Below are 53894 nucleotides of genomic sequence, written 5' to 3' on the forward strand. Positions count from 1 at the left end.
AACTATTGAAATCATTGACTTGGATATTCACCAGGATGCTTCCTGTCAGGCAGCCGCAAACAAAGTGATAGAAAAAGACGGAAGTATTGATGTGGTGATCCATAATGCTGCGCACCTTTTTGTTGGGTTTTCAGAAGGGTACACTCCTGAGCAACTTCAAAGTTCACTAAATACCAATGCCGTTGGTGCACATAGGCTTAATCGTGCTGTATTGCCTTATATGAGGAAGCAGAAGAACGGGATATTGATTTATGTGGGTAGTGGGATTACTAACTTAATGGCGCCATTTACTGCTCCATATGTGATAGGAAAGGCGGCCTTCGATGCTTTAGCAGAAAGTACTGCTTACGAAGTAAGTCAATTTGGCATTGAAACTTCTATCATGATGCCAGGAGTCTTCATGGAAGGGACTTCACATTTTGAAACAGCAGAATTTCCTAAAGACGAAGAGGTGTTGAAACAATATAACAGGCTCAAAAAGGATTATGACAATTATGAGTCCGGACTGAGAAACCTTTTCCGATTTGGAGATGCTCCCATCCAGGGAGTCGCTGACAAAATCGAAGAGTTGCTTCTGCTTCCAAAAGGTCAAAAGCCTTTACGTGTTACCGTAGATTATTCTGATTACCTGGCCGAACCGGGGAATGCGGTAAGAGAAACCCTAACGGAGCGGGTATTTAGAATCATGAATTATTCCCACTTGCTGAAAGTAAAGACGGATGAAAATTAATCATTGCAAGGGTTGGAGAATACCATTCTTCAACCTGTTTCTAACCCTCATACTACCCTTCTCTTGCCACGGGCAGGAAGAAAATACCGATGGAATGAATAGAGAGCAGACAAAAAAGAACAAGCTGATAATAGAAGGGAAATTTGAGAAATGGGTAGAAAGGAAAATTTCTTTGACCTGCTGGGCAGGAACGTAGAATGGACGGTTGCAGGCAGAAGCACACTTAGCAGAACTTACCATGGAAAGGAAGATTTCCTGAAAAATGCCGTACAGCCGGTAGTGGAAAAATTTAAAACACCAATCCAACCTAAACTAATAAGCCTTACTGCTGAAAACAATGTGGTTTGGCTTCATTGGGAAGGGAAAGCCATTACGCTTACCGGAGAAACTTACCAAAATCAGTATGCATGGAAGCTGCTCATAAAAAATGATAGTATCACACGGGTAACTGCATTTTTAGACACTTATGAATTAGACAAACTATTAGAGATGAAAACTAAGAGCCATAAAACAATAGAAGAAACAAAAGAATACATTGGTATGTGGGTAACTCAGGATGGTTACGTCCGACATGAATTACTTCCTAATAACCGATACGATGAAGCACGCGGAAATAGAGAGCAGGCCTACCAGGGAAGTTATAAGGTATCAGGCAATCACATTGATTATCAATATGATACTGGATTTACAGCTGATGGTGAATTCAAAACCGGTATTCTCTATCATGCGGGTATGGTTCTTTACAAGAAATAAGCAAGCCTCATTTGCTCAAACCTTCTCAATTTGGATAGCAAGTCCCTTGATTTGGCTACATACATCAAAGGACCAATTGAGATCTTTGAAATGTAAACTTTAAATCCGGATAAGATGATTATGTCTCTTGATAATCCTTTGACAACACGAAATGCAAACACGAAAAATGGCACCATTATTATCGTTGACATTAGTGGATTTACTGAATTTGTTTATAAAACCCGGTTGATAGAGGGAAAGGATATTCTTCTTCGGTTGCTTTCATGCATCATCGAAAAAAACAAGTTAGGATTGTGTATTTCAGAGATCGAGGGAGGTGCCGTGCTGTTCTACCATTTTGGCACTCCTCCTTCTTTTAAACTTTTGCTGGACCAATTCCGGGTTATGAATGATTACTTCATGAGACATATTGAGAATATCAACAGCACATTGGACAGCCCGTTGGACCTTTCGTTAAAGATGATCGGACACTATGGTCCGCTTACTCAATATCAAATTGCCGGGTTTAGCAAATTATTTGGACGAGCAGTATTAGAATCACACTTACTTTTGAAAAATGCCGTGAATAGTAATTCATATGTCTTATTGACAAATGATTTTTTGAATCGTGCTTCTTTCAATTTCAATGAACCAAACTTTTCATACTATGAAAATGAGCAATGTGAGATGCTAAGAGGTGTAAAAAAATTATGCTACCGTTTTTATGATTTTTCCTGTCAAACCGGTACTGCTTGGTGACTGGACTTGCAACAAAAAGCTGGACAAATGATTAAGCGCATTTTGAATAATTGATTTTTACAGATTGACAACAGGCATGATAATTTTCATTATGAGCTTACAGGAATGGGCATTTAACCCTTGGATCATCGGAGTTATGGAAATGATTTTGGCTCTTTTAATTCGCTGGCAACTTTTGTAAAACTCTACAAAATTCACACGTACATTAAACCAGGTTAAAAGCGTTTGTAAATTGTATAAGGTGGGCGAAGTTTTTAAGGCCGAGTTTTCTATTAATGTTTTTTCTATGATTTTCCACAGTTCTCCTGCTTATAAATAATTCTTCACTGATCTCAGGGTTATTATGCCCCCTGGCCAATAATCTTAAGATCCTTTTCTCCTGTTTTGTAAGTGAGGCAAAACGTTCAAAGTTCTTTTTCAGAAATTCATGTTCGTCCAGGACTGTGGAAATTTTATCAGCAATATTATTAATATTATTAACTGGAAAGGTTAATGCGATGCACTGTTTTTCACCAAAGAGCTTGGTCACCGTAAAATGAAGGTCAAATTCGTTTTTGCCAACGTTTCTGGTTCTTAGTCTTTCGAAAAAACTCATCACATTACTCGGATCTGCATTACTCAGAAATGATAAGATGGCTGCAATATTTTTCTCCAGATCACCGGGGTGACACATTCCCTGCAAAGCACTCATACCGTTCTTCAACACCTTTTCTTCGCTAACAGGAAAGAACTTCGAGACTTCAGGGTCAATGTACTCTAAAGCAATCGTTTTGGCATTATTTAGATGAAGGAAACAGGGGATCATTTCCTTAATATCCTGCAATTTCATTTTATTTTGTGATAGTGCATTCTCAACAACAAAAAGGCTTTTTCCGACGGATGAAAGTGCGTCTTGTTCTGTATAAATCTTTTTCATTTTCATGGTTTAGGTGCACCTACATTGCTAACTGAATCAAGAAAACTCTTTTTAAAACATAGGTTAAAATGTAAAAGTGGAAAGGACTTAGGAAAAATTTGGATCATAGCCGTGGCTTTCAAACAGATACAAAAAATGACTCATATGACAAAACAAGATTTAAACACTTCTTGCTTCAAATAAGGTTGAAGGTCTTCGTGTATTTTATGATATCGTGAAAGTTTTTTATGTTGAGTTTTCTATTGACGCTCTTCCTATGATTTTCTACCGTTCTCCTGCTAATGTGCAGTTTTTCGCTGATCTGAGGATTGTTGTATCCCTCTCCCAATAATTTCAAGATGTTTTTCTCTCTTTTAGTAAGTAAAGCAAATTGCTCAAAATTCTTTTTAAAGAAAGCGTGTTCATCCAAAATATCAGAAATCTTATCTGCGGTATTATGAATATTGCTAACGGGGATGGTGAGTCCTAAACATTGATCTGCGTTGAGAAGTTTAAAAACAGTAAAGTGCAAGTCATATTCGTCTGTACCGGCTTTTCTTTTTCTTAATCTTTCAAAAACACTGATCACCTTGTGTTGATCGGGAGTCCCAAAACAGGAAGATACTGTGTCCGTAACCTTAAAGACGTCTACAGGATGACATACTTTACGTAGGGCAGCCATACCATCCTCTTGAACATCTTCATCGGATATTGTAAAGTATTTGGAAATATCCGGATCAATATACTCCACTGCGGCTGTAGCAGAATTATTAAGATGGAAATAACATGGTACTAGATTTTTAATATCTTCAATATCCATAATGTGAGAAGCCAAACCGTTTCCTACTACAAACAGGCTTTTTTCAACTGTTGCAATCGCGTCTTGTTCAGTATAGTGTTTTTTCATATGAGGTTGTTGGGTCCATCTTCGACCGGATAGATTTGAGAACTGATTTTCAATGACTTATTGGTTTATCATATTGAATGACACAACTGGAAATGCAAAAGTTGGAAATATTGAAAGAAAAACTTACACGGAAGTCACAGAACAAAGTAAAACCCAAAATCTTCTGTCAGTACGCTACGACGTATAGAGATTAAATGCCCTGGCAAATTCTATCAGACTTGCTAAATTCTTAGTCTCCAACTTCTTATTAATCCTTTTTCTATGGTTTTCCACAGTCCTTCTACTAATAAACAGTTCTTCACTAATCTTTGGATTATTGTATCCCATCGCCAATAATTTCAGGACTTTTTTCTCTTGCTTGGTTAGTGAGGCAAATCGTTCGAAATTTTTCTTCAAAAAAGCATGTTCGTCAAGAATTGAAGAAATCTTACCCGTTATATTATGCACATCATGGACTGGGAAGGTCAGCACGATACACTGTCTTTCATTGAACAATTTGGTGACCGAAAAATGAAGGTTAAATTCATTTTTATTGCGTTTGCGTGTTCTCAGTCGTTCAAAAAAACTCATCGTACTACTGGCACCAGCAGTACTAAAAAAGGAATGTATAGCGGCAGTGTTTTTTTCGAGATCTCCAGGGTGGCATACTTCCTGTAAGGCAGCCATACCATCTCTTTGGACTTTCTCTTCTGTAATCCTAAAGAATTCGGAAACATCAGGATCAATGTATTCTAAAGCAAGGGTTTCCACATTATTGAGATGAATGAAACAAGGTATCAACCTTTTAATGTCCTCTATATCCATCATACCACTGGATAAATGGTTCTCCACTACAAAAACACCTTTTTCGATAGACGAGAGTTGTTCAAATTCAGTAAGACCTTTCCCCATGCTAATGCTTTAATCAGTTACGTTATCATTAGTTAGGACAAGTTAAATCAGCAACCCCCCCATAAATCATATGTATTATTTTACAATAAAGCCTCACTTACCATGTTCCAAGTGATAACAGCCCTTGGATCCTTCATACCTTGGGTTTCCAGAAAGCTCAAAACCACGCCTTATCAACCTTATTCCAGAAACTTAAAATAATAATGTAGATATACATCTGAGTGTATTTATCAATACATATAACTAACTGTCATGACACATAACGGCTTTCTGCCATTCGCATGACTCTAATTTCACATTGGTTTTGAGCTAATTATATCAAATAACACAGTGTCTTAACCATAAGCCATCCAGGTAGTGAGAAATGGTGTCGCTTCAACAATACGTCAGAATAATTCTGGTTCGTTATACTATTTTTCGAATCAAAGTCCCCCTATCAAAACCTGACATTTAACCCTAGGTTGATCGTTCTTCTTCTCAAAGGAACGTATAGGCCATCTCTGCTTAACGGTATAAACGCTTCATTATCCAGCACATTCTCAGTAAGTATATAGACCTCAAAGGCATCTCTCAAAGTATATGACACTGCTAGATTAGCCATGAAATATCCATCTGTCGCACGCTCAGCATTTATATTCATGCCAGGCTCCACCTCTCGCTCCCCTCTGTAAAAACCGGATAAATTGACATTAAGAGCGTCCCAATTCAGGTTTATGCCTCCATTTATGTAAGCTTCCGGTATATAGAGTGACTTTTCTCCTGAAACTTGATCCTCACTACGGAGCCGGGAAGCATTCAAGAAAAAATAGTTCTGCTCCTTCCAGGTATATTTCATTATTAGCTCTACACCACTTACTTCTAATTCACCATTATTAGATGCAACAGCAATCGTTTCATCCAGTTCCGATGCTATATAGCCAATCCGATTATTGAATTTTTCAAAAAATGGATTGACCATTACTTCAAAACCTTTGTTTCTGAATTTTACTGAAATCTCATAAGTAGAAAGCTCTTCAAATGTCAGGTTCTCATTTCCATACAATAATGGAAGAAAACTATTACCTTGAATCTCGTAACTTGAAGGTGGCCTTACTGCTTTGGAATAAAGTGCTTTTATAATGAAATTGTCATTGGGCAAGTAGGCCAGCGCCATCCTGGGATTAAATGCAGTGATGGAGGTACCTTGAAAGTTTTGGTAGTTATCCAATCTAAAACCAAGAAGTAAGGACAAATTATCTTTTGGGTTCCAGTTATTTTCACCAAATAGCGAATAGATAGTGCGATCATCATCAGGAAGATCAATATTAAAATCCCGTTTTCTTTGATCCGTCACATCAATGAAAATATTAGCATCGTTCAGCTGACTCAAACTATGGTCATATTGCCCTTCTCTTTCTACTTTAAACCCCGCGTTCAACGTATTTTCACCTAAAAACTTGAAATCTTTGAGATAATCCAGTTTTAGATAGTAATTGTAATTGTTCAAGGAGGTGCGAAATGGAACATTTATTCTTTGGTCCACACCCACCGGAATGAATTCATCGAGGTTGAACGTATTTACCCTGCTAAAGACAGATGCTCCTGCAGATAGTTCAATGGCATCGACAGGAGCGTATTTGATATAATTGTGAAAGGTAGAAGCTTTATATCCATAAAGATCTGAGCTCTCTGAAAGGCTCAAATTTGAAAATAGTGCGTCCGCCTCCACGTTCTTGTACCAGGACCCGATTTCCATTTTCTCATCGGGAGATTTTACATTTGCTGTAAAGCTTATTGCTCCTCTGATGCCATCCTTCAGTTCAGCTTCATCGCCTAACTGATCTGATACATCCTGATCGGGATGGGATTGGCCTTTGTCATCAGCATATTGAAGGCTTGTCCCCAAATGCCATCCATCAATATTCTGGCCATGATTTACGGTAAACCGCTTGGATTGCAAACCATCTTCACTATTGAAACCGGTATTCAGATAAACCTCTGTTCCCATTAAACCGGCATCTTTCGTTATCACGTTAATGGTTGTCAAAGCACTACCCCCCATAAGTGGTGCGGGACTGGTGCTTATCTCTATTCGTTCAACGTTTTCCAGGGTAAATTGCATCCCTGTATAGGGTGAACCGAATGTGGATTCATTAAATTTATTTTCTCCATTAAACAGTATTAGTATTTGCTGATTAAAGTCTGATAATATCCCCCTGGAATATATACCTTCGCTCACCGGGTCGCCATACTTGAAATAGGTAGGGACCACATCCATTCCCGGTACCATAACATTCAATGCATCTCGTAAGGTTCTGGCTTGTAAGGCCCGGATCTGTTCTTTATCAATAACAATTACCGCTCCTGGTATCTGATCCGGATTCTTAACCGTTTTTGAACCTACAGATATCTCGATTTGCATCAACTCTTCCAGGCTCAATTTCATGAGATCCTCATCTGAAGCCTGAGCCATGAGCCGGGTCATGCCGGCCAGCATAATTAAACTAAAAAATATATTTTTCATCTTATGTATCGTTATCGTAAAGTATCCAGCCATAATGCAGTCCAATCATCCATTGGATCCACTGCCCCAATAAAAGTGACAGGAGTAAACCATTGATCTATAGTAGAAGGGTCAAAACTACCGGCAGCTATACCGATAAACCCTTCCAAAACCGGTTCGGAATTGAAGAGATTGGATGGATCGTTCAAAAACGCATCTGCATTGTTAAAATCCCGGGCATTGACATCGCCCACGGCGTTAGCAAAAACAATCGAGTGCTCTACGTTAAGTGTTTTGTCATTAACAAACACTGCCGAAGCTTCATCTACATCAATGCCGTGATTAGAAAAATTAGTGACAATAGCATTATAAATATGTCCTCTGGTGCCATTTCTTAATTTAATGCCAATATTTTCGTCATCCGCATCTTTAGCCCCTATAAGTGTTATGTTGGAAAGGACAGGATCTGAAAAGGGAAGAGCATTAATATCACCACCATTATTATCAGCTTCAATAGCCCGATCACCTTTAAAAGGATCTTGCTGAGCCACCCAAAACTGTCCGTAACCGCTCCACCCATAGGTCCAGTCAAAAGCATCATCACCGTTACCCAGTGATACAATGTACCTTGCATTTACAGTTCCTCCAAAAAATTCAAAGCCATCATCTTTACCATACAAGGCTTCTACATATTCTATTACCGTGCTTCTGCCTACCCCATTGAGTGAGATACTATTCAATTCGTTCTCCTCGCCTAGCTGCTTACCGGCATATTCTACAATCACATACCTAAGAATTCCGGAGTTATCTTCAGTATCGGTACCACCGTATAAACCAGTGTCACCTTCTCCCTGAATTTCTCCGCCAGCCACATTAATGGGAGCCCTTCCATTGAGAATAATACCTCCCCAATCACCAGGCTGTGGAATACTGGTAAGCTTACGTATAGTGGTAAAAACAATAGGTTGGGAACGGGTCCCCTCTGCTAACAGACGACCACCTCTTTGAATAGATAAAAAAGCTGTTTTCTCGTTAAAAGCAGCATATATCTTAGTACCGGGCTCTATACTTAATGTAACACCTTCATTGACAAAAATACCTCCATCTAACAACCAATTTCGGTCACTTGAGAGTGTAAGGTTCTGGCTTATCGTACCTCGTAATTCGCTAAAGGTTAGATTACCAAGCTTCACTTCAATAATCTCCAGATCTCCTATTTTTTCTATAACCGCTACCTCATCCAGGTCGTTACACGAAAAATCTATCACACTGATTAACAGCATAATGATTAATTTACTATACCCTTTCAATCTTCTCATGATAATCCTTTTTTTTGCATATTTCAAAGTACGACAATATACACACCACTGACAATCAGTGAACTACGGTAAAAATTTATAGGCAGATAGGCTTAAGGGTTGGTAGGTAAGTCTACCTACAAGAAATAAATCGTCCGGAAAAAATTATGACGGTCTCTGAATGCAAAAGCTCCGGAAAGTCGGGCCACGGTGAATGCCCTATAAATCGAATGGTATTGATCAGGGAATGTAAGTAACGGTCACTCTAAACTTGTTATCAATAGCCCCAAGGCTATTATAGGCGGATTTTGATAGTTTGATAAGAATATTTTGGTTGGCACCGGTATTGGGGAGCTTTCCAAGGACCCTGACAAATACTTCCTGATCATTCATATCATTTTTTACACGCAAAATAGTACCCACTTTTGCGGTTCGATGAAGCGCCAGGTACTTGCGTGTATTCTCCGTACCTTCTATCACCTCAGCCAATCCGGACTCCACAATTTCTTCAAAGTTAATACGTTGGTTTTCTTCGTCATACTTACGCGCTGCATCCAGTGCCTTTGTAACAGGCCCTTTATCTTCTTCTACTTGTGTAGCTACCTCCCGGAGCGTTGAGTCACCGGGAATATCATCATTCACCGGGATAGTGTCAATAACAATTGAAGGGTCAGCGATCATCAATTGTTGACCAATATTCAAGCTATTTGTCACCAGACCATTCCATTTTTTCAGTTGTTCAATTGAAACATCGTACTTTTTCGATAGTGAATACAATGTTTCAGAAGCTTGCACAATGTGTATCTTTTCAGGATCTGACAGCATTTGTGATGCATCAGGGTCTTCCACCGATACCAAATTTTTAATCACCAACTCCTGCCCTATTTCGAGTGAATTACTGTGCAGATCATTCCATGCCTTGATCTGTTCGACAGATACGTTGTAGATCCTTGAAATGCCAAACAGTGTCTGCTTTTCTTCAACGATATGTTTTTTTTCAGAGGGAGTTTTTTTTTCTGATGAAGGTTGGGTCAACAGCGGCTGCGGGGATTGATGCGTCGGTAAGGGGACACGGGCATTAATTTTAGCTACCTTTTTCTTAACTACCACGGGTACCCGGATGGTATTACCAATTTCCAAACCAAACTCTGTAGGTGGGTTATGTTCTATGATCCTGTAAATAGGTATCTCATACTTTCTGGACAATGAGTAAAGTGTTTCCTTTTCTTCTACCCTATGAATGATAAACTTTCTACCGTCTATCTCTTCTATCCCTATTGAATCCTGAACGTTCAGGGCAAAGCCGGAAAACCCGGATATCATTAAATGTAATACAACTAAGAATCTCATTTACTGGGTAATTGGTAGCTTAAAAAATTGGTATTATCTTTTACAAAGATAAGCGTGTCATGGAAAATGAAGAAAGCTCTGTCACTTATTCCACTTAATTCACTTCCCAAACATTCTTTCAATAAAATACTTCTATTGAAATCAATCACGAGTAAATCATTATCTAATTTCGTGCCACCTGTATAATAGGATATAACTACCACAGCATGGCCTTCATAGTAATCCACTCCACGCTCAATGTGATGCACATTAAGAGACGCAAGAAATTCACGGACGGTATCAAAATGATCATCACCTTGTGCGTAATGGAACGGATACTGCACGTGATTAGTATCTTCTTGTGTTTTGGAAGACGGGTTTCCTGTCATAAGGGCGCCTGAAGCAAGGTCAAATTGCCTGACAGCCATTTCTCCTTTGGTAATAGCATTGAATGAATTCATTTCAAAACTGACTATATCCATACTTTTTTTAGTCCATGAGATACGAGACTGTTTTACATTATATCCAAAAAACTCTTTAACAGAAGGATCATCTGTCTCCGGAAAAGTGTGAAAAACAATTAGGTCTCGCGTAAAATGTGAAATGCCTATCCACCATTTTTCTTCAAATGAAATGGCTTTTTTGTTAAAAGACCTGTCAGTATGATCATAAATATAAAAGGAAGTAAAAAAATTCTGTTGATCACGTACTTCCAACAACAAATGCTGTCCCGATGATTCGGAAACTATATTCCAGATTTTACCCTCAAAGGAGTGTGAAAAGATTGGTTCCAGTATTCTTGCCAACTCGATTTATTCGCTATCTTAGAAATGAATTAATTCAATGGAACGCTAAAATTACAAGTATCAAGCCAGTAAATATGCTACAGCGGTTATCTTTTCTATTTCTGATGGTTTCTATGTCTTCTTCTGCGCTATCACAGAATAATGTAATGATAATGGAGATCCGGTCTGAAATAGATCCCAGAATGTCAAGATATGTGGAACTGGCCCTGAAGCATGCAGAGGAGATAGAGGCGGATTACGTTATAGTAGACATGGACACGTATGGTGGCATTGTCACAGATGCCAAAGATATTGTGGAACGTATCATGGAATTCAAAAAGCCCGTTTGGGTATTCATTAACAATGATGCAGCTTCAGCAGGCGCTTTGATCTCCATTGCCTGTGACAGCATTTATATGGCCCCTGGAGCCAATATTGGAGCAGCCACAGTGGTAACGGGCGATGGAGAAGCGGCACCGGACAAATATCAATCGTATATGCGCAGTACTATGCGTTCTATTGCAGAAGAAAAAGGGCGTAATCCTCAAATCGCCGAGGCCATGGTGGATGAGACCATCGAAATAGATAGTATCAGTAAATCCGGGCAGGTGATTACCTTTTCCACTTCGGAAGCGATAAAATATGGGTTCTGTGAAGCTAAGATGAACAGTATTGAAGAGATATTAGAACGAAATGGTGTTGAGAATTATGAATTGACCACGTATCATTTATCCTCTACGGATAAGATTATTGCCATATTTTTAAACCCGGTCATAAGTGGTATACTTATCCTGGTAATCGTTGGTGGTATTTGGTTTGAGTTACAGACACCAGGTGTCGGCTTTCCCATTGCTGCCGCGGTGATTGCCGCTATTCTTTACTTTGTACCCTACTACCTCACCGGCCTGGCAGAAAACTGGGAAGTGATCATTTTCTTTGTCGGTCTCTTATTAATAGCTGCTGAAGTCTTTGTTATTCCCGGGTTTGGAGTAGCCGGCGTATTGGGAATCCTGTTTACGGTAAGTTCACTGGTACTGGTTATGCTAAATAATGATGCTTTTGACTTTTCATTCGTACCTTTCGGCACTATTTTCAAAGCGGTGATCGTGGTAATGACCGGCATGTTGGGAAGTATTGTACTTTTCATAATAGGTGGTGCAAAGTTAGCTACAACAAGTGCGTTCAGTCGATTCACGTTAACGGATACTATGGAAAAGAAGTCAGGGTATACTTCTAACTTCAGAAAAGAGTCTCAAATGGGTAAAACCGGTACAGCCTATACCATCTTACGGCCAAGTGGGAAGGTGATGATTGAAGGTGAACTCTATGATGCCTTCACAGGTAGCGGATACATCGAGAAAGGCAGTAATGTCGTCGTAATCCGGGAAGAAGGTGTATCGTTAAAAGTGAAGTTATCAGAATGACCCGGATCATCGGAATAATCCCTGCACGTTATCATTCCACCCGTTTTCCTGCCAAAGCTTTAGCAGACATAGGTGGTAAGTCTATGATACAACGCGTGTACGAACAGGCACGTCAAGCTACTAAGCTTGACCGAGTGGTAGTAGCCACTGACCACCAGGATATTTTGGACGCAGTAGAACGTTTCGGTGGCGATGTGGTAATGACTGATGCAAAGCATCCCAGCGGTACAGACCGTTGCCATGAGGCGCTATCCAAGCAAAGTGATCCTTTTGACTACGTGATCAATGTTCAGGGTGATGAACCTTTTATATCCCCAAAGCAGATCGACTTACTTGCCTCCTTACTGGAAGGCACCGTACAATTGGCAACTTTGGCTAAAAAAATAGATGACCCACTGGAAATCTCAGACCCTAATGTGGTGAAAGTAGTTTTCGCTAAAAATGGAAATGCACTGCTGTTTAGCCGTGCCTCCATACCCTATGTAAGGAATACTGAAAAATCCAATTGGATAAATCACCAGGACTTCCATAAGCACATTGGGATCTATGCTTATCGGGCTGACATTTTGCATCAAATTACCAGACTGCTGCCATCTTCCCTGGAAAAATCAGAATCTCTGGAGCAACTGCGCTGGTTAGAAAATGGTTACCAGATCAAAGTAGCAGAAACCGACTTTCCTTCCATCGGCATTGACACACCTGAAGATTTGAAGAAGATAACGCATCTTTATTGACCATTTCATGCAGTTCGTGCCCTTTAGGTTATAGGTTCATGCCCTGATTTATTAATTTCGCAACGCTTAAAAAACTTGAAATGCGGAAAACCGTTTTTTTGGTAGTATGCCTCATTCCCCTGATAGGCTATGGTCAGTTTCGTAAAAAACGGAATAAAGTTATAGGGGTGGACTATTTCCAAGGTGTAATCTTTAAGCATAAAGAACAGATCTCACACCTTATTACTGATCACCCTGTAGGATTACGAGTAACGTTGGACCAAAAAACGTGGGGGGACGAAGCCTGGGAATCACGCTACAACTTCCCGGACATGGGGATTACCTTCGTATATGTGGATTATAAAAATCCAATTCTGGGAAAATCCATTGGTGCAATTCCTCATTTCCAGTTTTATTCAAGAAGGAACAAAAAGGCCAGAAGCCAGCTGAGCTATAAAATAGGATTAGGGCTGGGATATAACTCTGAGAAGTATAATCGTGAAACTAACAACAAAAATAATGTACTCAGCACATACCTGAGTTTTGGGATTCTGTTTGAAGTAGCATACCAGTACGCTATAAATGATAAAATGAACCTGACAGGAGCGATGGCTATGACCCATTTTTCCAATGGGTCTATTAAAAAACCTAACTCCGGTATTAACGTATTTAGCATAAATGTAGGTCTAAATTATCGATTCAATGACGGGCCTATGGAATACATAGTGCATGAAGACCTTCCTCTCACTCATAAACCGTACGGTTTGACGATGACCTTCACCAGTGGTGCACATGAAGCATCCAGGATTGGGACCGGAACTTACCCATTCTTTGTACTCTCCGGTTTACTGGATAAACAGTTGAATTATAAAAGCAGCATCGGCATCGGGATAGAATGGTTCCACTCTATTTCTATCAAAAAGTCACGGCAATATGATTATTGGTTAGAGGAAGGTAAAAATCCTGATTTCAATCGGATTGGGGTAATGATAGGTCACGAGTTAAGCGTAAACCAATTTTCGTTAATCGGACAAATTGGATATTATATTTATGATCCTTACGAATTATTCGATCCGATCTATTTAAGGTTAGGGTTAAGAAGGTATTTTGGTGATCGATGGTTTAGCTCCCTTTGCGTTAAGTCTCATGGAGCAAAATCAGAAGCAGCTGAGTTTGCAGTAGGTTATAAGATCAAATGGTAAAGCAATATATTGTAGTTTTTCTTACTTTATTAGTCGCGGCGGCCTGCAATGACTTAGATGCACCGGATTGTCTCCAGGCAGCCGGTGATACAAAAACATTCTTACTGGAAACAGAAGAATTCTCCGCTTTGGAGATCAACAATGAATTTGAAGTTATTCTTCAACAGGGAAGTGAACAAAAAGTACAACTTAACATTGGAGAAAATCTGATCAATGACATTTCGGCAAACGTAGAAGAAAATACCCTGATAATAGCAGATAATAACGGTTGCTCCTGGGTACGTCCATTGACTTTTCCTAAGCTCCTGATCACTACTCCCAGCCTTATACAGGTAAGGCAGAATGGAGGGGGTATAATTAAATCAGATGGTATATTGGGGTTTAATAATCTTCATTTAATTTCAGAAGGTAAAACGGGTGACTTTGAGCTTTCTGTTAATTGTGATGAATTAACTATCACAAATAATAATCTTTCAAACTACCATATAACCGGTACTGTTAATAATCTAAGCGTAGGCTTTTTTGCAGGTGATGGGCGTTTTGAAGGAGCTGACCTTCAAGCTGATTTCGTGAATGTTTTCCAGCGAGGTACAAACGACATAATAGTCTTTGCAAATAAAGAATTGACCGGAAGTATAATTTCCACCGGAAATTTGATCTACACCAAAACAAAACCTGAGGTGCTCAATGTTTCTTTGGAAGGAAAAGGGAAACTCATTTTCAGGAAATAATTTATGAACGACATCTTAATCATTTGTGGAACAAATAGAAAAGATTCCATATCCAAAAAAATAGCATTGATCTACCAATCACTTCTCGAAGAATTGGGCCAATCCACACAACTGATTGACCTACTCGAGTTACCGAATGATTTTGCATTCAGCGCTCTTTATGAAAATTCTGGGAAAAACACCCAATTCAATACGTATCGCACGCTAATGTTAGAAGCTCAAAAATTTGTATTTGTAGTACCCGAATACAATGGCTCCTTTCCGGGGGTATTGAAAACTTTTATTGACGGGCTTAAATTCCCCGGAACATTCACTGATAAAAAATGTGCCCTGGTAGGTGTATCATCAGGTGTGCAAGGCGCAGGGTTGGCACTGAGTCATCTTACAGATATCTTTAATTATTGTGGCACATACGTTCTTCCTGTCAAACCCAAACTGGCCCTGATAGACGATCATTTTCAAAATGGGGTAATCACCAATAAGCTCTACCTTGAATTACTCCAAATACAAGCAGCTAAACTTATAGCATTTTAAGATAGCCTGGTGATAGGTCTTATCTATTTTAACGCATTAAGAACTATAAATACGATATATTTTTGTTCTATCAGAGCGAATGCAACAAAAGTAAATGCAATGAGTAGCGAACAATGACTTAAGCTGCCTCATTGATTGTATCAATCCTATGCCCATGCTTTGTCTCCACACAGCATTCATCATCATGCAATACCTTTTCACACCTATTTATGGTCATTCGTCATACTATCACCTGAATAATCTGCACTAAGGTTTCTTTGACATTGGAAGCGGTTTACTTTGACAATATTCTTATTTTATGTATATTTAATTTTCTTATATATATAATATACTAAAATGGCAGCTCAGGAATTCATCAAAGGGACTATTAAAACATTGGTTCTCAAGTTACTATCAGAAAAAAGAAAGATGTACGGTTATGAAATTAGTTCCAAAGTGAAGGAACTTTCGAATGAAGAAATACAGCTTACTTATGGTGCGCTTTATCCTATACTTTATAAAATGGAGTCAGAAGGGTTATTAAGTGCTGAATCAGAGCTTGTAGATAATCGTGCCAGGAAGTATTACTCTCTTACAAAGAAGGGAAATGAAATGGCCAAAGTAAAGGTCTCCGAATTAGAGCAATTCATTGACACGGTCAAGGGAATACTACTCGCACCAAAAAGGAGCTTTGAAATATGGGGCCGTTGACTTCTGAACAAGTACTGGAGCTTCGTGATTATCTCGAAACGCATGGTCTCACCTTCGAATCTCTTCAGGAAGAAATGCTTGACCACATCTGTTCTGACGTAGAAAACTACATGATGAAGGGATTATCATTTGAACATGCTATCAAAAAAGTAAAGTCAGAAATACCGAAAAATCAATTCAAAAAAATACAAACTGAAACAATGGAAGCTATAAACAAACGGATTCGACCCACCAATTTTTTAGCCTATACTACCCTTATTTTATTAGTAATGGCCACTATTTTCAAATTACTCCATTGGCCAGGGGCCGGTAAAATATTGATTGGTGCATTTATATTCATAGCTATTACCATGATCTCTGCATTCTTTACAAACATCCTGATCAAAGAAAAAGAGAGAGGCAAAATGATATTGATAGCTTTCTCTATCACTATTATCATGTTTCTCACTTCTTTGTGCTTTCAGCTTCTTCATCTGCCAGGCACTATTTTTTTACGACAAGGTTCGGTCATTTCCTCCATTTTATTACTCTCCGGATATGCTATATACAGTTATTTTAATCCCCAAAAAACAGCTAACCATATCTTAATGGAATATGTCAGAAAAGAGGGATTCAATATCGAAAAGTCGCTTATTGTTTTATCGATTTTTGGTGTTGGTTTAAAGCTCTGGCAAAATGATTTTCTTTATGTGGTGTTTTTTATGCTTGTTTTTTCTATCGGAAGTAGTTTTTATTTTATTCGTTCATGGCAGTATTATGCTAACAAACGCGTCAGATCTGAAGATAAATTTGGATTACTTTTAATCTCAATTTTGGCCTACACCATGTTTATGTTACCTACTATCCGGGCCATAGGAGAACCCACCAGAATTGTTATGGTCTGGAGTTCGATTGCCATTATGCTTTTAGGTATATCCATCCATTATTTCAAGAATTCGCAAGATAGCTACCGGCTTATACTGGGATTCTTCAGTTTAATGATCATGGCATTGGTTTTTTTAAACCTGGTAGCCAAGTCCAATCTCTTAAACCCGGGCACAACCCATTATGTACTGGACCTTGTTTACAGTCCAATAAGTTTCATCTCTCTGATCATTCTATTTGGTGTTTTTTTCAAACGTCCCGCTTTCAGAGCCGTGTTATTGATCACCCTGGGTATGTGGTTTTTTAGCTGGCAAATGCCTGGTATATAGCGGTATACTTGTACTCAATCTTCGATAAACATTCAGTCAATCAAAAAAATACCAAACACGGTTTCGAAGTATGTTTCGAAACCGTGTTATAGCAAGGGTCACATAGATAACAACAAGAGAGGTTAGTCCTAGGTACAGGCATTCAGCACCCGCTATAAATCAACTTTACCTGTCAAAGACGCTACAGAACTGCCCCCCACCCAAAATTGAAATGCACCCGGTTCGAAAGTCAGATCACCTTTGGTTGAATAAAATGACAGGTCCTCTTTGGTCAGGACAAAGTTCACATTTTCACTTTGCCCAACATCTAAACTCACTTTTTGAAAACCTTTCAATTGACGGATCGGGCGGGTGAGGCTAGCTACCATATCACGCATGTAAAGTTGGGCCACCTCTGTTCCTTTCCTGTTTCCTGTATTGGTCAATAGTGCCGAGACTTCTACTCCATCTCCCTTTTTTGAAATCTTCAGATCACTATATTCAAAGCTTGTATAGCTCAGCCCATGACCAAACGGCAGAACGGCTTCATTGGGTATGTCCGTGTAATGGGACCAAAACACCAACCCGGAATCGAATCCGTTGGGTACGGGACGTCCGGTATTTTTCCGATCATAGTGCAGCGGCTCCTGACCTACATGATAAGGAAAGGAGACAGGAAGCTTGCCGGAAGGATTGTAGTCACCAAAAAGTACATCAGCAATAGCATTTCCGGCCTCAGAACCTGCAAACCAGGTTTCCAATACTGACGGAGTATTTTGAATCACCTCCGGAATAGCCAATGGCCTGCCATTCATCAAAACAACAACTACTTTTTTATTTACTTTTAATAACTCCGTCAGCAGTTCTTCCTGGTTACTTTTCAAGGAAATATCCGCCTGACTTCTGCCTTCACCGGTTTGATAGCAGTCTTCACCCAAAGCAAGTACCACCACGTCAGACTGCCTGGCCAAATTGATGGCTTTCTTAAATCCGGAACGGTCCCCTTTTAAGACGTTAAGTTTATGCACAAAGTCTCTCTGTCCACTTACCAACGTATAACCCTGTGCAAATCGGACCGTTGTGGAGGCACTGACTGCATTTTGAATTCCTTCTAGCAAAGAGATTGCAGAATTTGCTACTGCCTGGGCACGCCAATTGCCAAGAGGCACATCTTTGCTGGATGCCAACTGTCCTATCACCGCTATAGAACTGACATTTTTTTCTAATGGCAACAGGTCATTCTCATTCTTTAGAAGAACGAGTGATCTTCGTGCCACTTCACGAACTCCTTCCAGGTTCTCTTTACTACCCACCTCGGTCTTCTCACGCTCTTCGGAAGAATATCGATAGGGATCATCAAACAATCCCAATTCATATTTAATAGTAAGTATTCTTTTTACAGCATCATCGATAAGGGCCCCGGACACAATGCGTTGATTGACCAGATCTTCCAATGCCTTTTCATAAATACGTGACTCCATATCCATATCACTCCCGGCAACTATCGCTTTCAGCGCTGCATCGGTACTGTCATACGCAAATCCGTGTGTGATCATTTCCCCTATTGATCCCCAATCCGACACCACAAAACCTTTAAAACCCCATCCCTCTTTCAGGATCTCTCTTTGCAACAAGGCGCTTCCGTTTGCCGGAACTCCATTTAACTCGTTGAAAGAATTCATGAGAGTAGCTACACCAGCGTCAGACGCTGCTTTAAATGGTGGTAAAACTACATTATAAAGAGTAGCCGGAGATATATCAACGGTATTGTAATCTCTTCCGCCTTTAGCCAGCCCATAAGCAGCAAAGTGCTTAGCACATGCCGCTATGGTGAAAAGATCTGAAAGTTCATCCCCCTGGTACCCCTCTACCCACGCTTTAGCCATTACTGAAGAAAGATATGGATCTTCTCCGGCACTTTCCATAATACGGCCCCACCGCGCATCCCGGCTCACATCTATCATGGGAGCAAACGTCCAGTGTATCCCTGACGCTGCAGCTTCTCGTGCGGCAATTTCAGAGCCTAGTCTTGCAGCTTCATAATCCCAGCTTGCTGCCTGCGCAATAGGTACCGGCAACATGGTCTGATACCCATGGATCACATCGTAACCAAAGATAAGCGGAATTCCCAGACGACTATTTTCAACAGCCAGTTTTTGTGCCTCACGCGTTCCTTTTGCCGTAAGTACATTAAGCATTCCTCCTACCCTTCCGGAAGCTATATTCTTAGCCTTCTCCTGACTGTTACCATCTTGTGGAACAGGTCCGGTAAATTCCCACGTACCATTGTACATATTAAGCTGGCCAATCTTTTCCTCCAGTGTCATTAAGGCAAGTAGGCTGTCTACTTTAGCTGGTATCACTCCCTGTTCCTTCTGTACATTTCCATCTCTGGGAGTACACATGGTAACAAAGAATATTAAGAGGATAACTTGTAATAATCTCATTGAAATAATTGGTTAAAAAGGTCACCACCGTTTTGATCGGTATGATGAACAAATATCAGTTTTTTTCAAACGCTCTTAAAGTCTCAAAACCTTTTATTATTGGTATACACGGACATAGTCCACTTCCAGGGTTTGAGGCCAGATAGAATCATCAATCCCATACTTACCTCCCCAATTACCACCTACTGCCAGGTTTAGGATTAAATGAAATTTTCGCGTAAATGGCCAGCCGTCATAAGCTTCTTTGTTTCTTTTGAGTGTGTAGTAAACATTTCCATTTACTGACCAGATGAGCTGGTCTTCCTCCCATTCTAACGCATATATATAAAACCTTTCATGTATATCGGCTATTTTAATGCTGTCCCCTTTCTGCGTGCCAGACATTCCGTTATACTTACCGGTATGTATAGTACCATATACAGTACCCTGGTTGTAACCGACGTGTTCCATAATGTCTATCTCACCATCCAAAGGCCAGTCCAGATCACGGTCCAGGGTGGGAAGCATCCAAATAGCCGGCCATGTACCCTTCCCTTCCGGTATCTTCGCTTTTACTTCAATTCTCCCGTATTTCCAATCGCCTTTATTCCTGGACACCAGTTTAGCACTGCTATAGGCTTTATTTCCTGTAGAATCTTTAATTGCTCTGATCACCAGGATACCATCTTGCAAACTAAGGTTCGTATTATTATCAGTGTAATATTGCAGCTCGTTATTACCAAACCCACATAACTCAGGGCAGCCATCTCCAATGATAGCTTTCCAACGGGAAGTATCGAGCACCGGTTGATCAAATTCATCCGCCCAGACCAGTTCATTAAACTTTGAAGTCCTGGAAGGCGATTCTTCAGACAAGCCCTTCCATGCACTAAATAAGCTTACCGCTATTAGTACTAAAATAATATAACTACGCATCGAAAAATATCTTTTAAATGTCTCTAGTTTGGTTGAAATACACGAATGTAATCTACGATCATACTTTGTGGAAATTTCGTTGTTGCATCTGGGCTACCTGGCCAGTTGCCACCTACTGCCACATTAAATAAGAAATAGAATTCATTTTGGAATTCACTGAGTGTCTCAGGAGTAGTATCTATGGTGTGGTACTCCTGGTCATTGACGAACCAACGAATAGATTGCGCCTCCCAGATGATGGAGAAGACATGATACATTTCGCTAAAGCTACCCTCATCTACTGAATAAGACCCTCCAAAATCTGCCTTAGTTCCATCTCCAAACCAGTGTACAGTACCATGTACCGTATTATCTCTTCCATCGGCATTACCTCCCACCATTTCCATAATATCAATTTCACCGCACGATGGCCAACCTACTTCATCTATATTAGTTCCCAACATCCAAAGCGCCGGCCACAAACCTTGTCCTTTGGGTAGCGCCGCCCGGATATCTACCCTTCCATATTGAATGCTCCGCTTATTTTTAGTACTCAACCGGGAAGAGGTGTATTCTTTACCTCCCAAACTTTCCTCTTTTGCTGTAATAATGAGGTTACCCTCTACCATACTTACATTGTCCTCTGTATAGTACTGAAGTTCTGAATTGCCCCACCCACATAGGTCCGGACATCCATCACCCTGCAAATAGCTCCAGTTAGCTTCATCCAACTGAGATCCATTAAATTCATCACGCCATACAAGGGTCATTCCTTCATAGGACTCCGGTGAACTGTACCCTGCAGAAGGAATTAAGTCCTGAGGTCCGGGTGACGGCACTTCTATCTGCTTCGTTTGACTAATAAAGTCAGTGGAAGTGGCATGGGCCTGAATGGTAAGGGTAAATTGGCCTGAACTCTTATAGGTATAGGTAATCTCACCATCGACATCCTCTAAAAAATCGTCGTCTTCTCCAAAGTAAAATCGGAAGAAATTAGCTTTTTCGGCATTGGCTTTTACTTCCAACAGTGCAGGGTTTTCCGGGGATTGATCAATTGTCACCTGAAGATCAGAAGGCAAAACAACTGTATTGGAAACGGTGGTATCTTCCTCACATGAAGTAAGGAAGGCCACCAGGGTCAAAAGTTTCAAAAAATAACTATGCATCATTCATTAATGTCTATGTCATCTATATAAAAAGTACCGGCATTAGCTACGTCCCAACCAGGGAATATTACTACACGTCGATAGTTCGCCCCGGCTGCTGAAGAAATATCAAAGGCGATTTCCACCCAGGCAGAAGCGGTACCCACATTCTGGTCTATCTCTATAAAATCATTGCTGTCCTCCGTGTTTTCCAGCTTCAGCCGGAAAGTACCGGTTTGTGGCGCCCATACTTTTAACGTTATGGCCGAAGTGCCTTTGATGTCCAGGGGCTCCGTCAGATCTGTAAATAAACCAGCCCAGGTTTCTCCACCATGTACTGTCTCCAGCACTCGACTGCTGGTATTAATGCCGGAAGCGTCAGGGTTATCGATATACCCGTAAGAACTCCCTCCAAAAACGTCAAATTGAGGTTCGCCGGTTTCAAAAGTTAAGGGCAGGCCGATCTTCAGTTGGATATCATCCACATAAAAGGTGCCTGCATCGGCTACATTCCACCCGGGGAAGAGCACTACCTTTCGATAGGTTTTTCCTATTGCCCCGGAGATATCAAAATTCAATTCTACCCATGCTGACGCAGTACTAACATTTTGATCAATTTCAATAAAATCAGTGTCATCCTCCGAATTTTCCAGTTTCAGTCGGAAAGTACCGGTTTGAGGCGCCCATACTTTCAACGATAATAGTGTAGTAGTGGAAGGATCGATGGGATCAGTAAGACTGGTAAACAGGCCTGCCCATGTTTCATTCCCATGGACTGTTTCCAATACCCTGCTGCTGGTATTAATACCACTGGCGTCAGGGTTGTCAATGTACTGGTAAGAGGAATTCCCGAATGTGGTAAAAACCGGCTCCTGGGACTCAAAAGTCAATGGCAATGCCACCAAAGAGGATGCAATAGTGACTGTTTGTGTAATCTGCGAAGTTTCTCCTGCTCCTGAGGCTGTCAGGGTTACTTCATAATTTCCATCTGCAGCATAGGTATGCACCGGATTTTCTTCCGTGCTTGTACTTCCGTCACCAAAATCCCATTCAAAGCTGGTGGAATTGATAGAGGTATTGGTAAAGGTAGCTTCGGTACCCGTGACTGTGAAGGTAAATCCGGCAGCTACCGGCTCAAAGCCTTTAACAATAAATCGCTGATACCAGGCAAAATCTGCATTCGCTGCATCTTTGACCCTAAGGAACATCTCTGTTTCAGAAATGGAAAGTATCTGGTAAGTATTTATTCCCGTGGCATAGCCGATAAATCCACCTTGGCTAATGTTGATAAACTGATCCCCATTTTCATTTTCGGTAATGGAGTAGTTCATATTTTCAGGAGTATCATAAGGAGCTGTATAATCTCCGACAGGTGATTCCACTGCTCCGGGAAAATTATCTTTTTGACCACTATTAACATAAACATCTCCATTGGTTTCCTGGATAAAGACCGATTCATTCAAGAAAAAAGTGAACTCATCATTATATAATCCTCCTCCTATCTTTTCATTAGCGGCAGCCTGGTACCAGTCTGGCGTAAAGGTTTCGCCTACACTGGCGGATCCCGGCCCCAGCCCAAAATGGCCTGCCCGGTCCGCATCAATCACCCAGGTTTTCCCTTCAGGCTGATCACAGCCTCCGGTAAGTAACTGAAATATTTCCACATTACAGATCTCCGGGTCGGTCTGGTCTATAGTGATTACTTCAGAAGAAGAAATAGACCCTCCTTTTGTAAAAACGGTAAGTGTAATTTCATAATCTCCTGAAAATGGAAAATAGGCAGTAACTTCATCACCGTTTGAAGAGGTACCGTTGCCAAAATCCCATTGTTTGATAAAACCGTCCGAATTGTTGGTGAAAACGACATAATTTGGACCGTTACTCCCTGCAGCCATCGAAAAGGCAGCGTCTGCCTCTGTCGGTGGCTCGGCATCAAGGTCAAACTCTTCCTGACACGCTGTTAACAGCAATACCGGAAGTATAAATATTATGGCTATATAATTCTTTATCATCAGTAAAGCGTTTTAATTGTTGTAATTTGGATTTTGTTGCCAATTTCCTCCTGCGAGATCAATCTCGACCTGTGGAATTGGGAACACTTCATGCTTACCAGTCACAAAACCTTCAATTTCATTGGCCGCCTGTCCGGTACGTACAAGGTCGAAAAAACGGAGCCCTTCACCTGACATCTCCAGTCGGCGCTCTGCCCAAATAGCACTGGTTAACTCAGTACCGGAACTGTTGATCTCTCCCATCCCTACTCTACTTCTAACTTCATTCAGATAGGTACTGGCAAGTCCATCATTAGGTGAGACCTTCCTGTTATTTGCTTCTGCTGCCATTAATAAAATATCCGGGTATCTCAGTACACGATGATTGACCGGAGTAGTCAGATCATTATCTCCAAGCCCAAGTTCATCCTGGCGCTTTAAATATTTGTTATTGTAATATCCGGTATGACCTCCACCGCCTACGGCATAAGTTATGTTATCCGCATCAGGTTGTGCTGCTATAAATGCATCAAGGTCCAGGACGGTACCATCTCTTCTTGGGTCTGACGGGTCAAAGAAATCATAGAGGTCTTTTGTAGGCAGGTTGTAAGAATTTCCATCACTATATACAGGCCCGCTATACTGCCTGATACCATGAAAACCAACAGCCAGATTACCTTCCAGACAAACAAAACAATCATACCCCCCTCCTTCACTACCGATATATTGGATCTCAAAGACAGATTCTGAATTACCTTCCTGGGCGACCCTGAACAGGTCATTATAATCGCCGCTTGAAGCAATGGTAATGGTGCTGTAGGGACCTTCATTGATTACTCTCTCCAATACATTCGCTGCTTCGTCAAATTTATCCTGGTAGAGGTATGCCCGGCCTAATAACCCTAATGCCGCCCCTTTTGTAACACGACCTTTTACTGCATCGGTCCAGTCCAGTACTTCTGCTGCTGCAATAAGGTCAGCTTCAATCTGAGCGTAAACCTCTGCTGCCGGGGTCCTGCCAATAGAAGTTACTCCATCTATTCCCAGCCTTCGGTCTACTACTAAGGGCACATCGCCAAAAACTTTCACCAGTTCCAGGTAATAGTAGGCCCTTAAAAAAGCTGCCTCTGCCAATATCCCTTGTTTTCTTTCAAATTCAAGTACGTCTTTGTTCTCAAAAATGAAATTTACCCTGGTAATACCGGCATAGTTGAATCGAAGTACATCTCTCAATAACCCATTTACAGCATTATGACTCATTGCATCGATTTCATGCAGTGCCTGAGTATCGTTTACACTTTCCCCTCCGGCAATAGAATTATCCGAGGCAATTTCTCCGATCCATAACGTCATGTATGAAGTTTGGAGCAGATCGTAAGCTCCGATAAGCGCTTGCTCGTAATCTTCTGGTGTGTTGAAATAGCTCTCGGCATCCTGGGCAAATTGCGGTTCTATATCCAGCAGATCATTGCAAGCCGGAAGGATGACCATACCTAAAGCCGCTATAATTAGTATATATATTTTTTTCATCGCAATTAAAATTTAATGTTTAGACCTCCCATAAATACTCTGGCTTGTGGATAGATACCGTTATCTACACCAGCGTTAAGAGGACCACCCGAATCTTCTACCGCCGGATCAAATCCTGTCCCCACGTCAGGGTCGTATCCCATGTATCTGGTGAGGGTGAAAAGGTTATTGGCAGATACGTAAATTCGTAGTCTTTTCACACCAATCGTCTCCGTCAGCTTTTGAGGAAGTGTGTACCCCAGTTGTATATTTTTAAGACGAACAAATGACCCGTCTTCCACATAGAAATCTGAAAAAGTAGTATTCTGTGTAAGTCCTGTTGTAAGCCTTGGGTATTCATTAGTACTTCCTTCCCCGGTCCATCGGTTAAGGTTATAGGCCAACTGATTGGCATAAGGCTGTTGCCTTTCATAGTTTCTCAGGATCTCTTGTCCAAAAGCCCCATAAAGATTAACAGAGAGATCTATGCCCTTGTAACCTGTATTGAAATTCAGCCCCATGGTATAATCTGGAATAGGCGAGCCAATGAATGTTCTGTCCGAATCATCTCCAAAGCTTATTTCACCATCCCCATCCTGATCTACAAACCTAAGGTCGCCGGGCTGTGCTCCGGGTTGTACCACCGCACTTCCTTCTATCTCCTCAGTAGTTTGAAAAACACCGTCCGTCTCATATCCAACAAAATATCCTATGGGTTGCCCTTTTTCAAATCGTGTCGCTGTGGCTCCCCCGACACTAAAGGATGCTCCCGGGATAAAGTCAAATCCATCCGGAACGCGTGTCACCTCATTTTTAAGTATGGTGACATTATAATTTACGGCAAAGCTAAATCCACTCTTTCCTTCTAACTGATAGTCAAGGTCAAATTCCAATCCGCTGTTTCGTATATCTCCACCATTTACAGTAGGAGGTGTACTTCCGGCGCCATAGGTTCCTAAAACCGCTGACACAGCAGGTTGAAACAACAAATCTTTGGTATTCTTAATGAAGTAATTAGCAGTAAGGTCAAAATTATCAAAGAGCGTCAGGTCCATCCCAATGTTAGTTTGTTCCGTCGTTTCCCATTTCAAATCAGGGTTAGCAGCAGCTCCGATAGCGGCACCTCTTACCACGACATCATCAAATACATAGTCACCTTCTCCGCCTAAAGTGGCCCGGTATGCAAAATTATCGATCTTATCATTTCCGGAAATACCATAACTCACTCTCAACTTGGCAAAGTTGATAAAGCCTGGAGTAAAGAAAGGTTCATCGGAAAATACCCAGGCCCCGGATATAGAAGGGAAATATCCAAACCGGTTGTTTGCTCCAAAACGGGTAGACCCATCTCTTCTGATAATGGCTGAGATAAGGTATTTTTTTTCAAGGTCATATTCCGCTCTCAGAAAAACGGAAGCCAGTTTGGACCTATCCTGAGACGATCCTACAGCATTCAAATAACCATTTGCAGCCTGATTAGCAGAAATATCTGCCAGGTCTAATGAATTATTAGGAATATTAAACCCGGTACCGTTCAGTTCTTCGGAAGATGTCCCGAAATAAGAAACACCAACCGTCCCTTTTACGGTATGAATACCTTTAAACGCCCGTTCATAATTCAAGAAGGCTTCAAAGTTGTAGTCCAGGTATGTCGCCCGGCTCTCATACACACTGGCTCCCCGCTCCAGTTCCACATCACCCACGTTAATGATCACCGGGTCTAATGCTTCATTAAGCGCGGAGTTGGCAAACTTCCCGTCCCCATACCAAACCAGGGGAAAAAATTCTTTGCCGTCCACAAGCGCATAATTATACCCGGCCCTTCCGGTAAGTGTAAAGTTATCGTTGATAGAATATTCGATTTCTTCCTTACCCGTGAACTTGTTTACAGTATTCCAATTGTAAGAATTTTGCATCTGTGCCAATGGGTTAATGATATCAGCCACATTTAACAGGTAAGAAAACCTATTCTCTTCCCTGACCGGTTCTGTAGGGTAGGCATTAATGGTATTATAGAGCACCGAACCAATGCCATTTTGTGGCAGGCGACTGCTTTCTTCGTGTGTATAAAGTAATATACTGGTAAGTTTTACTTTTGGCGCGAGCTCGGTTACAAAGTTGACGCGACCATTGTAACGTTCAAATTGTGCTTTTGGGCCTCCTACAATACCTTCTTGCTGGAAGTAAGACCCACCAATGTTGTAACTCGTCTTTTCAGAACCACCGGTTACACTAAGGTTGTAATTTTGGATCGGGGCCCTTTCGAAAACTTCATCTTGCCAGTCCGTTCCTTCTCCAAGTTCGGTATTTACAAAAGGAGGTGCTAAACCGCCCTGTACAAATGCTTCATTCCTCAAGATAGCATATTCGCGGGCGTTGAGAAGGTCAAGTTTTCGGGTAGTCTCCTGTATGCCATAATACCCGCTTGCCTCAAAACTGGGTTTAGAGTTCAAGGTACCCTTCTTGGTTTCAATCAGGATCACTCCATTCGCCGCTCTCACGCCATAGATCCCGGCAGTAGCATCTTTCAGTACATTGACAGAAGCTATATCAGAGGGATTCAACGCATTCAGTCCATCGGAATCATATACCACCCCATCAACTAAGATCAAAGGATTATTATTTCCATTGGTACTAATACCTCTGATGCGAATATTTGAAGTTGCACCGGGAGCCCCGGAATTTGTTGTAATATTTACCCCTGAAAGCTGACCTTGCAGCGCCTGATCCACGCGTGGCATCTGCCTTTGTTCAATGGCCGTACCTTTGATCTTTGATACAGCTCCTGTAGTCTCTTTAGCCGTGGTTTTTCCATAACCGATCACTAACACTTCTTCAAGGGTTGACATATCCACCTTCAAGGTGACATCTATCCTGGATTGATCTCCTACAATGATTTCCTGTGTCTGAAAACCAAGAAAGCTAAACACAAGTGTGGCGCCTTGAGAAACAGATAAGCTATACTCACCATTCTCATTGGTAACTGTGCCATTATAAGTGCCTTTTTCCAGTACTGTGGCCCCTGGCAAAGAGGAGCCCTGCTCTCCTTCGGTAACAACTCCCTCAACCTGTATAGATTGAGCCTGTAAGTAAGTACCTAGAAAAAGTACAACTACTACAAGCTGAGTCAAGCGCAATAGAATTCTTTTCTGTAAACTCATTCCATATTTTATTTTTAAGTGGTTGTATAGTTTAATTCTTTCAAACAACTGCCGATTAAAAGCGATTTTTATAAAAATTTGAAAGCGCAATCGTTTTCGATTGTTGAGCCAAATATTAATTTTTAATCTTCATTTCAGCAGATTATCGCTACATCAATACTACATCAACAGCCAGAAGAGACCTCATCAATAATACATCAATGAGCACCAAAACCTTGTCAAAATGGACATAGGGAAATATTTTTACCTTTCTTTCATTATATTGAGTTTCACAATACACTCAACATGAATTCTGAAGCAGGATCCAACCTTATCAAGATTGATATAAGCATATTGCTTATTTTAATAATTACATTAATTAATCCTATTGCTTTACTTGCTCAGAATGAGAATGATACTCAAGCCTTTTCCAAAGTCCCCATGACTAAAACTTTTCAGACCAATGACTATGAAGGGGGTATACAAAACTGGGACATCGCCCAGGACAAGAAAGGTTATATCTATGTAGCCAACAATTTCGGTTTATTGGAATATGATGGCAATAACTGGAAAAAATACCTGATAGAAAACAATACAAGGGTACGGTCAGTATTTGTAGACTCAGACAACAGGATATACATCGGAGGTCAAAACCAATTTGGCTATTTTGAGTCGGATGAAAAAGGGGTTTTAGTTTTTCATAGCTTATATGATCAGATGCAACCGAAAGATCAAAATATGGAAGACGTCTGGAAAATCGTTAAGTACCAGGATAAACTACTTTTCAGTTCTTATCAGGGCCTGGTTACTTATGATGGAAAAAAAGTCTCCAAAATCGACGGAGCTTTTGATTATGACCTGGTTTTTGAAGTTGCCAACCGACTATTTGTTTATTCACCTACTACAGGCATGGCTTCCTGGACAGGAGAAACTTTTTCTCCTGTAATAGGGAGTGATTTTTTGACCAATCAGCCTGTCACAGCGATTATTCCATACCAAAATAACAGTCTGCTGATCTTTCAAAAAAACGGAAAGATATTTCAGTATAAACAGGATGTATTCACAGAATGGGAGTCAGGAATTTCTGATTTTCTGGCCAAAGCACAAGTCAATACGGCCATCGTACTGGATAATCATAATATAGCCATTGGCACACAAAATAATGGATTAGCTATCGTTTCCCCCGAAGGAAAAGTTGTCCAATATCTGACAAAAGGAAAAGGGCTTAACAATCGGACGGTACTTTCTTTACATGAAGACTCGTTCAAAAACCTGTGGGTAGGGCTACATGATGGTATCACGATGGTAGAACTCTCTTCTCCTTTCTCTTTAATAGGTGAACAATCAGGTCTTCCCGGAACCGGATATTGCGCTACCACCTTCAATAATAAGCTCTACCTGGGTACCAACAACGGTCTTTTTTACCAGGAAGCTAACTCCAACCCATTGGCATCGGGTAGCAGCTATAAACTAGTCAGGAATACAAGTGGCCAGGTGTACAATATCCAGCAAATCAATGAAGAGCTATTTTTAGCACATCATAATGGTGCATTTTTAGTAACCGGAGATAATGCCACTCGATTTTACAATGAAACCGGCACCTGGAAATTTGCTCATTCAGTAGGTAAAAATCGCATTTTGGCCGGCGCGTATGACGGGTTTCGCATCTTTGAGAAGAAAGAGGGGACCTATTTTCTCTACCGGAACTTTGACTCATTTAAAGAATCAAGCAGAGTATTTGAGTTCACCAATGACTCTACTTTATTCATGACCCACGGTTACAAAGGGGCTTACAAAATCACATTCAACCAGGATTTCACCAGGCTAAATGATGTTAGATTCTATGGACAGAATGATGGATTCCCATCTCACTTGCTGATCAATGTATTCGATCTGGGCAGTCAGTTGGTATTTGCCGCGGAACGAGGAATTTACATTTATGATGACCTGCAAGACCGTTTTTTAAATTATCAAAACCTGGAAAAACACCTGTCTGCCGAATCACATGTCACGGAGTTAACGTCTGACCTGAAAGGAAATATTTTCTTTAGAAGCGATCAGGCATTAGGATATCTGGAAAAAACACCATTCGGTGAATATGAAAAGAATACTGCTATTTTTAAAAGGATTAGTAAGTATCTGTCGGATGACTTTGAAAACATTAGCATCATTGACCATCAAAACGTTTTTTTTGGGGCAAAGGAGGGGTTTATACATTATAATCCAAGCATTGAATATCCTGATAACCAACCCTTTGAAACATATATTCGTGAGATTACTGTTATTGCTGACCAGGAAGAATTGTTATATGGAGGAAGCAATGATATAGGGCAGGGAAATATATTTTTACCTGCTTTCTTTTCTTCACTAAAATTCAGATTTGCTTCGCCCTATTTTCATGGGCAAGATGAATTAGTCTTTCAATACCTACTGGAAAACTTCGAAAAAGACTGGTCAGAGTGGTCTGCACTCACGGAAAAAGAATATACTAATCTTTATGAAGGAGAGTATACCTTTCGTGTCCGGGCCAGGAATACTTTTAACCAGATCAGCCAGGAAGCTTCCTTTTCTTTCAAGGTATATCCTCCCTGGTATCGGTCTAAGCTAGCTTATTTCCTATATGCCGGCGCAGTGGTTTTAATTTTTGGCACCTCCATGTTTTTACTGGACACCAAACACAGGAAAAAACGTAAACAATTGACCATTGAACAGCAAAGGGAGTTAATGCGTAAAGAGAATGAGATAGAAGAGGTTTCTAAAAAATCCAAAGAGGAGATCACCCGATTAAAGAATGAAAAACTCAGGGCCGAAGTGGACCATAAGAACAGGGAGTTAGCTACCAATACCATGCACCTGATCAATAAGAATGAGTTCATGATCTCTATCAAAAAATCTCTTCAGATGATGCCCAAAGAAAGCGCCGATTCTAAAAATACCCTCAAAAAGATTATCCGGGATATAGATCGTAACCTGTCTGAAGATGATGGATGGCATCAATTCACCAAACACTTTGATCAGATACATGGAAGTTTCCTTAAGAACATTAAGGCAGAACACCCCATGCTTACACCACAGGAAGTCAAATTATGTGCTTACCTAAAAATGAATATGTCCTCCAAGGAAATTGCCAACCTGCTGAATATATCCGTCAGAGGTGTAGAGATAAGCCGTTATCGCCTTCGTAAAAAACTAGGCCTGAGTCGTGAAACTAACCTGGTGAACTACATGCTGGAGTATTCTTAACTATTTAAGAGCACCTCATATTGATGATATTCATTCTATTCTAAAAGCACTTTTCCAATAAATATTGTGGTTTGAGATCTATAGCCAGAGTTTGTAAGGAATTTTTGTTTAGATTCTAACAGACAATCCTGGTAAGTAAACAAAAAAGTTAAGATGATCTTTTCCATGGGTACTACCTTTCAAAGGTCATATACCAACAGAACATAAGTCATTCATTGCTACACCGCCGACATGGTATTTTGACCTCGAAATAATTAAAGAAGGTGATGATACAAAAGCCTCATTATGACATGCAAATCTCATTTTCCGGATGAAAGCATTTCAGAATAAGTGTCTGGCAATATCAAATCCATGTGAATGATCAATAATCGAATAAGTTATATTAAAAATAAACCAAGATGAAAGCGTTAGAACAAATCAGTGACAGTGATGCTGAAAAGATCGGACAAAGATTAGGAATCGATTTCAATTTTTTCACTGTGGGAGAGTTTAAAGAGGCTCTTAACCTGGAATTAAATGCAGAAATAAAAGAGGGAGAGTTCAAGCCCGGTGAATATCTTAGCAGTAAAGAACTAGAGGCAATCGGAAGAGTCACCATGTCTCATATCAACGTATTTGATGACTAAAATAAAAACATAAAAAATTAATTTTCAACGGTTTAAACAGGTTCATGACGACCTTCAGCGTCTAAATGAATCAATCAAACCGACTACTCCTAAACAAAAAGGCGTAAATATGAAATAGTTATTTGCGCCTTTTCTATAGAATGAAGGTAATCTATGTCATACTTTCCCTTGAATTACCAGCTTCAATAAAAATGCAATAAACTCACTCATTGGCTTCATTGGCCGCTATGCGGTTAATATCAAGGATCGTTTTACGTCGTAACCCTGAGAAACTACTACAGGCCCACGACAAGGGATTGGATTTCTCCGGGAACCAATGATCCATTTTCATCCATTGCCATCCAATAATATACAATGACTTCTTCCGCATCATTATCATATCCCTGTATGTCTTCGAATTGGATCTCAACGGACTTTTTAGGTTCAATACAAGGAGCGTTTCCATCAACACTTGGAGCCCAGTTGATCAATTCAGCGTCAGCTCTCTCCACTATAAAATAATAAACTTTGGATTCTAGTCCGTTATGTATTCTTAATACCTGATCTGCAGTGGAGACTTCAAGACTCAATGGGGAAGTATCGTTATCATTGCAACCAAAAAATACTAAAAAGCTAAAAAGGAAAGGAAAAATGGTTTTAATTAGGTTCATGGTTACGGACGATAGAGCTATTATTAGTTATGACACAGTTAAGGCTGAGTAAGTTGGAAATAGATACTAATACCATGTTGTCCTTAATTCTGAAGGACATAAGTTTTCAAGGCAGCCTTTTTGCTGACTTTCTACTCTCGAAGATCTCACGTCAAAGCTTAATGAATCTTCAACTTTAAACCTCACTTCAAGTTCATCAGCTAGAGTGAAAATGGCGTTAGAAAGGTTTGTTCTTTAAAAAATCAAGGAAATTGATCTGAATTCGTAAAAAAGAAGTAGCTCCGGCAAGAATCGAACTTGCATCTACGGTTTAGGAAACATTTTTTATCAAGTTTTAACTATTTGAAAATCAATAAGTTAAAACTTTACTCTGAAAAATTAGTGAACAGTTAGTGAACTCAATTTTAGCTTCTAAAAAAGTGGTAGCTCCGGCAAGAATCGAACTTGCATCTACGGTTTAGGAAACCACTATTCTATCCATTGAACTACGGAGCCAGCAAATTTTATGCTTTATAAGTGGTAAAAACCACCTTTTTCTACGGTTGAGAAAGCCGTAAGGTCATATAGCTATTCAACCAATTAAAGTTGCAAAAGTAGCAAAATACCCTAGTCGAGGCAATCAATTATTCTTTTTTCAATTTTCTTTAAAAAAAATGGTTTTGTAAACATTCTGTAAACCAGACACTTGTGTTTGCAATTGCTCCCCCAACCTCCCCCACTATGTGTATAATACCCCTCCGGTATTGGCCTTTTTGCGCCACGGAATGATGACTTATTTAGCAGTCGAATTGATTGTTAAACTATGACAGCAGAAGATCTTAATCAGATAGTTACCCGCAGGGATTTAGAAAGACTTTATGAAAGGTTGATCAATGACATTGGAAAGGTGATTTCCAATAATCTAAATACCAAGGAATTCTTTTCACCAAAGGAGTTTTCTGAGACCACTGGATTAAAATACAGTACTGTGGTGCATTACTGCAACACTGGAAGATTAAAGGCCCGACAAGATCGCCCTGGTGGCACTTGGTCAATTCACGTTTCCGAGCTGGAGAGATTTGCCTACGAAGCAAATGAAAATGTTGGTTAACGTACTTTCAATACTCTCAAACTCCTAAGTTTACTGATAATTTTTTATTATGAATATTTCAAGATAGTATTTAATTAAACAGTACCAGCTATGCCAAACACTCATTATTTAAGCCCGACAGAGTTAATTGAAAAATATCCTGAAGTAGCTGCCAACTTCAACTGGAGCCCAAGAGAACTTGGTTTGTTCCTTAAATGTAAGCTGCTTGATGGATACTATGATAGAAGAAAAAGGACAGCTTTAATTAAAGAACCTTCTTTTGTACAACTGGTGAGATTCGTAAACCAGGTAATAGATGGTCAAAAAATTACTTTTCAATAGATGGAAGAGTTGGTTTCACAAATAGAATTTCTTCAGTCCGAATGCTCCGAGAATCAGCGGATATATGATTCGTTGACATTGGAGTTTGGACATCAGAGGTCATATCTGTTTGAAAACCCTTTTATGACTCGAGTTGTAATCTTTAAGGCAATCATTAGCTCTTTGGAGGAGCTGAAAAGGATAAAGGCTAAATGCTAAACTCAGAAAAGCCATACCAGCACTTCGATTTTTATATGGTTTTTACCAAAACCAAAGAGTTCATTGATACTTACAACAAGGGTCAAGGTAAAATAACTAGTAAGCTCAATGCGAACCATCGGGCTACCGCAGAATTGATCGTTAGGTTATACCTCAAACAGCTCAACAGTCGTCCATATAGCATGCAAGAGGGAGAAACGATTGGCTTTAAAACATATAATTCCAGTTTGGCTTCATGCAAAGGCTGTACGAAGAGAACGATCATCAATCATAAGGAAAGGCTTAAACAGTCTGGATTTATTATCCAAGAGGAACATCAAGGTGCAAATGGCATTGAGCTGTGGATCAATCCGGACATTCTATTTCATGGCCAGAAAGATGTAGTCTCACTTCGAGAGAATTACGTGAAAATTTTGCCTAGGGAGCCTTTTTCACTCTCTAAAGAGAAAAATTTTCACCCTTTAGTTCATGAACCTCATGAACATGATAATAATAATAGCACTGTGGACAATGTAAAAGGTGCTCGCCCAAAGGCTCACGGTGATGGGTTGTCCCGACAGAAGGGTCGTGACGAACCCACAGGAACAAGACATGAACTTTACATGAACACGGGGGAAAATGCGAAATCTGCCTCAGAAAGTCAGAAAAATAATTCTGATGAGGCAGATCGCATTTCCTTACTTGTTTTGGTGAAGCAATTCTGGGAGTTTGCCCGGAAAATCCTCTATCCTGATTTGATCCTCAGTGATCCTGAAGAAAGAGACATCATGAACAAAATTTGGGCTGCCGTTTATCTCAAATTTTCGAGTCCGGGTTCATTTCAGCAGTGGAATACTTATCATGAACAAGCCTTGGAACGAATAGTGATGGTTCGTAAATGGTTGGATAGATCCCCTAATCACTGGATACCCGCGCCTCATGTTTACTTCAACCCCAACAATGAAAAGAATGGATTTCAAAAAACGCTTGACTGGCTGGTAAAGCGCGAGATTTTGAAAATAGAAATCAGGAAGCAGTTGGAACTGCAAAAAATCAGGAGAGAGCAGAAACTACATGAGGAAGGAAGAGGAAGATACAAAACGCTCTCAAGATTGCAGCTTTTTAAAACCCATGAACAACGCTTAAGGAAGATGAGGGATCCTGATCTCTTGAGGTCTTACTACTTGTCATTGACCGGCCATTTTAACCCTGACAAACAGAAAGAGCCATGATGTCTGAAAAGTCTATTGAAATAGCTATGACTAAATGTATCGTATGGTTTTATGATGGCAATTCGAGGACTTTCTATTCCAGGGACCGATCTCATAAGAAAGCCAAACCCAATATGGCTCTTGGTATTCGGAGATTGGAGAAAATGCTCTTGGAAACATTCAGTGGAAAGTGGGAAACAGCCATCATTTATGAGAATCAGGAAAACGGTCGAGAGCTCGCCAAGTATAAAAGAGGTGTCAGAGTTTAATCTGATTTGGTCTTGCGCAAACTTCATCTGAGTGGACTGGTTCTTGATTCACCTTATGAAAAGAGTATTATGAATATTGATAATCATATAAAAAGTGGGTTTTTCGAGCAATTGGAGGAGTTTTTATACTCTCGTAAATTCATATTTCTGGTTGTTATCGCTGGCACAATACCCATGATCATGCACTCACATGAGTTGTTCTATAAGATATCTCCGTTTGAGGGTAATGACTATGTCAAGAGGATCTACTCTCTTTTCTATGCCATCAGTTTCGATCTGACTATTCTAGTCTTTACGATTCATTATATCAAAAAGAAGCCTCAGCTCTATGCCTGCTTTGCTTTTGTGATCAACCTGCTCTATTTCAACCCCTTTGGGTTCATTCCAGAGCTTTATGTGATAGGCTTCACAAAAGTATTCTTAGCAGGAGTTCTTGCGTTTACCGGCTATAGTTATGCAGAGCTATTTGTGGAAAAAGTAGCCGAAAACAAGAAGTCCGTTAAGAAAAGGCCTGTTTACAAGCCCGTAAACAAAGAGGTAAACGGGTTAAGTAAACAAGACGACTTTGAGTGTAATGAGTGCGGAAAAGGCTTCCATTCGATCAAAGCATTGAATGGCCACATGAAGGTTCATTAACTAGGTAATGAAAAAACTAATTAATGTACGGTAAAATAAACGTGTATTCATTCGTTAATAAAAACTAATTATCGTACATTAGAAAAAACTAATTAGTGTACTATGGCCACTCCCTCAGAAAAACTGGCAAGCTCACTTGAAATACTCAAGGAATTACAAAGCAAAGGGAATGCTGCAATCAAAGGCAGTGATTTAACACAAACGCATCGGGAGCGACTTATCGCCAACGGATTCATCAAGAGTGTTCTTAAAGGATGGTATATACCCACTAAGCCAGACGATAAAAAGGGTGATAGTACTTCATGGTATGCTTCATTTTGGGAGTTTTCTAAAGCCTATTTGAACGACCGGTTTTCAGACAATTGGGTACTCTCACCCGAACAATCCATTGCCATTCACAGTGGTAATTGGTCTATACCGAAACAACTTTTAGTGAGATCTCCTGAAGCCAACAACAATAGCACAGACCTACTTTTCGGCACATCGATTTTTGACATAAAATCTAAACTCCCTGATGATACCGCAATAGAATCGATTAACGGTATTCGTATTCTTTCCTTGCCACATGCCTTAATCCAATGTTCGCCATCCCTGTTTACACGCTCATCGATAGATGCTCGCACTGCACTTGCTCTTATGAGAGATGCTTCTCAGGTATTGGATCCACTTCTTACTGGGGGGCATTCTGTGATAGCTGGTCGGCTTTCAGGTGCATTTAGAAATATCGGCAATACCAGAATAGCGGATGACATAGTGAGTACGATGCGTTCTGCCGGATATGATATCAGGGAGCAAGATCCATTTGATCAACAAACGCCTTCCGCTTTCAACCTCAGAGAAAAATCACCTTATGTAAATCGGATCAGTATGATGTGGTCTGATATGCGTGAGATCGTGTTGGAGTACTTTCCTGAGCCTCCCGGACTGCCAAATGACAAAGAGAAGTATATCAAAAGTGTAGAAGATATTTTTGTGGCGGATGCTTACAATTCATTATCCATAGAAGGATATATGGTTACTGAAGAACTCATCGAAAGAGTCAGAAGTGGATCCTGGAATCCGGAGCAAAACGAAGAAGATCTGCAGCAAAGAAACGCCATGGCCGCAAGAGGATATTGGCAGGCCTTTCAGTTAGTCAAAGCGTCCATCAAAAAAGTACTATCGGGCAAAAATGCTGGTCAGATACTTGATGCAGATCATGGTGGCTGGTACAGGGAATTGTTTGCACCGAGTGTAGCAGCAGGTATATTAAAACCTTCCGATTTAGCAGGATACAGAAATGGTCCTGTTTACATCAAGAACTCACAGCATGTTCCGTTGAACAGAGACGCTCTAAGAGATGCCATGCCTGCTTTTTTCGAACTCCTAGAGGAAGAGCCAGAAGCATCAGTAAGGACTTTGTTGGGTCACTTTATTTTCGTTTACATTCATCCTTATATGGATGGTAATGGCCGAATGGCTCGTTTTTTAATGAACACCATGCTGGCATCTGGTGGCTATCCATGGACCATTATTGAAGTCAAAGAACGCAAGGTTTACATGGAGGCACTCGAAGAGGCAAGTGTTCGTCATAACATCAAGGATTTTGCAGAATTTGTAGGCAATAAGGTTAAGGAGCAAATGATGAAAAACTGAATTTATGGAAAATCCTTTTGAAGTGATATTGCAGCGATTGGATAGAATAGAAAGCCTGCTGGAAAAGCTGCAATCAGATAAAACAGCCATTGAAAGCAAAGAAGAGAACTTTCTTAGTCCCCAAGAAGCGGCTGATTTTCTTGGAGATGCACTGCCCACTCTGTATGGTAGAACAAGCAAGAATGAGATCCCCTTTTATAAACGTGGAAAGAAACTCTACTTCAAAAAATCGGAGCTAATAGAATGGATTGAAGCTGGAAAATGTCGAAGCGTTTATGAATTAATTGATGGTGCTTCAAAAAGGTAGTGAATTATCCAAACTCCTGATAAATCCTTTTGACCTCCCTCGGATATAATAGCTGTCGTCTACCGGTCTCCAGCCCCTCAATCTCCTTAAGCTTTTTCCTCAACGTCTCGCGACTGATCCCCATTTCTTGAGCGAGTTCTGATTTGCTTTTGAATCGAAGTGAATGAAACATACCTCCAAAATACAACCTAAATCTTGAAGAGACCAGTTCAAATAATTCAAGAGAACCAAACCTTCCCACCTGATCAAGGAAAGACGCTTCAAAGCCCCCTTAATTGATTCAAAAACCAATGTGTCACCAATTAATCAAAGGTTCTCCTCAGTTTCACAAGCTCACTTTTTTCTAAAAATAGCGTAATCAATATTTGAGTAAATCATTACGATTATGCTCAAATGGATTGCAGGTGGAGCGGCTGCATTTTTTGCAGGCCGGTATTTGCTGAGACTTCAAAAAGCCTCTCAAACCATAGTGACCAGAACTTCTCTGAAGGTCAATAGAGTCGGGCTTTCCGGTATTGAGTTGAAAGCGAGTATCAGACTACAGAATCCCAACCCTGTGGCATTAGCCATTCAATTCCCCTTTCTAAACCTCACCCATAAAGACGTATCCATTGGGTCATCAACTGTAAAGAATGAGACCATTCAATTATCCGAGAATAGCGAGAAAACTTTTGATATGGCCATCCAGTCTGCAGGCTGGCTTACACTCATCCAGGTGCTGGGTGCAGATATCGTTCAAAAAATACGAAGTGGACAAAAAGTCTCCCTAGACCTGCTAGCCACTACTTCTACGCAGATCAATGGTATTCCTTATGAACAGCAGGAATTAATCAAACTGACTATTTGATGAAGGCACTAAGAAAACGACATATTCGCCCAGGTTATCAGTTTGATAAAATCATTCCAAGGAGTGTTGAACAAGATTCAGTAATTCGCCCGGAAGGGAAAGCCAGGCTGCACCACACTATCAACCTGATCAAACAACTGGTTCCTGAAACCAAATCGGATACCAAGCTGCTGGCCAGCCATCTCATGGGTTCAGATCTTGAATCAACCTGCAAGAATATCTGGGACTTTGTTTACAACCACATCCAGTATGCCAGAGATAAAACCGGAGTGGAGCAAGTAAGAAGACCTTCTCGCGCCTGGGCCGACCGAAAAAAAGGAGTTGATTGCGATTGCTACTCTGTTTTCATCTCCAGTATTCTTACTAATCTGAACATCCCTCATAAGCTTCGAATCACAAAGTATGGAGGTAAACAGCACTATCAGCACATTTATCCAATCGTACCAAATGGTGGTGCTCATATAACCATGGATTGTGTGACTGATCAATTTGATTACGAAGTTCCATTCTCCGGCTTTCGAGATTTTGATGTGGATGATCCAACACCAGTAGGAGAAATTAATGGATTAGAGGGAATTAGCGGGGTAGATTCTCTTGACCTTTTAATCGATGGGCTGGATAGTCCCAGAACAAGAAGAGGTGTATTGCCATTAAGACGTGTTGCTGCTGAAAGTACACCAAAACGGAAGCCAGTAGTAGCTATTCAGTCAGAATCAACTCAGCCATTTATTCCCTCAAAAAAATCATCGCCCAGAGTGGTGAAAACAGATATAAAGCAGCAACCAGCGACAGAAGTAGTGCAGGTAAAAGCCTTTGAAACACCCATTATCACTACGACCAAGAAAATCAAGACTGGACTGGCCGGAAAGATATTACTGGCTTTTGGAGTAGGTCTGGGAGCATATAAACTAACACAAATTTTAACCTAGTAATTATGGAATTACATCGTTTGGACGGACTTGCACTGGAAGGATTAGAAGGATCGGGTTTAGACAATCTTGACATCCAGGATATAGACTTTGAACTGCTTCAGGAAGAAGGCATGAATGGCCAACAAATAGAAGCTCTGGAAGCACTTGGTTATGTACATGAACCAGAAATTGCCTATGAAATTCTGGATGAAGATGGCAATGTAGTCATGTATGCAGATGCAGAAGAAAACCTCTATGTGGTAGATGGCCTTGGAGAGCTTGGCTTCTTTAAGAAGATAGGAAGAGGCTTGAAGAAAGCTACAAGGTTTGTAGGCAAAAAGGTGATTCGCCCGGTAAGTAGGGGCGTCAAAAAGGCTGCAAAGTTTACCGGAAAGAAAATCCTCAAGCCAGTAGTTAAGACTTTCAATCGGTTTCTCAATCCAGCGACCATCTTGTTAAGAAATGGCTTCTTACTGGCCATGAAGATCAACCTCATGAAAGTAGCCGAAAGGTTGCGATTTGGTTATCTCAGTGATGTGGAAGCCAGAAAGAGAGGAATGAGCATGAGTGGCTTTTCCAAACTAAAGGGTGCAATCTCGAAAGCTAATAAGATTTACGAATTAGCAGGAGGCAAAAGCAGCAATCTCAAAAAAGCTATTCTCACTGGAAAAGGGAACAAAGACAAGTCCGTACCACTGAGCGGTATCGAGCTGGGCAGTCCCCTGGACTTTACCGATGACTATGCCGATCCATTTGAGCGAATCGTCATTGAAATGGATGCTGATGAGATAGAATCCATGCTGCAAGGCACGGTAGAAATGGAAGGGTTGGGAGTAGTAGTAACTGGTTCAGCAATAGCAGCAGCTTCAGGAGCAGTAGGATCCGTGGCAGCTATACTCAACAAAATTACTGGTGTATTTGATAAAGGAAAAAAGGTAGTCGAGGATGCAAAGCAAATTCGGAATAGGGTCACTAACACGGTTAGCCAAGCCAGGTCTTTAGTTCCTTCCTCCAGAACATCGGGAGGTGCAGCACCCGCACCAATTGTAAGACAACTCCCCAGATCAGTACCCAGATCGCTCACGAGATTTACTTCATCTGTCCGACCGACTTCTTTACCTACTTCAACAGTAAGAAGGACACCAACTCCTTCTAGTGTGCCTACTTCCAGTCCGTCATCAGCTGTTAGCCGTACTGCAAGTACCGCTTTGCCCGCTACCGTTGTTGAGCCAACTGAAGAAAAACAAAGCTTTCTACAAAAAAACAAGACCGCCCTATTTATTGGTGCAGGTGTTCTGGTTGTGGGTGGCGGAGTATTCTATGTTGTGAAACAGTCTAGAAAAAAGGAAGAAAAGCCAGTAGAAGGAATCGGTATGGGCAGTAACCGTGAACGTGACTCCAAAGGCAGATTCAAAGGAGAAGGTAAGACCATATCAAAGCGAAAATCGCAAGGCAAGAAAAAAGAAAAGCTCGTACCTACGGCTCTGCTATAACCTCACATCAATAACAAATACAAGAAAATGGAAAAGACAGAAAACGTAAAAAATAGCTTCATCGAAACGGGTAAAAATCTTGGTTCCGGGCTGGTCGGAATGGTGGCAGGATCCGCAGTGGGTAGACACTCGCTGTGGATTGGTGCCGCCACAATATTTGGAGGAGCCTGGTATCAACAAGACTGGCTCACCTCTGCAGGTGTAGGTATGGTAGCTTCAAATGGTTTTGGATCACAGCCAGACCCCAATGTATCAGGCATTGATGGGTTTCAGGATGAAATCGGCAATGCCAAGAACAGGGCATTAGCTTCATTGAAAGCCCTCGGTAAAAAGGTGTATCTCGATAAGCTATCTCCCTCACTTGGTGAGAAGCTGGGGTTAGGCGAACTGGAAGACGGCACTGTGATTATGCTGGATGATCCGATTCAGGATATAGGTGAAGTTCAAGATTTTGACACTTCTGAAGTAGATGATATTATCCGACAATTGGAAGAGGGGAATGTCGATGAAATCATAGAGGAAAGCCCTCTCGAACTGGAAGAAGAGGAAGAACCATTTCAGGGCGCTGACTTAGGAGCTTTCGGCAATCCGGAGATACTGGAGCTGGAAGGAACAGATGCGCTGGAGCTAAATGCTGTTGCATAATCAATCTAAAAATTAATTTCATTTTAAAACTTAAATACATGATGCGTAAAAATTCAAGAGAACAATTTCTCGAAATCGTAAATGCTCACCTTTCCTTGAGGGAAGCTGGTAAAAAACATGACCCGGCCATGGTCAAAGTAGCTGAAGGAATTAAGGAAGGGCGACTCCAACTATCAGATAGTGCCTACTATGCGATAAAGTACGGGGGAGATAAAGCGACCATCCACATGTTTGAGACACAGGATGCCAAGGAAATTGGCGTGACCAATGTTACCCAATCCAAACTTCCGAAAGACAGGCTTTTTCTGTGCAACCGAATCACACTCTTGGCGAAAGTATTCGAAGGAGACATTCCACAGTCGGATACCGCCTGGAAGCAGCTCATCAAGTCTACCAACTTTGATTCTATCAAAGCAGTAGCAGGATTACAAAACGGAGTATGGACATTCATGGCTAACAAAAAGATCATAGTGGATGAGCGACCGATGCAAGAATTTGTGACCGACAACAACATGCAGGTCAATCTTGGCACCTACTACCTTGAAAACCCAAGGTTTGTGAGGGATGATGAAGAATTCGAATTCATGATCGAGCTGGGCGATGATGCTCCCGACAAAACATTGGTAAAAGTATTATTGGCTGGCACTTCTACTGTTCCTGCATAATCTGAAGTAGATTATGGAGAAGGATACAAGGGAGATCAGGAAGACTTTTTCTTTTCAGGTGAATGAGGCCAATAAGCTCTTTTCACCTTCGAATTGGGAATTGCCCAAGAAGACAAAATTTGTCAAAGGGTTACAGCTCACTTCTGACTTTCCCAACAAGCTCTATTATCGGGGAACCCAAAAAATAGAGATTGGTGGCGATGAGCTTTTCCCGGAAGGATTCGACAGCAAAATACTGGTTTCCAGCATCAGTGTAGCTCCGCGAGATCGGTTCTTTGACTTAGGCGAAGTGCTGCCAGGTGATCTCTCTGTGAAGGTTCGGTACCAGGACACTAATCATGAGCGAGCCAACTTGGGAAATGGGTACCAGGTAACCTTGGCTTTATTAATTGAAGAAGAGGTATGATTCGAGGCATTCATAGCGAAGAAATAGCAGGTGAGGGTACACAACACTTGATAAAAAGAACGTTCGTTCCCATCTCCTTGAGCGTGGATGCAGCGAATCAATACAAGACTTTCAAGGTAAAGATCCCTTATCGCTCCCGAAAAGTCGTAGGTGTGATTGTGACTCATGATGCACCCTCACAGGTAATGCATCACAATCGGATTTATCTGGGAAGCGCTCCTGATGTACCGATCACCCAGCAATTGATCATTGGGCTGAATCAGGAATTCTATCAGGATGTAGACGAGCAATGCTTCGATGTTTCGGTACGCTACGGTGAGAAGCTGTACTTCGCACTACCCAAACGGTTAGGATCTTATTTCTATCTGACCATAAATGGGTATTTCAATGAGTTTCCCAAACCAATAGTCATGGAGATCCGGGATCAATGGACGGATTTTAAAGAAGACTACTGGGTTTGGGAAAGTATCGCTGATGAATGGGAAAATGTGCAAGTATGTCTGATCAAAGATTCAGGCGATGGTGGTGATTCGGATGATGATGAAGAGGATGATGAATACTAATGAAAAAATGTACTTAGGAGACGTTTCAATCTTTAGTCCGAGAGGAGTAGAATTTCAGAATTTTGTTATAGAAGTTACTACTGTAGAACGCGATCATGACCGGCTGAAGCAAGATCGGTACCTGCTTTCTTATGACCTGGATAATACAGGCAATGAAGTGGAACTCAACGAACCCATTGCCAATATCCCTATCCATCCATTGGATATTGAAATCAGCGGTGACTATATAACCGGATCATATAAAGATGCTGGTATAGGCTCGCCACCCTATGAAGTAAAACTTTGGCTAGTGGTAGAAGAACAACCTGAATTATTGGAGAATGACTGAAGAGCTGGCCATAAGATATATGCCTCAGCGCGTTGAGGAAAGAGGGTTTCGGAATTATCGAATGGTTTTTCAGGACTTGAATCTCGAACCTAATCAGCAAATCGAGCAGGCAGCTTATAATGAAATCTGGTTTCTGCTCAATGTGGAAGATGGTGTGAGCATCTCTTCGGATCTGGGAGAATATGATTATACAAATCCATCACTTTCTGAGAATATTCATGAGCATGCTGATTCAATTATCATCACTAATAAATCCTCTCAACAGAAGAAAGTGAGGTTTCTACAAGTAATACTTATTGACTGATGGAAGAGCGACACAGGAAGCCCGGTTCAGTAAGACTTTCGGATGAGCAGTACGAAGAAATGGAGCGACTCGGCATTGATAGCGAGAGTGCTTATGTAAAATACAAGTTAAACGGGGCGCAACAGCATCTTCAGGTACTTCGCAATGAAGATCAAACTCAATTACCTGCACCTATGGCCACCGAGCAAATGCCGTTTCAGTCCTTTGAGGATAAACTAGCTCTTCAAAAGTTGAGTATTGAAAACGAGCAACTCAAAAACAAGCTGGAGGAAATGTCTACCAGCAAAGAAGAAACGCTAAGTGGTATTCATGATCAGGTGAGTGGCATGCTCCGTGATGAATTACTCAAGCGAGATTTTGAAGACCTGAAGAAAGAGGTGATTGCTAATGAGAAAGAGATCAACAAGCTTGAAAGGGAACTCGAAAAAGCTACAGCCCAAATAGAAGATAAGGAATCTGAGATAGAGGAATTGGTCAAAAAACTAGGACTGGTGGAGCTGGGAAAAGCGCTCCTGCCCGGAGCAGTTAGTGGATTAGCAAAGAAGTACCCCAAGGAAATGCAAGGATTAGCTGCTACACTTGGTGAGCTCTCAGGAGAAGAGCCTGGTCAGCTACCGGCTGCTGGTCAACTTTCCGAAGAGCAGCAAAACCTGCTCAACATAGCTGAGTATTTCCGAGAGCTATTTGATGACGAGCAATTTGAGCAAATCATTCAAATGATCTCCCAGCTTGGTGAGCAAATTCAGCAGGACGACACAGTAATAGGTAAGGTCATTTACTACCTCAACCAACTCTCAAAAGTCAAAAACGCTCAACAAAAGCAAGCAGCAAAAGAGCAAGAGCAAAATCAAGAAGCCTAATGGAAGAATTCAATCTACAGATCAAACTAAAAGCAAAAAATCAGGTGGAGGCCAGTCAGGTAAAGAAGGCCTTTGAAACAATGATTACCACCTTCGGAGCTGAAGGCATCATTAAAATGGAAAAAATCTTCAGGACAGATGCCTTTGCCAGGAATGTGGTGAAAATGAAAATTGGTGTTAGGAAATAATGTTACCAGCTGCCACAGCCATACAAGCCGCTTATAGCAACCGTCCCAGAATTAACCTGGGAGGTCAGCTGACTACTGCCCTATTGGCAACCGGGGCTGGAGTAGGTGTATTCCTTGGCATTCGTGGGATTGTGAAAAACTTCAAGAAAAACGTCAGGGAACAAGATGCGTTGGTAGAAGGAAATCCTGCAGCTTTTGCCACACAGCTAAAGAAGGCCTTTGAAAATGATAACTCCTTTGGCTGGGGCACCAATGAAGAAATACTTTTTATCACACTGGAAGCAATTCCTACACAAGCTGCTTTTAGAAAAGTCCAGCGCGCTTATCGGGATTTGTATGGTAAAAACCTGGCAGCTGACCTGCGAGATGAATTGGATAGTGAAGAGTATGGATTGGCCATGCAGATTATCAACTCAAAACCTTAATAAAATGGCAATAAAACAAGTACCTGTTAAAAAGTCACCACCAAAAAAGATAGATCCTGAGAGACAGGCAAAACTTAGGAAGAAGTACATAGTCTATGGCATTGGCGCTGGAGCGGTATTGGGCGGGGGCTACCTGCTTTTTAATTACCTGCAAGACCGAAAGCTGATGGACAGAGGGCAATCGCTTACGGTCAACAATATTATTCCTTCACTTCCAACCCCTTCTCGGACACCAATACGCACTTCCAGTGATTTTCCATTGAAAAAAGGTTCTCGTGGAAGTCTGGTGATGCAGCTACAAAATGGGTTGTTGCGGTTGGGTGGTCAGGCGGCTTCCAATATCAGAAGCACAAGTATTCGTCCTGATGGTACACCCGATGGAGTATTTGGATCTGGTACTGAAAGAGCGCTCCGTGCCGGAGGGTTTCCTACCACTGTATCGCAAAGCGTGTTTGCTCAAATCACTGGTGGTGGCTCTGCTCCAGCAAATGCAAGCAACAAAACAATAGCTGAGGAGCTAATAAAAGGAGCAAACAGCAAAAACCTGTTTGCAGTCCTCAATGCGCTGAAGCAAATGCAAGACACCAACGATTATCTCGCTGTGAGAAGTCATTTTACGAATGCTCGTGTTGGCAGGGTAAAAGTGACCACACCGGTCAATGCTTTGCTGAGTGTAGCTTTCAAAAGTAACGAGCCAGCAAAGGTCAAAATACGAGCTGAATTTCGCAGAATGGGATTGAAACAGAATTCCCAAGGTGTCTGGACACTATCCGGATTGGGAGAATTTGAATCGCAGGAAGAGTTTCAAAATTATCTTCAGGACAGTCGGGCACTCGATTTGGTAATCACCGAAATGCCCACACTGCTGAAGAATAGTGATGGGAATTACATACTGCCTGCTCTTGAGCCTAATACAGTAGTAGGCTACCTGACCAATAATCGTCAGGGTGTATCCCAAATTTTAACAGAAAATGGAGTTACTGTTTATGCTCCCACTCAAAACTTAAAACTCATCTAATTATGGAAAGATTAAAGCAATTATGGAATTACATTAAGGTATGGAGAGAACTGTTCTCCATAGCTGTAGGACTCTTGTTGTGGAGTTACAGTCCGATATTACTCAGGCGTATGGATCCAACAGCCGCCACCTATGATGCCGGAGTGTTTCAGGTTTACCTGTTCGCCATCATAGGGCTATTCATTCTTCACGGTATCGTGAGGATCCTGATGAAACTGATCTGGCCAACTCCTGAAGACTATCTCGATAATCAATTTGCTCAAGACTTTAAACGAATCGAACCATGGCAAAAGCTAAAACTCTCTACCTTCATATTCTTTGCTTTTTTATTTGCGGTAGTGTTGCTGGCCAGAACCCTGTAGGGTCCTTTGACAAAAGCTTAAGTACTACTGAGCAAAAAAGGGAGCAGCTACAAACGATCTACCAAAGTCAAGTTGGAGTAAAGGAGCAAGGCGGAGCTAATCGAGGTACTCAAGTTGAGCAGTATCTGGCTGCTGTAAACTTTGGTCCCGGTTATGCCTGGTGCGCTGCATTCGTGAGTTGGTGTTACCAGCAGGTGGGTATTGATCATCCCCGAAGTGCCTGGGTACCCAGCTACGCCCTTGAGAAAAATCTTATCTACAAGCGAGGAGAATTTATCAAACAGCTTCCTCAATCCGGAGATGTATTCTTAATCTGGTTCGACCGATTAAAACGACCAGCTCATATTGGTTTTGTTGAGAAATGGCAAGCCAAATGGGTTATCACTGTAGAGGGCAATACTAACGATGATGGTTCTCGGGAAGGAGATGGTGTATATCGCAAAAGAAGGCTACAACGGCAGGTATGGGCGGTGGCCGATTTCATAGACTGATCATAGATGTTAAGTAAGACCCGGCAAATATTACTAAGTAAAAACTATCGGTTGTTCGAGCGGCCGTATGAATTAAACATTGTGGCGTACCGTAGCAAGTTTGTTCGTAGCAATCGATTTGATGACGAAATCCATGTGTTTTACAAAAATGGCCAGGGCAAATGGGTGTATCATGTCTTTCCTGCGACTACAGATCCGGGACAGTATTGGTTAGATAATCCAATGCATCCACAGGGCACAGCATTTCTAAAAAAGGGGCAGTACGTGGACGGCTATGCCCTGGGTCTTCATCGAGGTATTTATGAAGCATTGGTACAGGTAAAGGATGTTACCGTCATTCGAAATTATAACCGGGGAGGTATTTTCAACTGGTTTGAAAGTGGGCAGCCTGATACAGGAAGATTCGGTATTAACATTCACCGAGCTAATGAATCCGGAGTATCCAAGACTATTGACCACTTCTCTGCAGGCTGCCTGGTCTTTGCGAATGCTGTAGACTATTTCTTCTTTATGGATCTGGCTAGGCTCCATCGAGACAAATACGGTAACCGATTCACCTTAACCTTGATCGACTTTCGGGATGAACGCAGAAGAAACCTGAGCTTGGCTGCCTGGACTTCAGTTGTTGCCTCATCAGTAGCGGCCATTGCCAACTCAGTAATTAACCGTCAACGCTATGAAGTTATCTAAGAATACAAAGAAAGCAGGACTGGCATTGATCGGAAGTATGACTGGATTTCTGCTGGCAAAGCAGATGAAGATCGAGGATTACTACCCTTATATTCTCTTAGGTGGTTTTGTTGGGAATACACTAGGCGAAGAACTAATCCCTGAAGAATGTAAACCGGCTAATACACTTGGGTACATCGACAGATCCGGACATCTTAAAATCATTCACCTATGAAAAAACAAAGTCAAAAAGTACGGTTTCAAAAGTTTGTCAAAGACCTGGAACGTATCTCTACGAAACATGGCATTGCTATACAATCGGTAGGTGGAGTTTACATTTTTGATGAGCCTACCACAATAACTTATGACAAGGATCACACTTCCGGAGATCTTCTACCAAGCTGGGACGAGTAACACTGAAAAACAGAATTATGAAACTGAACCTCAATAAACTCTATGTAGTCTACAAACCAACTAAGTATTCAGAAAAAGTGGATGTCTTCGATGGCCGTCCGGATACGTTAGCAGGCTTGTTTCGCCAGGTGCTTGGAGGACTCAAAGAGTCCCAGGTTCATGCTATTTATACAACTGCTGCAGAAGCTGATAAAGAGGCAAACGAGTTATTGAGCAAGAGAAGCAAGTCTCACAAAAAGTCTAAGCAGATCAAACGAGGAGAAGGCTATGCCATTTTTACCAAGGATGTTCCGGCTAAGGATCGCTACCACGTACAATCCAAACCGAAAGTCTACGCCAGTCGAAAAGAAGCTGAACAAGCCCTGGCAGCAGCCCTGAAGCAAGGTTGGAAGAAGTCGGAACTCAAAATCCTGAAATACTGATGGAGCAACGTGCCGACATAACATATGATAAAACCAAACTCATGCCTGTATCGCTTCAGGATGAGGAGTTGCCAAAAATAAAAGCCTACTACAAGTACGAACTGGCAGCTATGTACAACGTCTGCACGAAAACCTTCTCAGCCTGGATCCACATGTACTTGGACGATCTCAAGCAATTCGGCTACACCAAGCACACCAAACTACTCCGTCCGGAGATTGTGCGGTTTTTATTTGAAAGGTTGGGGGAGCCTTGATTTTTAAAACAAACTTAATTTACTTGTTAAGTTTCCAATTGTTTTCATTCAAATTACAAATGACGTAGTTTGAATATTGATGGTAGAGAATTGGATTAAATATTGGCGTAATAGTCTGGCCGATGGAGAACGCATGGAGCAGAATCTTCAAAAGCTGGAGCATTTCAAATTAGAGCAGCTTGATATGGGTGAGGGAATTCTTCCCCCAAAGCAAGTTAATGATCTCATTGACAAGTACGAATTCAAGCTTAATAGAGAAAAAGGGATTGAGAATAAGGATGATGAGGATTGGATCGAAATCAATCAGGTTTCAATAATTGTGTCTCCTTTTGCTGTACTTCCAAAGTATGAGCACGCTAAGAAAGTCGTTGAGAAAGATAAGGTATATCCATTTTGGTTAAATGCTGGAGTAAACAGACTTGGTAAACTGATTATTCCTGAAGTTAAGTATCCTGTTTTCATAAGAAGAGTGCTTGAGCCAGCAATTCAGGAAGATCAACTCTTACTTCTGAGTTCAGTTGACAGAGTGGATAAAGCAATGAGCAAGGGTATTCCAGACATTGATAGCTGGAGCGATTACTGGAATTTTATCAGCTCCATTTTCAAAAAAGTAACTGATCAAGGACTATACGAACTATCACTTGAAGAATTGAGTGTAAAGCATGAAGCAGTCATCGCAATTGATGATAAATTGGATGGAGCTGGTGATGGTATCATAAAGCTTTATGACCAGTTGTCAAGAGAAGATACACTACCAGCTTTATTAACCAATGCTTCCAATACTACAGGGCAAAATATCAAAGCATTAATACAAGAGAGTAAATGGCCATTACTCATCAATAAACATCTAGGGCAGATGAGTGATAAGTTCCCTTTATCATTTACACAAAGACAGAGTTTAATCCATTATTCTACTCTTCAAAGGGGAGATACTCTTGCGGTAAATGGTCCTCCGGGAACAGGCAAAACTACTTTGTTGCAGAGTGTGGTCGCACATGAATATGTAAAGGCCGCTTTACATGGCAATGATCCTTTTGTCATGGTTGCAAGTTCTACCAACAATCAAGCGGTCACAAACATTATTGAAAGCTTTAGCAAAGCAGATTCTACACACGAGCTACTAGCAGAAAGATGGCTTCCAGACATCAGTAGTTACGCATTGTATCTTCCATCATCTTCTGTAGAACCAAAAGAAGGGGTTCATTATAGTCGAACTAACGGAATGGGACTTCCATCATCAATAGAGACTCAAGAATTTTTAGAAAAAGCCCGAGCGCATTTCTTAAGTAAAAATGAGAGCCATTTTGGGAAACCCTTTAATGATGTTTCTTCAGCAACGGAGCACCTCCATCAGAAGCTGAAGCAAATAGACAATCGATTAAAGGAAATTCAAAACGGTTGGGAGAGGTATCAGGATATCAAAAAACTTCTTAATAGTTATTCTGAATCAAAAGCGTTGATCCTTTTCAAGGACAATAATTTGGATAGACAGGCGATTGATGCGGAAGTAGTTGAACTCTCGCGCTTGTTGGAAGGCTATTATAGGATCAAAGAATCCGAATCATTTTGGCTCGTTTTATTTTCATTCATAAAATTCTTCAAAGAGAAAAGAGCTATTCCCTATAAGCGGTTATTCCAAACCTCAAATTTGGAGCTTCCTGAAATAGACTTTTACATGGTCAATCAGATTGAGGAATTGCTCCAGACAAAGATCGATCTACTAAAAAAGGTTATTGCCTTGGATGATCAATGGTCAAAGCTAAAATCTGCCAATGGTATTACATCGAATCCTCCAGCATTATTCAATGAGTTGGATCAAGGCCTTAGACATGAGGCATTCCTTTTGGCTACTCACTATTGGGAGGGCAGGTGGATTTTGGAGGTGGGTACAGCCATAGCAGAAGACATTCTTCGTAAGGTCGGTGAGCCAAATATGCGAAGGAGATTTCAGCGTTATGCTATGCTATGCCCTTGTTTCGTTTCGACCTTTTATATGCTTCCTAAATTCTTCATTTACAAGAAATATGGAGATGGTACCTATCCTGAGTTTCCGATGCTTGAATTCATCGATCTGTTGATTGTAGATGAGGCTGGACAGGTTACACCTGAAGTAGGGGTGGCCTCTTTTGCCCTGGCTAAAAAGGCTTTAGTTGTTGGAGATATTAAACAGATTGATCCTATTTGGAAAATTCCAAAACCTGTGGATCATGCCAATCTTCTAAAATTTGAGGCTCTGAGAGATAATTCAACATCTGAAGAATTTGACACCAAGGGATTTACCGCTAGTGCGGGCAGCATAATGAGACTTGCTCAAAACGCCTCATATTATCATGCTGCCAAACAGGAAGCTAAGGGGATGATGCTAGTGGAGCATCGCAGGTGTTTTAATGAAATCATTGCCTATTGTAATGACCTGGCCTACCATGGTTTACTGAAGCCCTTACGTGGCACGTTGGCCAGTCAGTCTGGAACGCATCCTCTGCCGGCTTTGGGACTTAGTCATGTAGAGGGTGAATCAAAACGTGAAAATGGTAGTCGTTCAAATGAGAAAGAGGCGGTCGCTATTGCCAATTGGCTTGTTGAAAATAGACAAACAATTGAGCGGTTTTACACGGATCCAAAAGACCCAAAGAAAAAATTTGAAGAACACATTGGTATCATTACCCCGTTTGCAGCTCAAAAGCATGTCTTGAAAAGAATGCTTAAGAAAGCTGGTTTTGATACTAGAAAATTAACGGTTGGCACTGTACATGCATTGCAAGGAGCTGAGCGCGCAATCATCATCTTCTCATCAGTCTATGCGTCCAATGAATCTGGAAGATCATTCTTTTTTGATCGAGGGGTAAACATGCTGAATGTGGCAGTATCACGTGCAAAAGATAGTTTTATGTTGTTTGGAGATACTAAAGTCTTAAACCCTAAAGCACAAAGTCCATCAGGTATGTTGATTAGACATTTGAGGAATAAAGGTGTAGAGGTATGATAGAACACTTATTTTGATTTAATGACGAATTCTAAATAACCCTATAGAATGGATCCAGAAGATTTTGAATTATTGACCAAAAAACATCTTGAAAGACTTCTCAGGAAGGATTTAGAAGATAAGACCAAAATAGAGCACAGGAAAAAACTTGTTTCAAAATCAGGCAATGAATTTGAAATAGATCTACACTATAAATTTACGCTAGGTGGAGTAAGTTACCTGACTTTGGTTGAATGCAAACATTGGAATTCGAATGTAACAAGAGAGAAAATCGGATATTTTAAATCAGTAATAGATGAACTCAAAGCACATAAAGGAATAGTAGTTACTACTAAGGGGTTTCAGAAAGGAGCTATTGAATTTGCCAAGTCAAACAATATCGGGCTAATCAAAATATCTAATGATGATCAGTTTGAAACAATAAATCACTTTGATGGAGGAATTGATGTTGTCGAGGATCACTTACTTTCTGAGGATCATTTTGACTCAAAATCGATCGTTTACTCTAATGGTCTTTTTTATCCAACCGATATTTTCGAATTTATTGATTCGAAGTATGGAAAAGAAGTTTCTAATTTCCTGAAAACTGAAAATGAACCTGCTAGTAACATGGTAAAGCAAGAGCTTGCAGATGCTGGTTATGATTGGAATCGAGATTATGAAATTTTAGAAAGTGCTGGGCTTAATGTGAAATTGGAAAACGAACCTCTATTAAGGGTATTGAGCATGAAAGTCATGATGGTGGGTCTCGATGGCGAGGCATAGTAAATTAATCAAATAGGGTCAATTTCCGTAACTCTTAGCCAGAGTCGCAGGATCATTCCAAGGGCCTAGAATTTTAGGGTTGTTAAATTGATACTTGTGCCTATCAACTATTGTTACTACACCTAGGTCTCCAAGTGCTTCAGTCTTTGTGTAGCACTCAATAAGCTTGTTTGATATTCTAGTGTTCATTGGACGTATCCCTTCGGTGTTGGGCGTATTGCTGTATGCTTTCTGAATAGTGATTTTTGTTCACAAAAAGAGCGATGAGCAAGGAATCTAAGATGTTTGAGTTGATGAAGGAGTGGGAGTCAAGTGG

General features: G+C 40.9%; 55 protein-coding genes and 1 tRNA gene (1 of these 56 cut by a window edge). 41 read left to right on the top strand and 15 right to left on the bottom strand.

The window, feature by feature from the left end; genetic code table 11:
- The 3 genes from FNH22_RS19725 to FNH22_RS19740 all read left to right on the top strand — a co-directional run.
- Positions 1 to 730, top strand: the 3' portion of a protein-coding gene (locus FNH22_RS19725) for an SDR family NAD(P)-dependent oxidoreductase (protein WP_143400159.1). Its footprint begins 176 nt before the window's first position; 730 of the gene's 906 nt are visible here — the last part of the coding sequence; the start codon falls outside the window, past its left edge; its stop codon occupies positions 728 to 730.
- A 150-nt stretch (positions 731 to 880) separates the two neighbouring features.
- The gene (locus FNH22_RS32695) at positions 881 to 1483 is read left to right on the top strand and encodes an Atu4866 domain-containing protein (RefSeq protein WP_255518106.1); all 603 of its coding nucleotides are present in this window, start codon (positions 881 to 883) and stop codon (positions 1481 to 1483) included.
- A 120-nt stretch (positions 1484 to 1603) separates the two neighbouring features.
- Positions 1604 to 2221: a DUF2652 domain-containing protein gene (locus FNH22_RS19740; RefSeq protein ID WP_185154318.1), complete on the top strand. Its 618-nt coding sequence runs from the start codon at positions 1604 to 1606 to the stop codon at positions 2219 to 2221.
- Between the two features lie 205 nt (positions 2222 to 2426).
- Here the strand turns inward: FNH22_RS19740 and FNH22_RS19745 are convergent, their stop codons facing one another.
- The 7 genes from FNH22_RS19745 to FNH22_RS19775 all read right to left on the bottom strand — a co-directional run bounded on the left by FNH22_RS19745 (position 2427) and on the right by FNH22_RS19775 (position 10829).
- Entirely contained in the window at positions 2427 to 3137 is a 711-nt protein-coding gene (locus FNH22_RS19745) for a response regulator transcription factor (RefSeq protein WP_185154319.1), read from the bottom strand.
- 175 nt (positions 3138 to 3312) lie between these two features.
- The gene (locus FNH22_RS19750) at positions 3313 to 4023 is read right to left on the bottom strand and encodes a helix-turn-helix transcriptional regulator (protein WP_143400163.1); all 711 of its coding nucleotides are present in this window, start codon (positions 4021 to 4023) and stop codon (positions 3313 to 3315) included.
- Positions 4024 to 4197: 174 nt separating this feature from the next.
- The gene (locus FNH22_RS19755) at positions 4198 to 4914 is read right to left on the bottom strand and encodes a response regulator transcription factor (RefSeq protein WP_143400164.1); all 717 of its coding nucleotides are present in this window, start codon (positions 4912 to 4914) and stop codon (positions 4198 to 4200) included.
- A gap of 436 nt (positions 4915 to 5350) precedes the next feature.
- On the bottom strand, positions 5351 to 7417 hold the full coding sequence (locus FNH22_RS19760; protein ID WP_185154320.1) for a TonB-dependent siderophore receptor: 2067 nt from the start codon (positions 7415 to 7417) through the stop codon (positions 5351 to 5353).
- A gap of 11 nt (positions 7418 to 7428) precedes the next feature.
- Complete coding sequence (locus tag FNH22_RS19765) at positions 7429 to 8715, bottom strand: hypothetical protein (protein ID WP_143400166.1); 1287 nt, start codon at positions 8713 to 8715, stop codon at positions 7429 to 7431.
- A gap of 219 nt (positions 8716 to 8934) precedes the next feature.
- The gene (locus FNH22_RS19770; protein WP_143400167.1) at positions 8935 to 10044 is read right to left on the bottom strand and encodes a LysM peptidoglycan-binding domain-containing protein; all 1110 of its coding nucleotides are present in this window, start codon (positions 10042 to 10044) and stop codon (positions 8935 to 8937) included.
- Positions 10041 to 10829: a DUF4905 domain-containing protein gene (locus FNH22_RS19775; protein ID WP_185154321.1), complete on the bottom strand. Its 789-nt coding sequence runs from the start codon at positions 10827 to 10829 to the stop codon at positions 10041 to 10043. The genes FNH22_RS19770 and FNH22_RS19775 overlap by 4 nt, the downstream gene beginning before the upstream one ends.
- A 74-nt stretch (positions 10830 to 10903) precedes the next feature.
- Between FNH22_RS19775 and FNH22_RS19780 the strand changes: the two genes are divergently transcribed.
- The 7 genes from FNH22_RS19780 to FNH22_RS19810 all read left to right on the top strand — a co-directional run bounded on the left by FNH22_RS19780 (position 10904) and on the right by FNH22_RS19810 (position 17295).
- Positions 10904 to 12232 carry a nodulation protein NfeD gene (locus FNH22_RS19780; RefSeq protein ID WP_143400169.1) on the top strand — a complete coding sequence of 443 codons (1329 nt, stop codon included), beginning with the start codon at positions 10904 to 10906 and terminating at the stop codon, positions 12230 to 12232.
- Complete coding sequence (kdsB, locus tag FNH22_RS19785) at positions 12229 to 12966, top strand: 3-deoxy-manno-octulosonate cytidylyltransferase (RefSeq protein ID WP_143400170.1); 738 nt, start codon at positions 12229 to 12231, stop codon at positions 12964 to 12966. The genes FNH22_RS19780 and kdsB overlap by 4 nt, the downstream gene beginning before the upstream one ends.
- 80 nt (positions 12967 to 13046) lie before the next feature.
- Positions 13047 to 14147: an acyloxyacyl hydrolase gene (locus FNH22_RS19790; protein ID WP_143400171.1), complete on the top strand. Its 1101-nt coding sequence runs from the start codon at positions 13047 to 13049 to the stop codon at positions 14145 to 14147.
- On the top strand, positions 14141 to 14878 hold the full coding sequence (locus tag FNH22_RS19795) for a head GIN domain-containing protein (RefSeq protein ID WP_143400172.1): 738 nt from the start codon (positions 14141 to 14143) through the stop codon (positions 14876 to 14878). Before FNH22_RS19790 ends, FNH22_RS19795 begins: the two co-directional genes overlap by 7 nt.
- 3 nt (positions 14879 to 14881) lie before the next feature.
- Positions 14882 to 15412: an NADPH-dependent FMN reductase gene (locus tag FNH22_RS19800; RefSeq protein WP_143400173.1), complete on the top strand. Its 531-nt coding sequence runs from the start codon at positions 14882 to 14884 to the stop codon at positions 15410 to 15412.
- Positions 15413 to 15748: 336 nt separating this feature from the next.
- Positions 15749 to 16102 (top strand): PadR family transcriptional regulator, encoded by a 354-nt coding sequence (locus tag FNH22_RS19805; protein WP_143400174.1) that lies wholly within the window; start codon positions 15749 to 15751, stop codon positions 16100 to 16102.
- Positions 16090 to 17295 carry a hypothetical protein gene (locus FNH22_RS19810; RefSeq protein ID WP_185154322.1) on the top strand — a complete coding sequence of 402 codons (1206 nt, stop codon included), beginning with the start codon at positions 16090 to 16092 and terminating at the stop codon, positions 17293 to 17295. The genes FNH22_RS19805 and FNH22_RS19810 overlap by 13 nt, the downstream gene beginning before the upstream one ends.
- A 152-nt stretch (positions 17296 to 17447) precedes the next feature.
- Here the strand turns inward: FNH22_RS19810 and bglX are convergent, their stop codons facing one another.
- The 6 genes from bglX to FNH22_RS19840 form a co-directional block, all read right to left on the bottom strand.
- On the bottom strand, positions 17448 to 19721 hold the full coding sequence (gene bglX / locus FNH22_RS19815; RefSeq protein ID WP_143400176.1) for a beta-glucosidase BglX: 2274 nt from the start codon (positions 19719 to 19721) through the stop codon (positions 17448 to 17450).
- Between the two features lie 96 nt (positions 19722 to 19817).
- Complete coding sequence (locus FNH22_RS19820) at positions 19818 to 20636, bottom strand: family 16 glycosylhydrolase (protein WP_143400177.1); 819 nt, start codon at positions 20634 to 20636, stop codon at positions 19818 to 19820.
- Positions 20637 to 20659: 23 nt separating this feature from the next.
- Positions 20660 to 21784: a family 16 glycosylhydrolase gene (locus FNH22_RS19825; protein ID WP_255518107.1), complete on the bottom strand. Its 1125-nt coding sequence runs from the start codon at positions 21782 to 21784 to the stop codon at positions 20660 to 20662.
- Positions 21781 to 23772, bottom strand: a complete 1992-nt coding sequence (locus FNH22_RS32815; protein ID WP_305038368.1) for a PKD domain-containing protein — start codon at positions 23770 to 23772, stop codon at positions 21781 to 21783. Before FNH22_RS32815 ends, FNH22_RS19825 begins: the two co-directional genes overlap by 4 nt.
- Positions 23773 to 23784: 12 nt before the next feature.
- Positions 23785 to 25281: a RagB/SusD family nutrient uptake outer membrane protein gene (locus FNH22_RS19835; RefSeq protein WP_143400178.1), complete on the bottom strand. Its 1497-nt coding sequence runs from the start codon at positions 25279 to 25281 to the stop codon at positions 23785 to 23787.
- A gap of 5 nt (positions 25282 to 25286) precedes the next feature.
- A complete protein-coding gene (locus tag FNH22_RS19840) occupies positions 25287 to 28421 on the bottom strand; it encodes a TonB-dependent receptor (protein ID WP_143400179.1) in 3135 nt (1044 codons plus the stop codon).
- 420 nt (positions 28422 to 28841) lie between these two features.
- Between FNH22_RS19840 and FNH22_RS19845 the strand changes: the two genes are divergently transcribed.
- Both FNH22_RS19845 and FNH22_RS19850 read left to right on the top strand, forming a co-directional pair.
- On the top strand, positions 28842 to 31643 hold the full coding sequence (locus FNH22_RS19845; RefSeq protein ID WP_185154323.1) for a triple tyrosine motif-containing protein: 2802 nt from the start codon (positions 28842 to 28844) through the stop codon (positions 31641 to 31643).
- Positions 31644 to 32041: 398 nt separating this feature from the next.
- Complete coding sequence (locus FNH22_RS19850; RefSeq protein WP_143400181.1) at positions 32042 to 32269, top strand: hypothetical protein; 228 nt, start codon at positions 32042 to 32044, stop codon at positions 32267 to 32269.
- 275 nt (positions 32270 to 32544) lie between these two features.
- Here the strand turns inward: FNH22_RS19850 and FNH22_RS19855 are convergent, their stop codons facing one another.
- Positions 32545 to 32919, bottom strand: coding sequence for a hypothetical protein (locus tag FNH22_RS19855; RefSeq protein WP_143400182.1), 375 nt, complete (start codon positions 32917 to 32919; stop codon positions 32545 to 32547).
- A 420-nt stretch (positions 32920 to 33339) separates the two neighbouring features.
- Positions 33340 to 33414, bottom strand: a tRNA-Arg gene (locus tag FNH22_RS19860).
- A gap of 307 nt (positions 33415 to 33721) precedes the next feature.
- Here FNH22_RS19860 and FNH22_RS19865 point away from each other — a divergent pair.
- The 29 genes from FNH22_RS19865 to FNH22_RS20010 all read left to right on the top strand — a co-directional run bounded on the left by FNH22_RS19865 (position 33722) and on the right by FNH22_RS20010 (position 53578).
- The gene (locus FNH22_RS19865; RefSeq protein WP_143400183.1) at positions 33722 to 34009 is read left to right on the top strand and encodes a helix-turn-helix domain-containing protein; all 288 of its coding nucleotides are present in this window, start codon (positions 33722 to 33724) and stop codon (positions 34007 to 34009) included.
- Between the two features lie 90 nt (positions 34010 to 34099).
- Positions 34100 to 34330, top strand: coding sequence for a hypothetical protein (locus tag FNH22_RS19870; RefSeq protein WP_143400184.1), 231 nt, complete (start codon positions 34100 to 34102; stop codon positions 34328 to 34330).
- 191 nt (positions 34331 to 34521) lie between these two features.
- Positions 34522 to 35739, top strand: a complete 1218-nt coding sequence (locus tag FNH22_RS19875) for a hypothetical protein (protein ID WP_143400185.1) — start codon at positions 34522 to 34524, stop codon at positions 35737 to 35739.
- Positions 35736 to 35987: a hypothetical protein gene (locus FNH22_RS19880; protein ID WP_143400186.1), complete on the top strand. Its 252-nt coding sequence runs from the start codon at positions 35736 to 35738 to the stop codon at positions 35985 to 35987. The genes FNH22_RS19875 and FNH22_RS19880 overlap by 4 nt, the downstream gene beginning before the upstream one ends.
- A 12-nt stretch (positions 35988 to 35999) precedes the next feature.
- Positions 36000 to 36623, top strand: a complete 624-nt coding sequence (locus FNH22_RS19885) for a C2H2-type zinc finger protein (RefSeq protein WP_185154324.1) — start codon at positions 36000 to 36002, stop codon at positions 36621 to 36623.
- Positions 36624 to 36725: 102 nt separating this feature from the next.
- On the top strand, positions 36726 to 38258 hold the full coding sequence (locus tag FNH22_RS19890) for a Fic family protein (RefSeq protein ID WP_143400188.1): 1533 nt from the start codon (positions 36726 to 36728) through the stop codon (positions 38256 to 38258).
- 4 nt (positions 38259 to 38262) lie between these two features.
- Positions 38263 to 38565: a helix-turn-helix domain-containing protein gene (locus FNH22_RS19895; protein ID WP_143400189.1), complete on the top strand. Its 303-nt coding sequence runs from the start codon at positions 38263 to 38265 to the stop codon at positions 38563 to 38565.
- Between the two features lie 385 nt (positions 38566 to 38950).
- Complete coding sequence (locus FNH22_RS19905; RefSeq protein ID WP_143400191.1) at positions 38951 to 39412, top strand: hypothetical protein; 462 nt, start codon at positions 38951 to 38953, stop codon at positions 39410 to 39412.
- Positions 39412 to 40341 (top strand): hypothetical protein, encoded by a 930-nt coding sequence (locus tag FNH22_RS19910; RefSeq protein ID WP_143400192.1) that lies wholly within the window; start codon positions 39412 to 39414, stop codon positions 40339 to 40341. The genes FNH22_RS19905 and FNH22_RS19910 overlap by 1 nt, the downstream gene beginning before the upstream one ends.
- A gap of 5 nt (positions 40342 to 40346) precedes the next feature.
- Entirely contained in the window at positions 40347 to 41816 is a 1470-nt protein-coding gene (locus tag FNH22_RS19915; RefSeq protein ID WP_143400193.1) for a hypothetical protein, read from the top strand.
- Between the two features lie 27 nt (positions 41817 to 41843).
- The gene (locus FNH22_RS19920) at positions 41844 to 42461 is read left to right on the top strand and encodes a hypothetical protein (protein WP_143400194.1); all 618 of its coding nucleotides are present in this window, start codon (positions 41844 to 41846) and stop codon (positions 42459 to 42461) included.
- Positions 42462 to 42499: 38 nt separating this feature from the next.
- Positions 42500 to 43126, top strand: a complete 627-nt coding sequence (locus FNH22_RS19925; protein WP_143400195.1) for a hypothetical protein — start codon at positions 42500 to 42502, stop codon at positions 43124 to 43126.
- Positions 43127 to 43139: 13 nt separating this feature from the next.
- The gene (locus FNH22_RS19930; protein ID WP_143400196.1) at positions 43140 to 43532 is read left to right on the top strand and encodes a hypothetical protein; all 393 of its coding nucleotides are present in this window, start codon (positions 43140 to 43142) and stop codon (positions 43530 to 43532) included.
- Positions 43529 to 44095: a hypothetical protein gene (locus tag FNH22_RS19935; protein ID WP_143400197.1), complete on the top strand. Its 567-nt coding sequence runs from the start codon at positions 43529 to 43531 to the stop codon at positions 44093 to 44095. Before FNH22_RS19930 ends, FNH22_RS19935 begins: the two co-directional genes overlap by 4 nt.
- A gap of 7 nt (positions 44096 to 44102) precedes the next feature.
- Positions 44103 to 44423, top strand: coding sequence for a hypothetical protein (locus tag FNH22_RS19940; protein WP_143400198.1), 321 nt, complete (start codon positions 44103 to 44105; stop codon positions 44421 to 44423).
- Positions 44416 to 44727, top strand: a complete 312-nt coding sequence (locus tag FNH22_RS19945) for a hypothetical protein (RefSeq protein ID WP_143400199.1) — start codon at positions 44416 to 44418, stop codon at positions 44725 to 44727. The genes FNH22_RS19940 and FNH22_RS19945 overlap by 8 nt, the downstream gene beginning before the upstream one ends.
- A complete protein-coding gene (locus FNH22_RS19950; RefSeq protein ID WP_143400200.1) occupies positions 44727 to 45587 on the top strand; it encodes a hypothetical protein in 861 nt (286 codons plus the stop codon). Before FNH22_RS19945 ends, FNH22_RS19950 begins: the two co-directional genes overlap by 1 nt.
- Positions 45587 to 45775, top strand: coding sequence for a hypothetical protein (locus FNH22_RS19955; RefSeq protein WP_143400201.1), 189 nt, complete (start codon positions 45587 to 45589; stop codon positions 45773 to 45775). Before FNH22_RS19950 ends, FNH22_RS19955 begins: the two co-directional genes overlap by 1 nt.
- Positions 45775 to 46200: an annexin gene (locus FNH22_RS19960; protein WP_143400202.1), complete on the top strand. Its 426-nt coding sequence runs from the start codon at positions 45775 to 45777 to the stop codon at positions 46198 to 46200. Before FNH22_RS19955 ends, FNH22_RS19960 begins: the two co-directional genes overlap by 1 nt.
- A 4-nt stretch (positions 46201 to 46204) precedes the next feature.
- Positions 46205 to 47218, top strand: a complete 1014-nt coding sequence (locus FNH22_RS19965; protein WP_143400203.1) for a peptidoglycan-binding protein — start codon at positions 46205 to 46207, stop codon at positions 47216 to 47218.
- Positions 47219 to 47220: 2 nt separating this feature from the next.
- Positions 47221 to 47580: a hypothetical protein gene (locus tag FNH22_RS19970; protein ID WP_143400204.1), complete on the top strand. Its 360-nt coding sequence runs from the start codon at positions 47221 to 47223 to the stop codon at positions 47578 to 47580.
- On the top strand, positions 47502 to 48071 hold the full coding sequence (locus FNH22_RS19975) for a CHAP domain-containing protein (protein ID WP_143400205.1): 570 nt from the start codon (positions 47502 to 47504) through the stop codon (positions 48069 to 48071). The genes FNH22_RS19970 and FNH22_RS19975 overlap by 79 nt, the downstream gene beginning before the upstream one ends.
- Positions 48072 to 48077: 6 nt before the next feature.
- Positions 48078 to 48761 (top strand): hypothetical protein, encoded by a 684-nt coding sequence (locus FNH22_RS19980; protein WP_143400206.1) that lies wholly within the window; start codon positions 48078 to 48080, stop codon positions 48759 to 48761.
- Positions 48748 to 48975, top strand: coding sequence for a hypothetical protein (locus tag FNH22_RS19985; RefSeq protein WP_143400207.1), 228 nt, complete (start codon positions 48748 to 48750; stop codon positions 48973 to 48975). Before FNH22_RS19980 ends, FNH22_RS19985 begins: the two co-directional genes overlap by 14 nt.
- Positions 48972 to 49154: a hypothetical protein gene (locus FNH22_RS19990; protein WP_143400208.1), complete on the top strand. Its 183-nt coding sequence runs from the start codon at positions 48972 to 48974 to the stop codon at positions 49152 to 49154. Before FNH22_RS19985 ends, FNH22_RS19990 begins: the two co-directional genes overlap by 4 nt.
- Positions 49155 to 49171: 17 nt before the next feature.
- The gene (locus FNH22_RS19995) at positions 49172 to 49576 is read left to right on the top strand and encodes a hypothetical protein (protein WP_143400209.1); all 405 of its coding nucleotides are present in this window, start codon (positions 49172 to 49174) and stop codon (positions 49574 to 49576) included.
- Positions 49576 to 49830 carry a DUF4248 domain-containing protein gene (locus FNH22_RS20000; protein WP_221420313.1) on the top strand — a complete coding sequence of 85 codons (255 nt, stop codon included), beginning with the start codon at positions 49576 to 49578 and terminating at the stop codon, positions 49828 to 49830. Before FNH22_RS19995 ends, FNH22_RS20000 begins: the two co-directional genes overlap by 1 nt.
- A gap of 79 nt (positions 49831 to 49909) precedes the next feature.
- Positions 49910 to 52813 (top strand): AAA domain-containing protein, encoded by a 2904-nt coding sequence (locus FNH22_RS20005; protein ID WP_143400210.1) that lies wholly within the window; start codon positions 49910 to 49912, stop codon positions 52811 to 52813.
- Between the two features lie 48 nt (positions 52814 to 52861).
- Positions 52862 to 53578 (top strand): restriction endonuclease, encoded by a 717-nt coding sequence (locus FNH22_RS20010; protein ID WP_143400211.1) that lies wholly within the window; start codon positions 52862 to 52864, stop codon positions 53576 to 53578.
- Positions 53579 to 53894 lie beyond the last annotated feature (316 nt).

The sequence above is a fragment of the Fulvivirga sp. M361 genome (genome assembly GCF_007097395.1).
In the GTDB taxonomy this organism is placed as follows: Bacteria; Bacteroidota; Bacteroidia; order Cytophagales; family Cyclobacteriaceae; genus Fulvivirga.

Coding starts and splice junctions, on each gene's coding strand:
- FNH22_RS20000 (WP_221420313.1), top strand. CDS start 49,576: ATGGAGCAACGTGCCGACATAACATATGATAAAACCAAACTCATGCCT.
- FNH22_RS19805 (WP_143400174.1), top strand. CDS start 15,749: ATGGCAGCTCAGGAATTCATCAAAGGGACTATTAAAACATTGGTTCTC.
- FNH22_RS19930 (WP_143400196.1), top strand. CDS start 43,140: ATGGAGAAGGATACAAGGGAGATCAGGAAGACTTTTTCTTTTCAGGTG.
- FNH22_RS19905 (WP_143400191.1), top strand. CDS start 38,951: ATGCTCAAATGGATTGCAGGTGGAGCGGCTGCATTTTTTGCAGGCCGG.
- FNH22_RS19865 (WP_143400183.1), top strand. CDS start 33,722: ATGACAGCAGAAGATCTTAATCAGATAGTTACCCGCAGGGATTTAGAA.
- FNH22_RS19985 (WP_143400207.1), top strand. CDS start 48,748: ATGAAGTTATCTAAGAATACAAAGAAAGCAGGACTGGCATTGATCGGA.
- bglX (WP_143400176.1), bottom strand. CDS start 19,721: ATGAGATTATTACAAGTTATCCTCTTAATATTCTTTGTTACCATGTGT.
- FNH22_RS20005 (WP_143400210.1), top strand. CDS start 49,910: ATGGTAGAGAATTGGATTAAATATTGGCGTAATAGTCTGGCCGATGGA.
- FNH22_RS19810 (WP_185154322.1), top strand. CDS start 16,090: ATGGGGCCGTTGACTTCTGAACAAGTACTGGAGCTTCGTGATTATCTC.
- FNH22_RS19800 (WP_143400173.1), top strand. CDS start 14,882: ATGAACGACATCTTAATCATTTGTGGAACAAATAGAAAAGATTCCATA.
- FNH22_RS19965 (WP_143400203.1), top strand. CDS start 46,205: ATGGCAATAAAACAAGTACCTGTTAAAAAGTCACCACCAAAAAAGATA.
- FNH22_RS19825 (WP_255518107.1), bottom strand. CDS start 21,784: ATGATGCATAGTTATTTTTTGAAACTTTTGACCCTGGTGGCCTTCCTT.
- FNH22_RS19955 (WP_143400201.1), top strand. CDS start 45,587: ATGGAAGAATTCAATCTACAGATCAAACTAAAAGCAAAAAATCAGGTG.
- FNH22_RS19915 (WP_143400193.1), top strand. CDS start 40,347: ATGGAATTACATCGTTTGGACGGACTTGCACTGGAAGGATTAGAAGGA.
- FNH22_RS19795 (WP_143400172.1), top strand. CDS start 14,141: ATGGTAAAGCAATATATTGTAGTTTTTCTTACTTTATTAGTCGCGGCG.
- FNH22_RS32815 (WP_305038368.1), bottom strand. CDS start 23,772: ATGATAAAGAATTATATAGCCATAATATTTATACTTCCGGTATTGCTG.
- FNH22_RS19995 (WP_143400209.1), top strand. CDS start 49,172: ATGAAACTGAACCTCAATAAACTCTATGTAGTCTACAAACCAACTAAG.
- FNH22_RS19765 (WP_143400166.1), bottom strand. CDS start 8,715: ATGAGAAGATTGAAAGGGTATAGTAAATTAATCATTATGCTGTTAATC.
- FNH22_RS19925 (WP_143400195.1), top strand. CDS start 42,500: ATGATGCGTAAAAATTCAAGAGAACAATTTCTCGAAATCGTAAATGCT.
- FNH22_RS19910 (WP_143400192.1), top strand. CDS start 39,412: ATGAAGGCACTAAGAAAACGACATATTCGCCCAGGTTATCAGTTTGAT.
- FNH22_RS19855 (WP_143400182.1), bottom strand. CDS start 32,919: ATGAACCTAATTAAAACCATTTTTCCTTTCCTTTTTAGCTTTTTAGTA.
- FNH22_RS19750 (WP_143400163.1), bottom strand. CDS start 4,023: ATGAAAAAACACTATACTGAACAAGACGCGATTGCAACAGTTGAAAAA.
- FNH22_RS19835 (WP_143400178.1), bottom strand. CDS start 25,281: ATGAAAAAAATATATATACTAATTATAGCGGCTTTAGGTATGGTCATC.
- FNH22_RS19850 (WP_143400181.1), top strand. CDS start 32,042: ATGAAAGCGTTAGAACAAATCAGTGACAGTGATGCTGAAAAGATCGGA.
- FNH22_RS19975 (WP_143400205.1), top strand. CDS start 47,502: ATGGCAAAAGCTAAAACTCTCTACCTTCATATTCTTTGCTTTTTTATT.
- FNH22_RS19755 (WP_143400164.1), bottom strand. CDS start 4,914: ATGGGGAAAGGTCTTACTGAATTTGAACAACTCTCGTCTATCGAAAAA.
- FNH22_RS19870 (WP_143400184.1), top strand. CDS start 34,100: ATGCCAAACACTCATTATTTAAGCCCGACAGAGTTAATTGAAAAATAT.
- FNH22_RS19980 (WP_143400206.1), top strand. CDS start 48,078: ATGTTAAGTAAGACCCGGCAAATATTACTAAGTAAAAACTATCGGTTG.
- FNH22_RS19970 (WP_143400204.1), top strand. CDS start 47,221: ATGGAAAGATTAAAGCAATTATGGAATTACATTAAGGTATGGAGAGAA.
- FNH22_RS19740 (WP_185154318.1), top strand. CDS start 1,604: ATGTCTCTTGATAATCCTTTGACAACACGAAATGCAAACACGAAAAAT.
- FNH22_RS19780 (WP_143400169.1), top strand. CDS start 10,904: ATGCTACAGCGGTTATCTTTTCTATTTCTGATGGTTTCTATGTCTTCT.
- FNH22_RS19840 (WP_143400179.1), bottom strand. CDS start 28,421: ATGAGTTTACAGAAAAGAATTCTATTGCGCTTGACTCAGCTTGTAGTA.
- FNH22_RS19845 (WP_185154323.1), top strand. CDS start 28,842: ATGACTAAAACTTTTCAGACCAATGACTATGAAGGGGGTATACAAAAC.
- FNH22_RS19935 (WP_143400197.1), top strand. CDS start 43,529: ATGATTCGAGGCATTCATAGCGAAGAAATAGCAGGTGAGGGTACACAA.
- FNH22_RS19745 (WP_185154319.1), bottom strand. CDS start 3,137: ATGAAAAAGATTTATACAGAACAAGACGCACTTTCATCCGTCGGAAAA.
- FNH22_RS19895 (WP_143400189.1), top strand. CDS start 38,263: ATGGAAAATCCTTTTGAAGTGATATTGCAGCGATTGGATAGAATAGAA.
- kdsB (WP_143400170.1), top strand. CDS start 12,229: ATGACCCGGATCATCGGAATAATCCCTGCACGTTATCATTCCACCCGT.
- FNH22_RS19820 (WP_143400177.1), bottom strand. CDS start 20,636: ATGCGTAGTTATATTATTTTAGTACTAATAGCGGTAAGCTTATTTAGT.
- FNH22_RS19920 (WP_143400194.1), top strand. CDS start 41,844: ATGGAAAAGACAGAAAACGTAAAAAATAGCTTCATCGAAACGGGTAAA.
- FNH22_RS19990 (WP_143400208.1), top strand. CDS start 48,972: ATGAAAAAACAAAGTCAAAAAGTACGGTTTCAAAAGTTTGTCAAAGAC.
- FNH22_RS32695 (WP_255518106.1), top strand. CDS start 881: ATGGGTAGAAAGGAAAATTTCTTTGACCTGCTGGGCAGGAACGTAGAA.
- FNH22_RS19945 (WP_143400199.1), top strand. CDS start 44,416: ATGACTGAAGAGCTGGCCATAAGATATATGCCTCAGCGCGTTGAGGAA.
- FNH22_RS19950 (WP_143400200.1), top strand. CDS start 44,727: ATGGAAGAGCGACACAGGAAGCCCGGTTCAGTAAGACTTTCGGATGAG.
- FNH22_RS20010 (WP_143400211.1), top strand. CDS start 52,862: ATGGATCCAGAAGATTTTGAATTATTGACCAAAAAACATCTTGAAAGA.
- FNH22_RS19940 (WP_143400198.1), top strand. CDS start 44,103: ATGTACTTAGGAGACGTTTCAATCTTTAGTCCGAGAGGAGTAGAATTT.
- FNH22_RS19760 (WP_185154320.1), bottom strand. CDS start 7,417: ATGAAAAATATATTTTTTAGTTTAATTATGCTGGCCGGCATGACCCGG.
- FNH22_RS19960 (WP_143400202.1), top strand. CDS start 45,775: ATGTTACCAGCTGCCACAGCCATACAAGCCGCTTATAGCAACCGTCCC.
- FNH22_RS19875 (WP_143400185.1), top strand. CDS start 34,522: ATGCTAAACTCAGAAAAGCCATACCAGCACTTCGATTTTTATATGGTT.
- FNH22_RS19890 (WP_143400188.1), top strand. CDS start 36,726: ATGGCCACTCCCTCAGAAAAACTGGCAAGCTCACTTGAAATACTCAAG.
- FNH22_RS19790 (WP_143400171.1), top strand. CDS start 13,047: ATGCGGAAAACCGTTTTTTTGGTAGTATGCCTCATTCCCCTGATAGGC.
- FNH22_RS19770 (WP_143400167.1), bottom strand. CDS start 10,044: ATGAGATTCTTAGTTGTATTACATTTAATGATATCCGGGTTTTCCGGC.
- FNH22_RS19880 (WP_143400186.1), top strand. CDS start 35,736: ATGATGTCTGAAAAGTCTATTGAAATAGCTATGACTAAATGTATCGTA.